We start from the raw sequence: 57,379 nt of genomic DNA, 5'->3' as shown, positions 1-57,379 counted from the left end.
CCCGACAAATCTCTAACGCCTTTTGAAATTCGACTGTATCGTCATTACCGCATCGTACATGGATGCCGTATCGCGCTGGCGTTTATCCTCACTTTTTTACTGGTGCGTCTGCTGGCCGTGCCGGAAGGGACATGGCCGCTGATCACCCTGGTGGTCATCATGGGGCCGATCTCCTTTTGGGGGAACGTCGTTCCGCGCGCGTATGAGCGCATTGGCGGCACCATTCTGGGCTCGGCAATGGGGTTAATTGCCCTGAAACTGGAGCTTATCTCTCTGCCGTTGATGCTGCTGTGGTGCGCGGCGGCCATGTTTCTCTGCGGCTGGCTGGCACTGGGCAAACGACCCTATCAGGCGCTGCTTATCGGTATCACCCTTGCGGTGGTGATTGGTGCGCCGACCGGGGATATGCAAACTGCGCTTTGGCGAAGCGGTGATGTGATCCTGGGGTCATTGCTGGCGATGCTCTTTACTGGCATCTGGCCGCAGCGGGCCTTTTTGCACTGGCGTATTCAGATGGCGAACTACGTCACCGCCTTTAACCGGGTCTATCAGGCGGGCTTTTCCCCCAACCTGGTGGAACGACCACGGCTGGAAAAACACCTGCAAACCATCCTCAACGATGTGGTCAAAATGCGCGGTCTGATTACCCCGGCCAGCAAAGAGACCCATATCCAGAAAGCGATCTTTGAAGCGATCCAGACCGTGAGCCGCAATCTTGTCTGCATGCTCGAGCTACAGATCAACGCCCACTGGTCCTCCCGGGCCAGCCATTTTGTGATGCTGAATGCCCGGACCTTAAAAGAGACGCAGCAGATGACACAGCAAACGCTGCTCACCATTGCCCATGCGCTTTATGAAGGCAATCCGCAGCCCATACTGGCGAACACCGAGCGGCTGAACGAAATCGTTGCCGAGCTGCGTCAGCTGATCAACGATCATCACAATGAAAACGTGGCGGAAACGCCCATACACGGCTATGTATGGTTGAGCATGGAACTTGCTCGCCAGCTGGAATTATTGTCGCATCTAATCTGCCGGGCATTGCGCAAATAAAAAGCGGCTATGCAGGGTTGTGTTGTCTGCTGCTTCGATTCAGCAGAAATTGAGGTTATGATAGGGACAACGGAAAATTATTGTCATCAGCAATCGCTGTCAGTAAGGTTAATGCTATCGCGGTTGTTTAAACGAATCCGAATCTCACATTATCAGGGGTGTAAAAATGGAAACAACTAAGCCTTCGTTCCAGGATGTTCTGGAGTTCGTCCGCCTGTTCCGCCGCAAGAACAAACTGCAACGTGAAATCCAGGACGTTGAGAAGAAGATCCGTGACAACCAGAAGCGTGTTCTGCTGCTGGACAACCTGAGCGATTACATCAAGCCAGGCATGAGCGTTGAAGCAATCCAGGGCATCATTGCCAGCATGAAAAGCGACTACGAAGACCGCGTAGACGACTACATCATCAAAAACGCCGAGATCTCTAAAGAGCGTCGCGAGATCTCCAAGAAACTGAAAGTTATGGGCGAGATGAAGCACGCGGAAGCCAAAGGCGAGTAATCACCGCCAAAAAGCAAAGCCCTCCGACCTGTCGGGGGGCTTTTTTTTGGGCGCCGGTCTACCGTCATCAGAAAAGCAAAAAGCCTGCTCGAAAGCAGGCTTTTTAAATGTGGCTCCTCTGACTGGACTCGAACCAGTGACATACGGATTAACAGTCCGCCGTTCTACCGACTGAACTACAGAGGAATCGTTGTGGAGCGTTATCTTAGCGGCGAAAAAACTTTTGTCAAACCTGATCTTAGTCCGATTCGACCAACTGCCGATTCTGTCACCAGTTTGTCGTAATTCCCTACATATTTTTGTGGGAAATACTTTGCAGGATCTGCATTTCTCCCTCATTATTTGAAATGTAGTTTCAACTTTCTCTTTAAGGTCCACTTTGAACGTCACCTCCGCTTTACGCCAGGCCGTGATGCGCACGCGCTGGTATAGCAAACGCAAGAGCTACAAAGTTCTCTTCTGGCGCGAAATCACCCCCCTTGCCGTGCCTATCTTTCTGGAAAATACCTGTGTACTGCTGATGGGTGTGCTTAGCACTTTCCTGGTCAGCTGGCTCGGTAAAGAGGCGATGGCGGGTGTCGGGCTGGCCGACAGCTTCAATATGGTCATTATCTCCTTCTTCGCGGCGATAGACCTCGGTACCACGGTGGTGGTGGCCTTTAGCCTGGGCAAGCGCGATCCGCGCCGGGCCAGGGCTGCTGCGAGGCAATCGCTGGTGATCATGACGCTGTTCTCCATTGTACTGGCGGCGGTGATCCACTATTTTGGCGAAGAGATTATCGATGTGGTGGCTGGGGAAGCGACCGGAGAAGTAAAAGCTCTGGCGCTGTCGTATCTCGAAATGACGGTGCTCAGCTATCCGGCCGCGGCGATTGCGCTGATTGGCAGCGGGGCGCTGCGTGGGGCAGGGAACACCAAAATTCCGCTGTTGATAAACGGTGGGATGAACATCCTCAACATTCTAATCAGTAGCGTGCTGATTTACGGGCTTTTTTCCTGGGACGGGCTCGGTTTTATCGGGGCCGGTCTGGGTCTGACTATCTCCCGCTACATTGGCGCCATCGCCATTATTGTGGTGCTGGCGGTTGGTTTTAACCCGTCACTGCGCATCAGCCTCAAAAGTTATTTCAAGCCGCTCAACTTCGCCATTATCTGGGAAGTGATGGGGATCGGCGTCCCCGCCAGCATTGAGTCGGTGCTGTTCAACGGCGGCAAGCTGTTGACCCAGATGTTCGTGGCGGGAATGGGTACTGACGTGATTGCCGGTAACTTTATCGCCTTCTCCATTGCCGCGTTGATCAACCTGCCGGGTAACGCGCTGGGTTCAGCCTCCACCATTATTACCGGTAAACGGCTCGGGAAAGGGCAGATAGGCCAGGCGGAGCGCCAGCTGCGCCATGTCTTCTGGCTTTCGACAATCGGGCTCACGGCCATTGCCTGGGGCACCGCGCCGTTTGCCAGCCTGATGGCGTCGTTCTACACCCATGAGCAGGATGTAAAAGACGTGGTGGTTATCTTAATCTGGCTGAATGCCGCCTTTATGCCCATCTGGGCGGCGTCGTGGGTGCTGCCTGCCGGGCTTAAAGGGGCGCGGGACGCCCGTTTTGCCATGTGGGTTTCGATGCTCGGGATGTGGGGCTGCCGCGTAGTAGCAGGTTACACCCTGGGGATCATGCTGGGTATGGGGGTGGTGGGTGTCTGGCTGGGGATGTTCCTCGACTGGACGGTTCGCGGCGCGCTGTTCTACTGGCGAATGGTCAGCGGGCGCTGGTTATGGAAATATCCGCGGCCTGTGCGTGAAAATGTGGCGGCGATCCCCGCAGAACGGATAGTGAATGCGCAAAGTGGGGAATAAATCGGCAAACGATGCAAAATCTGCATTCTGCCTTTGACAACGCCAGGTGGCATCGTTAATATTCGCCCCGTTCACACGATTCCTCTGTAGTTCAGTCGGTAGAACGGCGGACTGTTAATCCGTATGTCACTGGTTCGAGTCCAGTCAGAGGAGCCAAATTTTAATCTTAAGAGAGCGCAGTGACTCTTAGGATGCTTTAAAGCCAGATTAACCCGGCCATCTGAGTAAGATGGCCGGGTTTTTTGATCTCTGTCGCTTTTGCGGCCTGGTCGGGAACTTCACGCTCCGTTGGCCGTTTCTGATCCCCCATGGTCTCCTTCACTGATACCGCTATTCGCAAGCTCAGCCTCGTAGATAAATCCTTCACATCCGGCAAGCACCCGCGCAGTCAGTTCCAACCCTTACTGATATTTTCTTCGAATGCTTAATCCTCGAAAGCTTTTATAGCTTCCTGATAGATCACCTTAAAGAAACAGTCATCACGACCCAGAAATTTCTATTTCCAGATGATTAAGGCGTTATTAAATTACACCAATTATAACGGATAATAACATCTTCGCTTTTGTAGCTGACATAAATAAAGATAAAACAAGAATAATATAATTACAGAACTATTAGTAACAATGGCAACGATCTTATTAATACAAATGATTTTATCATCACTGCAATTAATACCAACGAGCATAAGCAGTAATGAGTAATAATTTTAACACCGTCGCCAAACCAGGGGGCAATCTTTGTAATCTGGCATGTGATTATTGTTTCTATCTTAAAAATAATGTGTCCCGTCCTGCCTGTACCGTAATGGATGACGAAACGCTGGGAGCCTATATCCAGAATACCATTGCGTCGACACCCTCTATGAGCGTGGAGTTTTGTTGGCAAGGTGGTGAACCCACATTATGTGGGCTGGCGTTCTTTGAACAGGTGGTTGCGCTGCAACAGCGTTACCGTGGTAACAAAACCATTCACAACAGCCTGCAAACCAACGGCATTCTGCTTGATGATAAGTGGGCCCGTTTTCTGAAAGAGAACGATTTTCTGGTGGGGTTATCAATTGATGGGCCCGCTTCACTTCACGACGCATGGCGTAAAACGCGTGCGGGAAAGCCCTCCTGGAAAAAAGTCGTACAGGCAATTCGCTGCCTTCAGCAGCACGATGTCCCGGTTAATGCCATGGTGGTGGTCAGCCATCAGTCTGAGACTCAGGGACAGACCCTCTACCGTTTTCTGACCCGGAAACTGGGCCTCCGCCATATTCAGTTCATTCCTCTCGTTGAACCTGCGTTTCCCTGGTCAGTGACGCCAGAGGGCTGGGGGGAATTTCTGTGCGCTATTTTCAATGAATGGCTGGAACAGGATGTCGGAGAGGTGTTTATCCAGTTTTTTGACAACCTGCTTGGCGTATGGACAGGGCAGCCCGCAACACTTTGTACAATGCAACCGACCTGCGGACAGAGCTTACTGGTTGAAAAAAATGGCGATGTCTACAGCTGCGATCACTTTGTCTCACCGGAATATAAGCTGGGCAATCTTAAACAGGACTCAATGGCCGTTCTGGCCAGTTCGCCGTTTCAACGGCAGTTTGGGCAAGAAAAGGCCCGGCTTTCCTCACGCTGTATGAACTGTCACTGGCGCTTTGCCTGCCATGGCGGATGCCCTAAACACCGTATTATCGCCGAGGGCAACGAGGCACAGAATTACCTCTGCGAAGGCTATTTAGCTTTTTTCCGCCATATCACACCCTATATGAACGTCATGAGAACGCTTCTATTAAATCACCAGCCGCCCGCATTGGTGATGAAAATTGCCCCGGAAATCCGGGCGCAGGTAGTAAAATTAACGGAGTCTGGAGAATGAAAGAAAAGAATATAATAAATGAAAATCGTCGTGATTTATTAAAAGGCCTGGGGATTGCCGTTGTTGCCAGTCTGTTGCCAGAAACCGGAAATGCAGCGCAGAGCTGTGCTGAAACTAAACCTGCCTGGGATAGGCCGTTTACAGGTAAAATTCCGGAAACCCTCCCTGAAGGCTATAACATTTTATTGATAACCTGCGATCAGGAACGTTTTTTCGATCGTTATCCCTTTCCTGTGCCTGGACGTGAGCGGTTGATGAAAACAGGGGTGACTTTTACCAATCACCAGAATACGGCCAACGTTTGTACACCTTCACGGTCAGTGATGTATACCGGGTTACATATGCCGCAAACCCGCATGTTTGATAACCTTGGCTTTCCATGGATGAATTACGATCTTGATCCTGAGCTCCGCACCGTCGGTCATATGATGCGTGAACTGGGCTACTACTCCGCTTACAAAGGAAAATGGCACTTAACACGGGAAATCGATCAGCCTGTTGCTGGGAAATCGGTAGAAGATATTGATATTGCAGAAATCCCAACGCCTCGCCTGAACCAGATTATGGAAGAGTATGGTTTTTCTGACTATCACGGTATTGGCGATCTTATTGGTAAAAGTAAAGGCGGCTATTTCTTTGACTCGGTGACCACAGGGCAAACGATAAGCTGGTTACGTAATACCGGGCGCCCGCTGAATGATGAGAACAAACCCTGGTTTGCCGCCGTTAATCTGGTTAATCCACATGATGTGATGTTTATCGATACTGATGAAGCGGGTGAAAAAGTGCAATGGAAAGGCCCAATGGATAAAGAAAATCATACATTGCTCCCGACACAGCCGCCGCATAATAAAATTTATCAGCAGAGCTGGCCTGATTATCCTCTTCCGGCCAACCGCCACCAGGCATTTGACGAACCCGGAAGACCTGCCGCACATAAAGAGTATCAGAATGCCCGGGCCGTCATGGAGGGGCAGTTTCCAGACGAAGATCGCCGCTGGCGCAAATTGCTGGATTATTATTTCAACTGTATTCGCGACAATGACCGGCATCTTGAGGCTATTCTCAACGAACTGGATAATCTGCTCCTGACCGATAAGACCATCATCGTTTTTACCGCAGACCATGGGGAATTAGGCGGGGCACATCAGATGCATGGCAAAGGTTCATCAGTTTACAAAGAGCAGATTCACACCCCGATGATTATCCGCCACCCCGCTTATCCGGGAAACAAACGTTGTAATAGTTTAACCAACCATCTGGATTTAGTGCCGACGCTGGTGGGTCTGACCGGATGTGATATAGAAAAACGCAGTAAAGTTCTGGCTGGCAGGAAAGGCCGCGATATGAGCGTACTGCTTAGTCAGCCAGAAAGAGCAGGTGTACATACCCTTCGCTCTGGCTCACTTTATTGCTATGGGATGATCTTATATATGGATGCGAAATATACTGCACAATTCAGAGCGCTTGCAGCCCAAAAGCTTCCCCATGAGGAGTTCAAAAAAGAGATATCTAAAATAGCGCCTGATTTTAAGCACCGCTCCGCTATCCGAATGATTAATGATGGTCAGTATAAATTTGCTCGCTACTTCTCCCTGAAACAGCATAATACTCCAGTGACACTGGAAGCATTGCTGGATAATAACGATGTTGAACTCTTCGATATCGTCAACGATCCCGATGAAAACCATAATCTGGCTACAGAGCCGGAACGCTATCGCGATCTGATCATAAAAATGAACGACAAATTAAATCAGCTGATCGCGGATGAACTCGGTGTGGATGATGGCAGCTATATGCCACTATTTGATGGAGGCCACTGGAATCTGACGGCTTCAGAAATGTACCAGTATATGCGTGATTAACATCTTTCCGCTTCCCTGAAAATGGGTCGGTAAACCGAAAACGGTAACCCGAAGGTTACCGTTTCTGGTCTTTGTGCTTTAACCGTGTACGCGAACAGGCGCCGTGGCCGCGATCAGCCATGGGCGCGCCTCACTGTTAACGTGCGGCGAGAGTGCCTCACGCACCTGGTGATGATAATCATCCAGCCATTTAATCTCTTTTTCGCTCAGCAGATGCAGATCCACCTGACTCAGGTCGATGGGGACCAGCGTCAGCGACGCAAAGCGGCAGAAGCCCGGTACGCTCTCCACCACCTCTACCTGGTTTTCAATGCGAATGCCATATGCATCGGCCAGGTAATAGCCCGGCTCGATGGTGATGATATTTCCCGCCACCAGCGGCCAGGGGTTAACCTTCTTCGCGATACGCTGCGGATTTTCATGGATCAGCAGCTGATGACCCACGCCATGTCCGGTGCCGTGATCAAAATCGAGCCCCAGCCCCCACAGCTCACGCCGCGCGAACGCATCGATCTGATGCCCGCAGGTTCCGGACGGGAATTGCAGGGAAATAAGCGAGAGAAAGCCTTTTAGCACGGCGGTGTAATGCAGACGGCACTGGTCGCTCAGCGGCCCGAAAGCCAGCGTGCGCGTGGCGTCGGTCGTGCCGTTGTGATACTGCCCGCCGGAATCATTGAGGTAAAAATGATTGCGGGTGATAGCCGCATTAGTCTGCTCGCTGGCGTGGTAATGGCACATCGCCGCATTGCTGCCAGAGGCGGAGATAGTGGCAAAACTCTGCTCGATAAAGCCCGGTCGCTGCTGACGGAAGAGAAGCTGCTGCGCCTGGGCTTCCAGCTCGGTAATGGGTTGACCAGAGGCTTCGCGACGCGGCACCTCGTGCGCCAGCCAGGCCAGGAAATTGACCCATGCCACGCCATCCTGATGGTGGCTGTCGCGGTAGCCCGCCAGCTCAATCGGGTTTTTGTACGCTTTTATCGCGGTGATCGGGTCAGCGTGCCAGAGAATCTCCCCCTGCGGCTCTACGGCAAAGCGCAGGGCGACAGGGGCGGAATCGGCATCCACCATCACGCGCTTACCGGCGCACAGCTGCTGGCTTTGCGACAGAAAATCGGATTCAGGCGCCAGCGTCAGGCTCTCCAGCAGCGCGGGCGGAAGCGCGCGGGTTTTTTCAGGCGTGACAAACCACGTCACCGCGCCGTCGCGGCTCAGCAGGGCAAACGAGTTCGGTACCGGGCTCGTCGGAATATCGCTGCCGCGTACGTTCAACAGCCAGGCGATGTTATCCGGCTGGGTGATGGCCAGATAATCGGCGTGCTGTTCTGCCAGAATGGCAGCAACGCGCTGGCGCTTGTCGGTACTGCTTTCACCGCTGATCTCCACCGGCATTTCGCGGATGGCACCCGCAGGCGGGGCCGGACGATCCTGCCAGAGGGTATCAAACGGCGATGCATTCAGGGCGACAAGCTCACAGTGACTGGCATTGAGTGCTTCATACTGGGTATGGGTCATCAGCATCGCTTCAAAGGCGATACGCGCCCCGGGCTTCATGTTCTGCTGTAACCAGTCTGCCAGCGGATCGTTGTGCAGATGCAGGATCTCAATCTCGGCCAGATTAACCTGTTCCCGGGCCTGAACCTGATAGCGTCCATCAACAAACAGCAGGGCGCGATCGCGCAGGATCAGGGCGTGTCCCGCCGAGCCGTCAAAGCCGGTCAGCCAGGCGAGAATATCGTCATGAGGGTGGCAATATTCGCTCTGAAAGGCATCGGCGCGGGGGACGATAATGCCATCCAGCGCCTGGGTCTCCAGCCACTGGCGCAGGGTGGATAGGGGTGAGGTGGTTTGCATAACTTTCCTTTTTTATGATCAGCGGAACGGCGGCTCGTTAAAGGTACGCAGTTTACGCGAGTGCAATTTATCCCCTTCGGCGCGCAGCAGATCGATAGCGCGAATGCCAATCTGCAGATGCTCGGAGATCGCCCCCTCGTAAAAACGGTTTGCCTGGCCGGGAAGTTTAATTTCCCCGTGCAGCGGCTTGTCGGAGACGCAGAGCAGAGTGCCGTAGGGTACGCGGAAGCGGTAACCCTGAGCGGCGATGGTGGCGCTCTCCATATCAATCGCCACCGCGCGGCTCAGGTTAAAGCGCAGCGCCGAGGCCGAGTAGCGCAGCTCCCAGTTACGGTCGTCAGTGGTAACAACCGTGCCGGTGCGCAACCGTTGCTTAACTTCTTCTCCCGGCATGCCGCTCACCTCTTTGGTGGCGTCGTACAGCGCCCGCTGCACTTCGGCGATGCTTGGGATCGGAATGTCCGGCGGCAACACCGCATCCAGCACATGGTCGTCACGCAGATAGGCGTGGGCGAGCACGTAATCGCCAATCAACTGGCTCTCACGCAGGCCGCCGCAGTGACCAATCATCAGCCAGACGTCCGGGCGTAGCACGGCGAGGTGGTCGCAGATGGTTTTGGCGTTCGACGGGCCCACGCCAATGTTAATCAGGGTGATGCCCTGACCGTCGGCGGTGACCAGGTGCCAGGCGGGCATCTGGTGTTTTTTCCACGCCAGGTCAGAAATGGCCTGCTCCGGCGCTTCGGTTTCGGCGGTGATCCAGATCCCGCCCGCGCAGGAGAGAGCAATATAGGGGCTGTTGGGATCGAGGATCTGGCTACAGCCCCAGCGGACAAACTCATCCACGTAACGGGTGTAGTTGGTGAACAGCACAAATGGCTGAAAGTGTTCGGCGGGGGTGCCAGTGTAGTGTCGCAGGCGCGCCAGCGAAAAATCGACCCGGCGGGCATCAAAGTGCGACAGCGGGGAAAACTCCGCCGGATGGTAGATCCCGTCTGCGGTCTCATCGCCGATCTGCGAAAGCTCGGTGGTCGGGAAATGGCGCGTTAAGCCCGCGCTCATGGAGCGGTCCAGGGTCAGCTCTGAGCCATCGATAACGTACGGGTAGGGGATCTCATGGCGCGAGGGCTCCACGGTGATATGGGCACCGTAATCCTGATACAGCAGCGTCAGCTGCTCCTCCAGGTAAGGGCGGAACAGCGTCGGACGGGTGACCGTGGTGGAGTAGCAGCCAGCGTGAGTGAATCGCGCATAGGCGCGGGTCTTCGGCGTATTGGTGGCGCTGCCATCCCAGGTCACGGAGAGTGACGGATAAACAAAGAGGCCATTCATTCTGGCCTCGGCATCGGGGAGCGTTCCGTCTTTGATATAGTCGCTGATGGCGCTGCGCAGGGCGTTAACCGCCTGATCGTACAGCGCATCCAGCATGTCCAGTGCCTGAGCCGGGGTCAGGCTGGAGTCCTTATTATTCATCTCTGTCTCCTTGTTCCACAGGTGTACGGCGTTACCCGATAGTATGTCACCTGTATGTGAAACAAAAGTGAGATCAGGTAGCGGCCGGTTTCATCACCAGGCAGGTGGCGGCGGAGAGCAGGCACCCGGCCAGCAGGTAGATCGCCACGCTGTGCCAGTCACCGCCGGAGAAGGTCACCAGCGCGGCGGCAATAAACGGCGTAAAACCGCCGCCTACTACGCTCGCCACCTGATAGCCAACCCCGGCGCCACTGTAGCGGTAACTTGCGCCAAACATCTCAGTGAACATCGGCTGCTGGACACACACCACCATGTCATGGGCGATATTCGCCAGCAAAATGGCAAACACCACAATCCAGATAACGGACTGGGCTTCGAGGGCCATAAAGAACGGGAAGGTACTCAATGCGCCCGTTAACGCCCCGGTGATATAGACCCGACGGCGGCCAAACCGGTCCGCCAGCCAGGCAAAACAGGGAATAGTGAGACAACTGATGCCCCCCACCAGCAGGCCGATATTCAAAAACAGCTCCCGGGGCAGGCCGAGATTCTGGGTGGAGTAGCTCAGCGCAAAAGCCGTGACGATATACATGGTCAGCAGCTCGCACAGGCGCAGGGCGATAATTTTCAAAAACGCGGCCGGATGACGGATCAGCGCGTCCATCACCGGCAGGCGACGCTTCTCTGCGGGTTGTTGCCGCTGCTGCTCGAACTCGGCAGACTCATCCATCCTGTTACGCACCCACAGTGCCCCCAGCACCAGCACAATGCTGAAAAGGAACGGGATGCGCCAGCCCCAGCTCAGGAACTGTTTATCGGTGGTCAGCGTGCTGATCAGCGACACCAGCCCGGTAGAAAGCAACAGACCTACGCCATAGCCCACCTGTACGCCGCTGCTATAGAAGGCTTTTTTCCGTGCCGGGGCGCTTTCAACGGACAGCAGCGCGGCGCCACCCCATTCGCCGCCGACGGCAAAACCCTGCACGGCCCGCAGGGTCACCAGCAGAACCGGTGCCCACCAGCCAATAACGGCAAAAGAGGGGAGGAGACCAATCAGCGCTGTGGCGATGCCCATCATCCAGACCGTCAGCATCAGCATTCGCTTGCGGCCCAGCTTGTCGCCGAAATGGCCGAAAATCACCCCGCCCAGCGGGCGGAACAAAAAACCGACGCCAAAGGTGGCAAAGGCGGCGAGGGTGCCCATCGCCGGATCGATCTGCGGGAAAAACTCACGGTTAAAAACCAGCGCGGCGGTAATGCCGTAGAGCAAAAAATCGTACCAGTCGACTACCGCACCGGCAAAACTGCCGAGGGCCGCGCGGCGCGCGCGATGCAGCGATGGTATAGCCCCGTCGGGGGACGAGGAGGCGAGGGTGGTATCCATAGTGATCCTGTCTGACGTTATTTTTTATAGGTATTAGAAAGAATATCGCTCACGTTGCGGTCGCCCTGAAACGGCGACGGGTATGAGACTACCGCGACAGCGGACGGGTGAAAACGATTTTATCCCCGCGTGAGGTAAACGGGTGATATTCATTGAAATGATGGTTTGTTAACTGGCGATAAACACAGCAACAGGGCTATGCTTGTCAGATACGCGGAGCGACAGAGGAAGGGAATAATGCGTCGTATAATGAAGTTGGGCTTTATCGCTGCTTTATTGGTCAGTCAGCATGCGCTGGCGGTGAGTTATCCGTTGCCGCCTGAAGGGAGTCGTCTGGTGGGAGCCTCGCAGGTGATCACCGTTCCGCAGGACAACAAACTGCCGCTGGAGGCGTTTGCGGCCCAGTACGGGCAGGGGCTCAGTAATATGCTGGAGGCGAACCCGGGCGTTGATCCGTTTTTGCCTCAACCCGGTACACAGCTGGTAGTGCCGCAACAGCTCATCCTCCCCGCAACCGTGCGTGAGGGGATTGTGGTCAACGTGGCGGAGATGCGCCTCTATTATTACCCGCCAGGGGGTAGCACCGTTGAGATCTTCCCCATCGGTATCGGCGAAGCCGGGCGCGAGACGCCGCGTAACTGGGTAACCGCCGTCGAGCGCAAGCAGGACGGGCCCACCTGGACGCCAACCCCAAACACCCGTCGGGCTTACGCCAAAGAGGGCAAGACTCTGCCCGCGTTTGTACCTGCGGGGCCGGACAACCCGATGGGGCTGTATGCGCTCTATATCGGCAGGCTTTACGCAATTCATGGCACCAATTCAAACTTTGGGATCGGGCTGCGCGTGAGCCAGGGCTGCATTCGTCTGCGCAACGACGATATCAAATACCTCTTCGATAATGTTCCGGTCGGGACGCGCGTGCAGCTTATCGATCAGCCGGTTAAAGTCACCACCGAGCCGGACGGCAGTCGTTGGGTCGAAGTGCATGAGCCGCTGTCCCGTAATCGTGCGGAGTTTGAATCGACAAATAAGGTGCCGCTACCGATGACCGCAGGGTTACGCGCCCAGCTCAACGGCGCGGATGTGGATGCCGTGAAGGCTAGCGGGGCGCTGGAGCGCCGGTCGGGGATGCCGGTGAATGTCGGTATCGGCGCACAGAGCACGCCGCTGGTCATGACGTCCAGCCAGTAAGCCTGGCCGTAAGAATAAAAGCCCGCTTAAGTCTCCTTAAGCGGGCTTTTACTTTAATGCAGGTAAAGCGTCTGTCAGAGTAAAATTACGCTGGGTTTTCATTGTTGGCTTAAATGAAAAGATAAATACTCTGGTGAAATATTTACCAGCTTATTTAAAACCCAGATTTTATGAAACGTTTCAGAAATATCCTTTTTACCGTTTTGCTGGCACTCTCTGGCGCATCGTCAGCCTATGCGGGCGTTAATATAGGCGGAACGCGAGTGATTTACGACGGCGGAAAAAAGGAAGCAGCCATTAGCGTTTCCAATCCCGATACCGTGCCTTACCTTATTCAGTCATGGTTTGATAATCAGGATAATAGCACCGGAAGGATCCCCTTTATTATTACGCCTCCTCTGTACCGACTGGATCGCGGTCAGGAGAATGTGATGAGGATCGTCCGCGCCGGGAATTTACCGGACAATAAAGAATCGATGTACTGGTTAAATATCAAGGCCATTCCTGCGGCGGAAAAAAAAGCGAACTCGCTTCAGATTGCAGTAAAAACACGCATCAAATTAATTTATCGCCCTTCGTCATTAAAAGGAAAGGTGCCTGAGGATTTTGCTGAAAAATTGATTTGGAAAATTTCTGCGAATCACGTTTCGGTGCGTAATCCGGGTAATTATTATATGAATTTTAATGAAATTACCGTTGCGGGAAAAAACGTGCCTGAACCGACTTTTGTCGCACCAGGCGCATCGGCGTCGTTTTTACTTCCGGCAGGGGTCAGTTCCGGGCCTGTCACATTTAAATTGATTAATGACTATGGTGGTGTCGGAGCGACACATCATGCCGCTATTTAAGGCGTTGATAACCAAGGGATGGTTAATAAAAACTCATTATGCGCACGATATTATGTTGCTGGTTTCCACCGACCCGGCTCGCCTTATTAATTATACTGGCTTTACCCGGTGTGATGCAGAGCGCCTGTGCAGAGGAGTATTTTAATCCGGCACTGCTGGAAGTCGATAATCCCTCCATGAAAGGCGTTGATCTCTCATCCTTTGCGCGTGGTGCGCAGGTGCCAGGGAAATATCGCGTTGAGGTGGTTGTTAACGGTCAGACGGTGGATACACGCGAAATTGCATTCAGATCGGTTGCCACGACCCGGGGTGATAATCGTCTGCAGCCTTGCCTGTCGCCAGGTTTGCTACAAAGTTATGGCGTCAAAACCGATCGCTTCCCCGGGCTCGATACCGAAAGCGAATGCGTAGAACTCGCCGCCATTCCTCAGGCGTCTGCCGACTTTATCTTTGGTGCGCAAAAACTGTTGTTGAGTTTTCCGCAGGCCGCACTCACTTCCCAGGCGCGCGGCTATGTTGCGCCGGAAATGTGGGACGAGGGGATTAACGCCTTGCTGCTGAATTACAGTCTCAGCGGCGATAATACCTGGGGCAGAAACAGCACGACGAATAACAGCCATAGCGAGTATGCCAACCTGCGCCCGGGTATCAATATGGGGCCCTGGCGTCTGCGAAATTATACAACCTGGCGCCGGGATAACGACGGCAAAGCGCAGTGGGATTCGGTTTACACCTATGCCCAGCGCAACATTATCCCCCTGAAAAGCCAGCTGACGCTCGGCGACAGTTCATCGCCTTCCGACGTTTTCGACAGTATCCCTTTTCGCGGCGGTCAGCTGGCCTCTGATGATGAGATGCTGCCGGACAGTCAGAAAGGGTACGCGCCCGTGGTTCGCGGCATTGCGCGCACGAATGCCCAGGTAGTTATCCGCCAGGATGGCTACATCATTTATCAGAGTTATGTTGCCCCGGGCGCATTTGAAATTACCGATATGTATCCCACCGGTGGCGCCGGTGATTTAACGGTTTCCGTTAAAGAAGCGGACGGCAGCGAACATGATTTTGTGGTGCCCTATGCCTCTGTGCCTGTTCTGCAGCGAGAGGGGCGGTTGAAGTACAGCCTGACGGGCGGTCAGTATCGTCCCAGTGACAGCGAGGTTGAAAAGCGTCCGCTGATGCAGGGCACCGCCATTTATGGTCTGCCTCAGGGCTTAACACTCTATGGCGGCATACAGGTATCTCGCCCATATCACGCCTGGGCCCTTGGCATCGGTAAAAATATGGGAACGATTGGCGCCTTGTCAGTGGATGTCACCCAGGCGTGGTCGAACCCTGCCTCGATGAGCAAATCAAGCGGGCAAGCCTGGCGCGTACGCTTCAGTAAAAATTTCACCGATACCGGAACAAATTTTTCGGCGACCAGCTATCGCTACTCTACGGCAGGCTATTACGCAATGCAGGAGGTGCTGGATGCCGACGGCGAGAGTGATTCGTTGCAGGATCGTCGGCGTAACCGTGCTGAAATGACGTTAAGTCAGACGCTGGGGCCCGCCTTCGGCTCCCTCACCGGCAGCGCAATCCGTGAGGATTACTGGAATGCTGACAAGACGATGAGCTCATACAGCGTCAGCTATAACAACGCATGGAACGGCATTACCTGGGGGCTGAGTTATAGCTACAGCAATAATGCGAGCGCAGCGGGCAGCGGCGGGGGGAAAACGTACGATAAAGATCGGATCCTGGCATTAAATATCAGCATTCCGTTGGATCGTTTCCTGAGTCATACCTGGGCCAGCTACAGTCTGAATACCAGTAAAAAAGGAAACACAACCCAGACGGTGAGTCTGAGTGGCACGGCGCTGGAAGAAAACGCCCTGGACTGGAGTATGCAGCGAGGGTATAGCAACAACGCAGCAGGTCGTACCGGTAATCTTAGCGCTGACTATCACGGAACCTACGGCGAAGTGACCGGCGGTTATAGCACTGACGAAAATATGCAGCGCGTCAACTACGGCCTGAATGGGGGGATTTTGGTTCATGCCAACGGGATGACGCTGGCTCAGCCTTTTGGCGAAACCATCGCGTTGATTAAAGCCCCGGGCGCGTCGGGCGTGGGCGTCTCTGGCCAGACCGGCGTGAGAACGGATTTTCGCGGTTATACTGTCGCCAGCAATGTCTCGCCATATCGCAAAAATAGCCTGAGCCTGGAGACGGAAACGCTACCTGATGATGTTGAACTGCAATTAACGACTCAGACCGTTATTCCTACTCGCGGTGCGGTGGTCAGCGCGAAATATATCGCTAACGTGGGGATCCGTGTATTAATGACCCTGACACGGGGAAATGGGCTGCCCGTTCCCTTCGGAACTACGGTGACCCTTGCCCGAGACAAAAATTCTCGCGGATTTATTGTTGGGGATCAGGGCCAGGTTTACCTCACCGGACTCGAAAACAGCGGAGAGCTCATTGCACGCTGGGGCCAGGCAGCGGATGAACAATGCCGCGTTAATTATGTGCTTCATGAATCTGCAATTAATTCCGGAGTGGTATTAAGCAATGAAATATGCAAATAAAATTATGGGCGCTAAGATCCCTGGCGTATTACTCATAATGGTATGCTGGTTTTCCAGCTTTGATGTGTTTGCCGATTGTGTATTTGCTGAGGGCCAGGGACAACAAATCCTGAGCTTTTCGCCCAATAACGTGATAGTGCAAAGAGATGTACCCGTTGGCTCCGTAATCTATTCAAGTTCGACCGGAGTAGGCCAGAAACTGCTGGAATGCAAGGGTGACACAAATACTAACTATTATAAAATGACTTATCTGGGTGGCGTAGCGACATCGATTACCCATGCCTATGCGACCAATATTCCCGGTGTGGCTATTGAAGTAAACTTTTCGTGGGCATATCTGGACAACCCGCCCTCCACCGATAATACAGTTTCAGGTTCAGTGAACCTCCCCCCGATTAGCTATACATTGTATAAAACGGGCGTTATTCAGTCCGGTGCATTCACTATCGGACAACTTGGCACCTGGTCGGTATCAGGAATCACACCCGTTATTGTTCATTTGAACGGGGGAGGCATTACCCAGGTGGCCTGTTCGATCACTACACCTAATTTAACGTTTCCGATAGGCAATGTTTCAAAAGCGGATTTTGGCACAACGCCAGGCTTTACCCCTGGAAAAACCAGCACGCAGAATCTTGGCCTGGATTGCGATCGAGCTGCCAATATCTATGTCACGTTGAACGGACAGCAAAACCCGGATGTCAGCGATCCCAGTGTAATGGCATTAAATAATCAAGGTGGCGCTAATACCGCGCAAGGCGTTGGGGTGCAGTTATTATATGATGGTAAACCTCTTATTATTAACAGCAGGCTGGCGTTAAAAACATCCAGCGGCGGGAAAGAGTTATTTCCTGTTACTGCCCGTTATTATCAGACAAAAAATCATGTCACTGTCGGTGAAGCGAATTCAACTGCTACGCTGACACTGACATATCAATGACGTTTGTCATATCTTAATATCATGCCAAGGTGGGCTAAAATGAAAAAATGTTTATGCTATTTGACCGCATCCATTTCCGCTGTTCTTTTTGCTGGCAATATTTACGCGGCAGATACGGTGGGTATCAATGTCACAGGAAAAGTGATTGCTACTCCCTGTAAAACACTTAATGGTGGCTCCAGTACATTGAACGTGGACTTGGGACAATCCATCGCGGCCACGTCCTTAGAGGCGGCAGGTTCGGGGTCACCCATAACCATGTTTGATTTACCTGTGACCGACTGCCCGGCCAGCACCACTAATGTAAAAGTGACTTTTACGGGTACCCCTGACCAGACAGATGCCACGCGATGGGCAAACAACGCGGCGCAACCTGCAGCCAATACTGCCGTTGAGTTATCTCAGCAAACCACGGGAACCATTTTGAGCAATAACAGCTCATTAATCGGTGCTGTGGAAGGGGGGAGTACCACTTTCAAACTTCAGGCGCGCGTTTATTCGAAAGCGGGAACCGTTATGCCAGGGGACGTTTCTTCAGCCATCGTGGCCTCTTTCGAATACCAGTAAACCCGGTGGTGCCGACGCTGTCGGCACCCGTGCACAAAAACAAAAAGCCCGCATAAGTTTCCTTAAGCAGGCTTCTTAAATTTGGCTCCTCTGACTGGACTCGAACCAGTGACATACGGATTAACAGTCCGCCGTTCTACCGACTGAACTACAGAGGAATCGTGTGAACGGGGCGCATATTATCGACGTGGGTCGCCGTTGTCAAAGGGTGATCTCCTCTGTTTGACGCGTTTGCTGACAAAATCAGCAAAGTGATGCTTTCCCCAGCGGATTGCACGTTTTTGGTGCGGATATACCCCGAATGGGGCAGATCATAAACCGCTGTTTCACTTTAAAATGCGACGACAGTGATTGGATTTCCTTATTTTCAGCCGCTTAGCGGACATATCGGACCTCTTTTAAAAACTGGCAAGCATCTTGCAAAACCCTCTGTACATTCGCGCCGGAACCGGCAACGCATTTCGTACAGGGGGCAACATGAACTTAAGACGACTGAAATACTTCGTAAAAATCGTCGATATCGGCAGCCTGACCCAGGCCGCTGAAGTGTTACATATCGCGCAGCCGGCACTGAGCCAGCAGGTGGCCACTCTGGAAGGTGAACTCGATCAGCAACTCTTGATCCGCACGAAACGCGGCGTGACCCCGACCGAAGCAGGCAAGATCCTTTATACCCATGCACGCACTATTTTGCGCCAGTGTGAACAGGCGCAGCTGGCGGTGGGCAATGTCGGGCAGACGCTGACCGGCCAGGTTTCGATTGGCCTGGCACCGGGTACGGCGGCCTCGTCTGTGACTATGCCGTTATTGCAGGCGGTGCGCGCAGAGCTGCCGGAGGTACTGGTCTACCTGCATGAAAACAGCGGCGCGGCGCTGAACGACAAATTACTCAGCGGACAGCTGGATATGGCGGTGCTTTACGATCGCTCCCCCGTGGCGGGGATCACCAGCCAGCCAGTACTAAAAGAAGATCTCTATCTGGTAGGGACGCGGGATTGCCCGGGTCAGAGCGTCGATTTAACGGCGGTGGCCGAGATGAATCTGTTCTTACCGCGTGATTATAGCGCCGTGCGTTTGCGCGTCGATGAAGCCTTCTCGCTGCGCCGTCTGACGGCGAAAATCATTGGCGAGATCGACTCCATCTCTACCCTGACCGCTGCCATTGCCAGCGGAATGGGGGTGACGGTGCTGCCTGAATCGGCTGCGCGATCGCTCTCCAGTGCCGCTAACGGCTGGATGGCGAGAATTAGCTCGCCGTCCATGAGCCTGCCGTTATCGCTTAACGTCTCGGCCCGCGGCTCGCTGTCACCGCAGGCGCAGGCGGTGAAAGAGATCCTGATGTCGCTGGTGAGCCGCCCGTCGCTGGAGAACCGCGAGCTGCAGCTGGTCAGCTAATATTCCATAAAAGCATAAGTTGCGGATTTTTATTATTTGTTTACACGGCGGACGCACTTTAACAATAGCGTCATGTCAGTTTCGCCGGAGTGAACCGTGAATTTCCAGCAGCTTAAAATTATCCGTGAGGCGGCCCGTCGGGATTACAACCTGACCGAGGTCGCCAACATGCTCTATACCTCTCAGTCGGGCGTCAGTCGCCATATCCGCGAGCTGGAAGAGGAGCTGGGCATTGAGATCTTCATTCGTCGCGGCAAACGTCTGCTGGGAATGACCGAGCCCGGCAAAGCACTGTTGACCATCGCCGAACGTATTCTCAATGAAGCCAGCAACGTGCGCCGTCTGGCAGATCTCTTTACCAACGACGCCACCGGCGTGTTAACTATCGCGACCACCCATACTCAGGCCCGCTACAGCCTGCCCCCGGTGATCAAGGCCTTTCGGGAGCTGTTCCCGGATGTGCGCCTGGAGCTCATCCAGGGTACGCCCCAGGAGATAGAGATGCTGTTGCAAAACGGTGGGGCGGATATTGGCATTGCCAGCGAGCGCTTAAGCAACGATCCGCTGCTGGCGGCGTTCCCGTGGTTTCGCTGGCATCACAGCCTGCTGCTGCCCCCAGACCATCCGCTGACGCAGGTCTCTCCGTTGACGCTCGAGGCTATCGCAAAATGGCCCTTAATCACCTATCGGCAAGGTATCACCGGGCGGTCACGCATTGATGAGGCCTTCAACCGCAAAGGGCTGACGCCGGATGTGGTGCTCAGCGCCCAGGACTCCGACGTGATTAAAACCTACGTCGAGCTCGGGCTGGGTATCGGGCTGGTGGCGGAACAGTCCGGCGGCGAGCACGAGCAGGGGAGCCTGGTGCGTCTTGATACCCGTCATCTTTTCGATGCCAACACCGTGTGGCTCGGCCTTAAGCGAGGGCAGTTGCAGCGCAACTATGTCTGGCGCTTTATCGAACTCTGCAACGCCGGACTGTCGGTAGAGGAGATCAAGCGTCAGGTTATGGAGCCGGAAGAGGTGGCGATTGACTACCAGATATAGCCAGATTAACCCTGCGATGCGGGGTTTTAACGGTGAGAAATAGCAAAAAGCCCGCTTAAGTTTCCTTAAGCGGGCTTCTTAAATTTGGCTCCTCTGACTGGACTCGAACCAGTGACATACGGATTAACAGTCCGCCGTTCTACCGACTGAACTACAGAGGAATCGTGTGAACGAGGCGCATATTAATGGCCTCGCTATTTTGTGTCAACACTAAATTCAACGCACTGATTCAATTGATTAATTATGACACAGGCTGCTGTTTTAGTGTACTTGCGCGGCGGAATCTTCGCCAGGTCCTTCATTTTCACGTAAACGCTGTAGCGGGTCCTGCTGGTAAAAGTGGCAAAAACGCTGCCACAGGGCCGGGAAGCGCGGAGCGAAAAGTTCGGGTGCACTGAAGAAATATTCCGACAATACCGCAAAGCATTCGGCGGGATCGGTGGCAGCATAGGCGTCGATACTGGCCGCGCTTTCGCCCACCAGATCGATCTCATCCTGAATATTGTTCATGGCGGCGTGCAGATCGTGTTCCCAGCCTGCCACTTCACGCAGGGGAATAAAGGGAACGCCGCTGGCGCGATCGCCGTTACGGGTATCCAGTTTGTGGGCCACTTCGTGAATGATGAGGTTGAAACCTGAGGCATCGAACGAGTCCTGAATATCCAGCCAGTTGAGGATAATCGGCCCTTGCTGCCAGCTCTGACCGGACTGCACCATCCGCTGATTGTGCACCAGCCCGATCTCATCCTCCCATTCGTCATCCACTACAAAAGGTGCCGGATAGATAAGAACTTCATGAAAACCGTCCAGCCACTCGATCCCCAGCTGCAGTACCGGCAGGCAAAAGAGCAGCGCTATGCGGGTGCTTTTGCGATCGTCGAGCTCAAAACCCTGCAATGGAACCAGGCGTTTTTGCTGTAAGAACCGTATGGCAAGCTGTACCAGACGCGATTTATCCTCATCCGATAAGGTGGACAGGACGGGGATCGCCAGGGCCTCTTCCCACGGCAGCGCCGCGCTTCGGGCGGATTCATTCGATTTCCAGGGCCACTTAATCATCGCTTTGCTCGCAAACTCGTCACTTGAACAAAATTGAACGGTTATGGTCTGTTAAAATGCCAAATTACCCGGCATGATGGCAACATCAAAACGGAGAGATGCCGGAGCGGCTGAACGGACCGGTCTCGAAAACCGGAGTAGGGGCAACTCTACCGGGGGTTCAAATCCCCCTCTCTCCGCCACGCTCTCTTCCGTCACCCTTTCCGCACGTTTTCTCGTCAGAGATCTTTTACGCTGGCTACCTTATCATTCCACTTATGTGGAGTAATAGCCCTTTACTGCCTCAAGACAATATATGTGAGCTAAATCAGGATGTTTATCGGAAGAGGTTGAAGTGCATTCATTACTCCTGGTGGCAATACTGTCTGAGCAGGGCAATCTGCTCGGGCCGCAGGCGATAGCGATAGACCGGTCGGCCGGTCGCGCCGTAGTGAATGCTGGTGTGCAAAATGTTGACCTGCGCCAGCCAAATCAGGTATTTGCGGCAGGATACCCGCGAGATATTAACTGCGCCAGCCAGTTCGTCGGTGGAGAACTCCGTTTCCGGATGCGCATCAATCCACAGGCATAGCGTTCGCAGCGTCTGCGGGGTTAACCCTTTTGGCAGACGGCGGCTGTCTGCCAGCGCCGGCGCACCGCCACGCAGAAGCCGGTCAACATCAGCCTGGTCATAATACTGATGCGCTTCCATCAGCTGCTTTTTTTCGCGCCAGCCCTTTAGTGCCTCTTCGAAACGCGGGAACTGAAACGGTTTGATCAGATAGTCCACCACACCATAGTGCATGGCGACCTGAATAGTGGCACCATCAGAGGCCGAGGTAATCATAATGACGTCTGTTTTGCGCCCGGATGCCCGGATAACCGGCAGCAGGCTCAGGCCATTATCGCGCTGCATATAGACATCCAGCAGGATCAGGTCAACCTGCCGGGCAGGGGAGTGAAGTATGGCCCCGGCTTCTGCCAGGGAAGTGGCTACGCCGCAGCAGCAAAAACCCTCAACCCGATTGACGTACTGGCGGTTAAGATCGGCCACCATGGCATCGTCATCAACAATTAAAACATGTATCACGCGCTATTCCTTTCACTCTCCCAGGGGAGTTGCACAAAAAACTGGGTAAACACGCCCGGTTCCGATTCAACGACGATCTCTCCGCCCAGATCCTCGATCTGCTGACGGGCCAGGTATAATCCCACCCCCCGGTTCTCCCCTTTGGTAGAAAACCCTTTGCTAAAAATGGCGTGCAGATGTTCCGGGGCGATGCCCGGACCATCGTCGCTCACCTCGGCGCTAAGCCAGCCCTGCTGATAGTGCAGCAGCAGACCGATTTCGCCCTCGGGCTGCCCAGTCATAGCATCAAGCGCATTTTCAATCAGATTACCCAGCACGGTAATCAGCCCGGCGACCTGCTGCGCATTGGGATTATCCGGCACCTGACTGGCATCGGAGAGCGTCAGGCGAAACCCTGTCTCTCTGGCGCGATTGATTTTACCCAGCAGAAATCCTGCGACCACCGGCGATTTGATGTTGCGCTGTAGCGTGCCGACATCGGTCTGCCAGGCGTTGGCGGTCGACAGAACATACTCTTCCAGTCTGGCATAGTGCTTCATATGCAGCAGCCCAAGTATCACATGCAGCTTGTTCATAAACTCATGGGAGTGGCTGCGCAGCGCATCCAGATAGTTCACCATACCGTCCAGCCGTTGCAGGAGCTGGCTAATCTCCGTCTTATCACGAAACGTCGTGATGGCGCCCATCAGCTGATTATCGCTCCTGACGGGCAAGGTATTGCAGAGCAACAACCTGCCGTGGCAGTTGAGCTCCTGGTCCTGGCGAGCCATGCCGCTACGCAGCACCTCGCGCAGATTCGCCAGCAGCGGTTCCTCGTGCAGGGCCTTGCTGCTGGCGCTGATATTCAGGATCTGGCGGGCGGCGTGGTTGACCATCGTTACACGCCCCTGCTGATCCACGGCGATCACCCCTTCGCGCAGGGAGTGCAGCATCGCCTGACGTTGTTCGAGCAGGGCTGAGATTTGATAAGGCTCCAGCCCAAACAGAATGCGCTTCAGCATCCGCACCAGTCCCCAGGCGCCGAGCGCGCCCAGCAGCGCGCTGAACAGCACCAGCCAGATGGCGTCCCAGCGATTGCGGGCGATCTGCTGCTCTACTTTATTCAGTGAGATCCCCACGGCAACGACACCAATTTGCTGGTGGTGCGCGTTATACACCGGAGTGAACACGCGCAGCGCCTCGTCGAGTACGCCGTGATTGATGGCGACATTCTCTTTATCCTCCAGCGCAGGCCGCAGATCGGCCCCAATAAAAGCTTTGCCGAGCAGGGCGCTGTTAGGATGGGAATAGCGGATCCCCTGCATATTGGTGACAACGGCAAACAGCAGATTATTACGCTGCATCACTGCCATAGCGACAGGCTGAATAATGTTGCTGTCCGGCGGGAAGGATAAGCCGCGGATCACCTCCGGGCTGTCGGCCAGGGTTCTGGCGACGGCGAGAGCGGTATCCCGCACACCATCACGGGTGGCGCGGGTGATTTGGGCAAAGTAGAGAACAAAAATCACCAGTAATATTGCGCCCGTTACACCGTACACCATCAGCGTGACCAGCGTGTTCAGTTTCATTGGGCGCTTGTGCGTGGGGGGAAGGGGCGGCAAATCGCGCATTGAAACTCCGGTCAAGAGGGAAAGGGGGGCATTATCGCTGATGGGCGGGATTTGTAAAAGCGATGTAAAACTGGTGGCGACAGAAAGTAAAAAGCCCGCTTTGCAGCGGGCTTAAGAGCGTTTGGCGATCTCAATCAGAACTGGTAAACGATACCCATCGCGAACTGGTCATCAGCATGCGCGCCAGTAATACCCGCTTCGTCTTCATCCAGCAGGTTGAATTTATAGGCGGTATAAACGTTCATGTTTTTGTTGAAGTAGTACCAGGTACCCAGTTCAACATAGTTCACCAGATCGGCATCAACGCCGCCATGACCGTTACGTGCATACAGGTCTTTGCCCTGGGAGTAGACGTAGCCCAGAGAAGGACGCAGGCCGAAATCGAACTGGTACTGGACCACGGCTTCGACGTTGCGGGTTTTGTTAGCGAAACCCGCATCTCCCGCCCAGGTCATGTTACGGGTTTCACCGTACATCACCGCAGCATAGAGGTTGTTGGCATCATACTTCGCTGCCAGTGACCAGATTTCTGCGGTATCGCCGTAGCCGTCAGCAGTCTGCTTGTTGGTACGGTCAGACTTACCGTATACACCCACGAAGCCGAAGCCATCAAAGTTGTAGGCCAGAGAAGTGCTGTAGCCGTCACCGTTGGCTTTTTTCATCTGACGATCGTTGTTTTTACCCTGGTACTGGAGGGCAAAATCCAGACCCTCAACGGCACCAAAGAAGTCGCTGTTGCGATAGGTCGCCACGCCGGTTGTGCGGCCAGTCATGAAGTTATCGGTGTGAACCCAGGAGTCGCCACCCCATTCCACCAGCATATCGGTGTATGCACCTGCATCGTACGCCACGCCGTAGTTACGGCCATAGTCGAACGAACCATAGTCACCGAATTTCAGGCCTGCGAACGCCAGACGGGTGCTCTCATCCTGCTCGCCTTCCGGAGTGCTGGCGTTCAGGTTGTATTCAAACTGGCCATAACCGGTCAACTGGTCGTTGATCTGCGTTTCGCCTTTGATACCGAAACGGGCATAGGAGGTATCGGCATTCTCGCTGTTGCTATCATCGGTCTTGTCCCAGATACGCTCACCGACCATTTTTCCGTACAGATCGAATTTATTGCCGTCCTTGTTGAAAATCTCCGCCGCATTAGCCGCGCCAGCGCATAATAAAACAGGGACAAGAACTGCCAGAACTTTTCTTTTCATTATATATTCCTTTGTATGTATTTTCTTCATGAATATACGTAAGCCCCTCCGGGTTACGGAGGTAATACTATTTCAGTGCAGGTTTTTTCTGTTTAAAAATAAATGTAACAGAATTATTTAGAGTATTTCAAAATATTAATATAAGTGTCTTTATATGTTTATTTTATACGTTTAAGACAAGCATATACGGTGATTATTGATTTTTATATCAGTTAGTTATTGATGGTTTGGATTTATTAGGTTGCTTTATGTTTTCAGGACGGGAAAAAGTAATAAAAAAGCCCGATAATATTATCGGGCGAAGATAAGGGTAATTTAAGGGTGTTTAATCATGAAACGACAAAAAAGCTCATAACCTCTTTATCATTACATAATTATAAGCTTTAGAAAACAGGTTTATCGGAATGCTGAGAGCAATATAATTGATCTCCTGCTGACCTCTCATTAGCGCGTAAGCGAAGCCGCGTAATAAACAGGCACGCTTAAAAATTGCTTAAGATCAACTTAACGCAAATCGGCAGCATAAAATCTGCTCAGGAGAGTGCATTAAATAGAAAAATGTGATTTATTTCACATTTTATATTATTGATGTGAATGTAGTGGTGCTGCTGCGCTGAGAGGAGAACATGGCAAAGAAAAACGAACGCAGCCTGGGCGGCAAACTGGCATTGTGGGTATTTTACGCCTTTTGCGGCTACTTTCTCTGGGCGATGGCGCGCTATGTATGGGTCATCAGTAAAGTCAGCTCGGTATCAGGTTCGCTGATTCAAAGCGATCCCGGCTCGACAGCCGGCAAGTGGCTGGGCGCCCTGTGCGGCTTTCTGGTATTGAGTGTTGTGGGGGCGATCCTCGGCGGCATTGCCTGGTATACCCGGCCGCGTGATATGTCAGATCGGTAAATAGTTGCTATTGTACAGCTTTTCACTTTATGGAAAGCGCTATGGAACTTGTGCAGTGGCAGCAACGCTTTGAAAACTGGCTGACGGCGCATTACGCCAGCGAGGATACCGCCCATGATATCTCCCATTTCCGTCGTGTCTGGAACACCGCTAAACGCCTGATGGCTGACCAGCCGGTCGATGCGCTGGCGATCCTGGCCGCCTGTTATTTTCACGATATTGTCAGTCTGCCAAAAAATCATCCGCAGCGAGGCCGCTCGTCGCAGCTTGCAGCGGAAAAAACGATCGCGATCCTGCGCGAGGACTTTGCCGATTTCCCGCCCCCACGCTACCCCGCCGTTCAGCATGCGATTGAAGCGCACAGTTTCAGTGCCGGGATCCCGCCGCGCACGCTGGAAGCGAAAATCGTGCAGGATGCTGACAGACTGGAAGCCCTGGGTGCTATTGGTCTGGCACGCGTGTTTGCCGTCTCTGGCGCGCTGGGTGTGCCGCTTTTCGACCCGGAAGATCCCTTTGCCGATGAGCGCGAGCTGAACGACCGCGCCTTTGCGCTTGACCATTTTCAGACCAAATTGCTGCGCCTGCCGCAGACGATGCAAACCGCCGCCGGGCGTGAGCTGGCGCGTCAGAGCGCTGATTTTTTAATCCAGTTTATGGCCCGGCTGAGTGCCGAACTACGCGGTGATTACGAAGGCACCGACAGTGCGGTGTTACAGCGTTTCCGGGAAAGTCTGTAAAGGCTTTCTGTGTTACTCTCTTTTAACCCCTTTTGGTCCGGTTAAATGTATGCAGGAAAATGTATCAGTGACGGAGTCCGCGTTTTTGCTGGCAGAAAAATCAACGGCGTCAGTGCAGGCGTTATTGTGCCAACTGCTGGAAATTTACGATGCCAGAACGCTGGCGCATCTGCTGAATGCTCAGGGCGAGAGCCACTGGAGCCCGGCAATCATTAAGCGGCTGGTGACCAGTGAGCGGGCAGGGCGTCGTCTCAGCGACGGCGAATATAGCGTCTTGCAAAATCTGCTGCCTCGTCCGCCAGCCTGTCATCCTCACTATGCTTTCCGTTTTGTCGATCTCTTCGCCGGGATCGGCGGCATCCGCCACGGCTTTGAGGCGATTGGCGGGCAGTGCGTGTTTACCAGCGAATGGAATAAACACGCGGTGCGTACCTATAAAGCCAACTGGTATTGCGATCCTGACGCGCATCAGTTCAACGAGGACATTCGCGAAGTGACGCTCAGCCACCAGAGCGGTGTGACGGACGAAGAGGCGGCGCAGCACATTCGTGACAACATTCCTGCCCATGACGTCCTGCTCGCGGGCTTCCCGTGCCAGCCGTTTTCCCTGGCGGGGGTATCAAAAAAGAACGCGCTGGGCCGCGCGCACGGCTTTGCCTGCGATACCCAGGGAACCCTCTTCTTCGATGTGGCGCGCATTATTGATGCCCGCCGCCCGGCCATCTTCGTCCTTGAAAACGTCAAAAACCTGAAGAGCCACGACGGGGGCAAAACGTTCCGCATCATCATGCAGACCCTGGATGAACTGGGATATGACGTGGCGGATGCCGCTGACAGCGGCCCGGACGATCCTAAGATCGTTGACGGTAAACATTTTCTGCCGCAGCACCGCGAGCGCATTGTGCTGGTAGGCTTTCGTCGCGATCTCAACCTGTGTGGTAATTTTACGCTGCGGGATCTCCCGGGGCTGTGGCCGACCCGACGCCCGACCATTGCCGATCTGCTTGAGCCCGTGGTGGACGCCAAATTCATTCTCACCCCGGTGCTGTGGAAATATCTTTATCGCTATGCCAAAAAGCATCAGGCGAAGGGCAACGGTTTTGGTTTCGGCATGGTCGATCCTACCAACCCACACAGCGTCGCCCGCACGCTGTCGGCACGCTATTACAAAGATGGCGCCGAGATCCTCATCGACAGAGGCTGGGATAAAGCCCTTGGCGAGCGCGATTTCGATGATGCCGAAAACCAGCGCCACCGTCCGCGCCGTTTGACGCCGCGGGAGTGCGCGCGATTGATGGGATTTGAAACCCCTCAGGGCTACGGCTTCCGCATTCCGGTATCAGATACTCAGGCCTATCGCCAGTTTGGTAATTCGGTGGTCGTGCCAGCTTTTGCAGCTGTTGCCCGGTTGCTGGAGTCGCGCATTTTGCAGGCAGTTGAGAAACGCAAGGCTGAGGCCGCGAATGGCGGACGTTCATAATAAAGCCACCCGCAGTAAAAACATGCGCGCTATCGGCACGCGGGATACGGCTATCGAAAAACGGCTGGCCGGCCTGCTTACGGAGGTCGGTTTTGAGTTTCGTGTGCAGGATGCCGCCCTTGCCGGACGGCCTGATTTTGTCATCGACAGCCATACGTGTGTGATCTTTACCCACGGCTGTTTCTGGCATCGTCACGACTGCTATCTGTTTAAAGTCCCGGCGACCAGAACCGATTTCTGGCTGGAAAAAATTGGCAAGAATGTCGCGCGTGATGCACGAGATATCGCTGTGTTGCAGGAGCAGGGCTGGCGGGTGCTGGTGGTGTGGGAGTGTGCGCTGCGCGGCAAAATGAAGCTCGATGACAGGGCGCTCACGGAGCGGCTGGAAGAGTGGATCTGCAGCGGCGGTAACGCCGCGCAGATCGACACGCAGGGCATTCGCCCGCTTACGGTTTCTCAGCCTGACAAGAGGTAACCACCGGTTTTGCCGGCAGCAGGTACTTGCCGAGCGTCACCAGCACCACCGCCATAATAATAATCCCCAGCGCCAGCCACTCTGTCGCCGAGAGCGATTCCCCGCCAAGACCCGTGCCCAACAGGACGGCCACTACTGGATTGACATAGGCATAGCTGGTGGCGACCGCCGGTGAGACATTGCGGATCAGAAACATATAGGCGTTAATCGCGATCACCGAACCGAAAATCGCCAGATAGCCCACCGCCAGCCACCCTGAGAGGTCGGGTAGGGCGGTCATTTTCTCCCCCGACAGCAGGGACGCTGCCAGCAGTACGATCCCGGCGGTGACCATCTCAATGGCGCCGGCCATCATGCCGGAGGGCAATTCAATGCGCGAGCCGTAAACCGAACCAAACGCCCAGCTCATCGAGCCAATCAGGATCAACACCGCTCCCCACGGATTACCGCTGAGGTTACCACCGCTGTTAAGCAGAATAATGCCCACCATCCCGATGGCGATCCCCAGCCACTCCAGCTTGCGCGTTTTGATGCCAAAAAGACGGCTGAAGCAGAGGGTGAACAGCGGAACGGTGGCCACCACCACCGCGGCGATACCGGACGGCACATTCTGATGCTCGGCGACGGTGACAAAGCCATTGCCCACCGCCAGCAGCAGGACGCCAATCAGGGCGGCATTGAGCAACGGACGCAGCGGCGGCAGCCTATGGCCGCGCAGGAGCAGAAACGCCAGCAGCAGCGTACCCGCCGAGAGGAACCGCACCCCCGCCATCAGCAGAGGGGGCCAGCTTTCCACCCCAATGCGGATCACGAAGTAGGTGGAGCCCCAGATGATATAGAGCGCAAACAGGGCGCCCGCTAATGGTAAGACTTGCCTGAAACGCATACTCCCTCACGGCGAATTAAAAAGGTCGCATATAGTTAACGTGAAAACTATCACGCTGGCGAGTCCTTTAATTGTGTCGTTGATGTGAATAATTTGTTGACATATACGGGGTGGTTTCGAGGTTTGCGGTTTTACTCCATACTGTTGTGGTAATTAACAAAAAGAAGGAACCTTATTTTGGCGGGAAGTAGCTTATTAACTCTGCTGGATGATATCGCCACGCTGCTGGACGATATTTCACTGATGGGAAAACTGGCGGCGAAAAAGACCGCAGGCGTGCTGGGTGACGATTTGTCGCTAAACGCCCAACAGGTGACGGGCGTGCGTGCCAACCGGGAACTGCCCGTGGTCTGGGCCGTGGCGAAGGGATCGTTGCTCAATAAAGTGATCCTCGTGCCGCTGGCGCTATTGATCAGCGCCTTTATTCCGTGGGCCATTACGCCGTTGCTGATGATCGGCGGGGCGTTTCTCTGTTTTGAAGGGGCGGAGAAAATCCTCCACTCCCTGGCATCACGTAAAGATAAGGAGAAGGAGTCTCCGGCCGCGCGGCAACAGCGTCTGGAAGCGCTGGCAGCAAAGGATCCTGTCGCGTTCGAGCGCGATAAGGTGAAGGGGGCTGTTCGCACCGACTTTATTCTGTCGGCGGAAATTGTCGCCATCACTCTGGGTATCGTGGCGGATGCGCCGCTGCTGAATCAGGTGCTGGTGCTCTCGGGGATCGCCGTTCTGGTGACCATTGGGGTTTACGGTCTGGTAGGGCTCATCGTCAAACTGGACGATATCGGCTACTGGCTAAACGAAAAGCGCAATGCGCTGGCGAAGGCCACAGGCAAAGCGCTGCTGGTGATTGCGCCCTGGCTAATGAAGTCGTTATCGGTGATTGGCACCCTGGCGATGTTCCTGGTCGGCGGCGGGATTGTGGTGCACGGTATTGCGCCGCTGCATCATGCCATTGAACACTTTGCAGAAGCGCAAGCATCTGTTATTGCAGCCATTTTGCCAACCTTACTCAACCTGGTGCTCGGCTTTATCATTGGCCTTATCGTTGTGGCAGTCGTGAAAGTTGTGGAAAAAATGCGAGGGCACTCACATTAATAGGTTGAAGCTATACCAGGCATAACTGTTATTCCTCGACTAAATTGATACAGTTTCACACTGATAAAGGAGGCGGTTATGGTCTTTCTGGTCAGCGATGAAGTTAAGCCTAAAAATGGCGGCCCACGTATGGTCGTCACCGGCTATGCAAGCGGAATGGTGGAATGTCGCTGGTACGACGGTTACGGCATCAAGCAGGAAGCGTTTCGTGAAGATGAGCTTCAGCATGGTGATGGCACCCGGCGACAGGACAAGGCTTAAGTCACGCTACGCCCGGCACTGCCGGGCGTTTTTGTACGTTATAATCGCGCCAACCGCAGTAGCATTGCAAAATCAGCCAGGCTTTGACGTCATGCAGATGGCGAAGGTGGCCTTCACGGAGTAGGTGTGGAGCACGATATCGTTTCAGGAAAAGACGCTTTTACGGCACGACATCGCTTTCATCCGGGCCGGGTTGTTAACATCTGCTTTATTGTCGTCCTCATCTTCTCCACGCTGTTGACCTGGCGTGAAGCCGTGGTGCTGGAGGATGCGTACGCGGCCAGCCAGAAAAATCATCTGGAGACGGTGGCCAATTCACTGGATCGCCAGCTTGAGTTCAGCGTGGAAAAGCTGCTGTTCTTTCGCAACGGCATGCGCGACGCCCTTGAAACGCCCCTCGCATCCCCACTGCTGCGTAATACTGTCGACCACTTTAACGATCTGCAGGGCAAGCCCTCCTGGCAGCTGACCTTCGATGTGCGTCGCACCTTACCCTTGAACGGTGTTTCTGATGCCTTTGTACGGCAAACCACCAGCCTGTCACGTGATGATGAACGGATTGAAAGAGAGTTGAGCGCCGCGTTTGAAATGGGCTATTTGCTGCGCATCGACTCTCCGGCAGCACACGCCAGGCGCGTGGTCTATGTTTCCCGCGCCGGGTTTTACGTCTCAACCGATCCCACCGACTGGGGAGGTGACATTATCTCCCGTTACTATCATTTGGTCACACGTCCGTGGTACACCGGGCAGTCGGAGCGTGAGAACCGGGCCCGAAGCGTGCGCTGGTTTACGCATGGGGCAGACGATCGCACCGTTACCGTCAGCGTACCGGTCGATTACCAACGCTACTGGTACGGCGCGCTGGCGTTAGAGTTTACGCTCCCGGGGCTGAAGAAACTGCTGCAGGATGCAGTAGACGGCAATGGTGAAGGTGAGTTCCAGCTCTATGATAAAGGCTTTAATCTGCTCGCCACGTCGGAGAATATTGCGGACAACGTGAATCATTTTGACGAGCGCGAGCGGGCGCAAATTGCCGCTGCTCTGGAAAAAGATACCGAAGGGGATATCCGTCTGGGGAGCCGCTACGTCAACTGGCATCATCTGGATCATTTTAATGGCCTTGTGCTGCGCATCCACACCCTGAGGGAAGGGGCGAACGGTGATTTCGGCAGCATTACTATCGCGCTGGCGCTGCTGTGGCTGCTCTTTACCGCGATGCTGGTGGGCTCATGGTTTGTGATCCGCCGGATGGTCAGCAATATGTACCGCCTGCAACACTCGCTGCAGTGGCAGGCCTGGCACGATCCGCTGACCCGGATAAATAACCGTGGCGCGCTGTTTGAGCGGGCAAAAGCGCTGGCGAAGCGGTGTGAACAGCAAAATCAGCCCTACTCGGTGATGCAGATGGATCTTGACCATTTCAAACGGGTTAACGACAGGTTTGGTCACCAGGCGGGGGATAAAGTGCTGACGCATGCGGCTGGCTTAATTACCCGCACGATAAGGGACACCGATGTTGCCGGACGTGTCGGCGGAGAAGAGTTCTGTGTAGTGTTACCGGACACCGGGCCGGAACAGGCGATGGCAATTGCCGAGCGGATCCGCGAGCGCATCAATCGTCGGGAAATCCTGGTGAAAAAAAGCCAGACGACGCGCGTCAGCGTGTCGATTGGCGTCAGCAGCGCAGAGGAGAGCGGTAACTACGATTTTGAACAGCTACAGTCCATCGCCGACGCCCGGCTTTACCAGGCGAAGCAGCGAGGACGCAACCAGGTGGTGGGTCAGGACGAGAAGAAGTGATCCAGCGCTTCACGCCAGCCAGCAGGACCAGGCTGGTGGGTGTGGTAAACCCGCGCCGGATCGTCGTTTTTGAGCGTAATTCCCTGGCGATTGATGCCTTTAACCACCACCGCGAAATCGACGCTATCCAGCAGCGGCGCGTCGTTTGGCCCGTCACCCAGACCGAGGGTAGTGGGAAGCGCGCCTTCGCGCTGCAGGTATTGCTCGTTGAGCCAGTTAATCGCCTGATCCTTACCGCCGCGCTCATCAAGAATGTGCCAGAACCGTGCGCCCTGAACATACTTCAACCCCAGCGCGGTCAGCGCATCTTCAAACGCAGCCATTCTTTCATCGCTGTCGCGCCAGATGAGCGTCACCGAGGCTTCATGCAGTTTCGCCAGCCTCGCACGGGCATAATTAAGACCGGTCCACTCACTAATAACCCGCTCGTCCACGTCATCGAAGGTGGTGAATTTGTAACCCTCCCGGGCGCGCAATTGATTGATGATGTTAACGATATTGGCATGGGGAGCGCCATTGATTAACCGTGGGGCGTTGGGATGGTCATCCCAGCGGACATCCAGCTGGATCACCGCGCCATTTTCGGCAATAAAGGGCAAGCCCTCCAGCCCCAGATCGCTCTGGATCTCCAGCATCTCCGCCGCGGTTTTGCTGCTGCAGAGGATCACCGGGATCTGATGGTCCTGTAAGGTATCCAGCCAGCCAAGAGCGGGCTGCCAGTCATAGGTGTGAATATCCAGCAATGTGCCGTCCAGATCGCTATAGATAAGCAGCGGATCGTCGAGTGAAGGCATAGCATCTCCCCTAACAGATGAAGGTCTTTTATAAGAATTTTCTTAAAATAAAATTCTGCAAAACGGTTATCTTATGGAACCGATCCCGCGCACCCCACGGCTGACGCCTGTTGGGCAACTATAATCAACATTTTAATTGCACAGGGAAACTATAAATATGAAGAATATTTCCTTGTCTTGCAAAAAAATTGCAGATAATGTTTACGCGACATCAGATTTCCTGGTGTAACGAATTTACAAGTGCTTCTTGCATGAGCAAGTTTGATCCCGGTCACCCCATGACCGGGATTTTTTTCGCCTCAGCGATTCACCTCTGTGACGCTGAAATCATGGATATCCAGCTCAAAGGCTTCAGCCAGCTCGCGCCAGGTATGGTAATCCCGATCGTTAACCCGTACCCGGGTAGGGTCATCCTCTATGCGCTGTACTTCGCTCTCGCTGATTTCATTGATCGCGGCGAGCAAGGCATCCACATCAACATTCACTTCCCGTTTAGCCGTTTCGCTGTACTCTTTTTCGGTCTTCATTGCGTACTCCTCGTTTACCCTTTACAGCTTTAAGTATAGACCGCCGATAAAAGCGGCAAACGCGCAGCAACACGCTGCCAGTTTTCACGTTTTGTTCTACACTGGCTCAAAACCAGAGGAGGATTTTATGAACGTCAACGATCGGGTAACCGTCAAAACCGACGGCGGGCCGCGTCGCCCGGGTGTGGTACTGGCAGTTGAGCAGTTTAATGAAGGCACGATGTATCTGGTCTCGCTGGAGGACTACCCGCTCGGGATCTGGTTCTTTAACGAGCTTGGCCACCCTGACGGGATTTTTGTTGAGAGCGTGGAGTAACATGCGTGTCGGCTGACGCGGGCTGGCGCGGCCGAAATGAAAAATCTCTGGCATAGCCAGAGATCGGTTTACGTGGCAAAAAGGGAAGGGGTTAACGCAGATTAACGTAAATTCCGTTGGTCACATTGTCGGTCAGGCGAACGACATGATAGATCACTTGCTTATTATGCGTTTTAATCTTCCTTTTAATATTTCCTTTATGTGACGATACGGTTTTCGCCTTGATATTCATCTGGTCTGAAATCTGAATCGTTCCCTGTCCAGCCATCCACATTCGCAGCATGCTGGATTCAGTTCGGCTTAATGATAAAGTGGGAAAATTAAATTTCGCTACACTCTTTATCTCTTTGTTTAAATAATCCCCGATCAGTTCATCCAGCGATTCCGGCTTAATAGATTTCGAACTAATCAGAAGATTCTGACGCACCCGCAAATATTCATCGAAATGGATATTGGCTATAGCCATAAAAACAATAAACAGGGTGCCGGGATGCTGATTAATGATCTGCTTTATTTGCTGACTGTTGGTGGGATCGTGAATGAAACAGTCCTCATTAATAAACACCACACCTGGCGTAAGGGCGTCACATGCGGCGGCAAGTTCGTCAACCGTATGTACATCGTTGATCTCTTTTTTCTTTACCCCTCTGCTGGCCAGATACCCGGTTAACCCTAGCCGGGTGTAACTGCATAAATCCATAATGATCGTTGACATGGCATACCCTCACTCAATGCATAACGATAATTCACCACCTGCCTGAGAGCTCTTTAACAGCCAAACGGGATGGAAAAATAAATTACCTGTGAGCATTACAAGGACTTTCAGGCGAACTCACTATCCCGTAAAGTTACGTATAATTTGCCAGGAAACTTCTTAAAGTAAAGTAAATGTTGAATTATGTGAGGAGTATAAAAGCATTAAACCCGCTCCAGATATATCCTGGCAGATGTTTCTCATTTTCTATTTTAGGAATATCCTCAGAAAGACAATATAAAAAAGAGGGTTTATTGTTTCACGGAAAGCTCGCGCACGATATTGGCCAATAAATTAAATATTTCACTAAATAGATGTTCGCAGAATGGCGCAATAAGCGGCATTAAGAGGCCGATAAGCACAAGGCCGATAGTCAGGGTGATAGGGAAACCAATGACAAACACCGACAGCTGTGGCGCCATACGGTTAAGTAAACCCAGCGCCAGGTTGACGATCAGCAGCAGGGTAATCAGCGGCAGCGCCAGCATCAGGCCGTTAAGGAAAATCAGCCCGGCCGCACGGGTCAGCGCCATAAAAGCGTTGCTGTTTACCGGCTCCCCGCCAATCGGCAGGGTGTGGAAGGTATCCACCAGCATCGAAATCAGCCACAGATGCCCGTCAAAGGACATAAACAGCAGCATCGCCAGCAGGTCGATGATACGAGCAATGATCGGCATGTTAAGCCGACTGCCAGGGTCAAAGAAGGTGGCGAAGGAGAGACCCATCTGCAGACCAATCAGCTCCCCGGCGGTGCGCACGGCGGCAAAGGCAAACTGCATCGTAAAGCCGATGGCCACGCCAATCAGGATCTGCTGTAGCCCAACCCACAGGGCTGGCGCGGAGAAAATTGGCACATTTACCGGCGGCAGCGTTGGGGCAACGATGATGGTAATGAGAATAGCCAGGCCCAGCTTGACCCGCTTGGGTATCGCCCGCTCGCTCAGGATCGGCGCGGTGGAGATGAGGGCCAGGATGCGCAAGAGCGGCCAGAAGTAGAGGCCCAGCCACTCAAGCCACTGGATGCTGGTAACTTGCAGCATACCTAGCCGATGATATAGGGCAGGTTAGTGAACAGATTGCGCATGTAATCCAGCAGCAGGTTGAGCATCCACGGCCCGGCGATAATGATCGCCACAAACACGGCGATGATTTTCGGGATAAACGACAGCGTCATCTCGTTAATCTGCGTGGCGGCCTGCAGGATACTGATGATCAGACCGGTGACCAGCGCCACCAGCAGCAGGGGAGCGGCAACGGAGATGGCGACCTTCATCGCTTCCGTGCCCATCATCATGACCGATTCTGGCGTCACCGGGCGCTCCTTAACTGTAGAAACTTTGTGCCAGCGACCCCACCAGCAGCTGCCAGCCGTCCACCAGGACAAAGAGCATCAGCTTGAAGGGCAGGGCAATGGTTGCCGGCGGCACCATCATCATCCCCAACGCCATCAGGACGCTGGCGATAACAAGGTCGATAATCAAAAACGGAATGAAGATCGTAAAACCAATCTGAAAGGCGGTTTTCAACTCGCTGGTGACGTAAGCGGGCAGCAGAATGCGCATCGGCACCGCCTCAGGCCCCTGGATCGGCCCGGCGTTCGCCAGACGGGCAAAGAGCGCCAGGTCAGCTTCGCGGGTCTGACGTAGCATGAATTCCCGCAGCGGTTGCGCCCCTTTTTCCAGCGCCTCCTGCATGGAGATCTTCTCTTCGCTGAAGGGCTGATAGGCGTCGGTGTAAATCTTGTCGATCACCGGCGACATAATGAAAAAGGTCAAAAACAGGGAGAGACCGAGCAGCACCTGGTTAGGCGGCGCGGACGGGGTACCCAGGGCGTTTCGCAGCAGACCGAAGACGATGATGATGCGGGTAAAGCTGGTCATCATCAGCAGAATAGCCGGGATAAAGGTCAGCGAGGTGATAAACACCAGCGTCTGAACAGGCAGAGACCAGCTCTGACCGCCATTGGCCATCGGCGTCGAGATCAGGCCGGGCAACTGGGCATACACGGCGGGAGCAAACAGGCCAACCCCGGCAAGCGTAAGGGATAACAAACGGCGCATCACGATCTCCCGGAACGCTTAAGCAAACTCTTCATCACGGACTGAAAATCCTGTGGAACCTCTGTGCGACTCTCCTCAGAGACCGGCGCAGGCGGCAATTTATGCAGAATATTAATGTTTGAGGCGGTCACACCCAGCACCAGCCGGGCGTCTTCTACTTCAACGATCACCACGCGCTCACGCGGGCCCAGCGAAGTGCTGGCAGCGAGCTTCAGCCCGCGGGCACCGGCGGTTTTGCCCGCCAGTCCCACGCGTTTAGCCAGCCAGGCGGCAACGAGAATAAAGGCAATAATACCCAGCAGCGCGCCGCTGACCTGAAGCAGCGGCGAACCTGGCACCGCAGAGGGCTGAGAGACGACTGCCTGGGTCTTCATGCTTAACGGCTCAGACGACGCATACGTTCAGACGGGGTAATGATGTCGGTGATACGCACGCCGTACTTATCGGCGACAACCACAACTTCACCCTGGGCAATCAGGTAGCCGTTGATCAGAATATCCAGCGGCTCACCGGCCAGGCCATCCAGCGCCACGACCGAACCCTGCGTCAGGCGCAGCAGCTCTTTAATGGTCATGCGGGTACGGCCCAGCTCCACGGTCAGCTTGACCGGGATATCCATAATCAGATCGATATCCTGCAGCGTACCGCTGACGTCGCCGCCGCCCAGCTGCTGGAATACCGAATCGGCAACGCTTTTGCTGGCCGGTGCTTTTTGTTCGTTTAACGCCTCAGCCCACAGATCGTCCAGTGCTCCGGTGTTGTCATCGGACGGATTGTTCATATCACTCATTTGGGCTGTTCCTCATTCAGAGAATTCAAAATCGGGTTGATCAGGTGCTCAACGCGTAACGCGTACTGATTATTCACGGTGCCATACTGGCTGGTCAGCACGGGCACGCCATCCACATGCGCAATGATGCGGTCGGGTTTTTCTATCGGCAGAACATCGCCGGGTTTTAATTTTAAGATCTGCGACAAACGCAGCGGCACGTCGGCAAAATTGGCCACCAGTTCTAACTGGGAGTGCTGAACCTGGCGTACCAGGTTCTCACGCCAGTTCTGATCTTCATGGCGGGAGTTCTCCAGCGGCGGGTTCACCAGCACTTCGCGCAGCGGCTCAATCATGCTGAACGGCAGGCAGATATTGAATTCGCCGGTCAGGTTGCCGATCTCCACGTGGAACGGGGTGTTGACCACGATATCGTTTGGCGAGGTGGTAATGTTGGTGAACTTCACCTGCATCTCGGAACGCACATACTCCACGTCGAGCGGGTGGATCGCCTTCCATGCGTCGCTGTACCCCTCAAGGGCCAGCTTCAGCATGCGGTTGATAACGCGCTGTTCGGTGTGGGTGAACTCGCGGCCTTCCACTTTAGTCGGGAAACGTCCGTCGCCGCCGAAGAGGTTATCTACGGCGATAAACACCAGGCTTGGCGAGAAGACGAACAGACCCGTGCCACGCAGCGGTTTCAGATGGATTAGGTTGAGGTTCGTCGGCACCGGCAGGTTACGGGCGAACTCATGATACGGCTGAATGCGGATCGCACCGACGGTAATATCCGGGCTACGGCGCAGCAGGTTAAACAGCCCCATACGGAACTGACGGGCAAAACGTTCGTTGATGATCTCCAGCGCCTGCAGACGCTCGCGCACCACGCGACGCTGGGTATTGGGATCGTAGGGGCGAATATCACTTTCGCCCGCCAGGCCCGCTTTTGGTTCGTCGGCTTTATCGCTGTCGCCGTTGAGCAGCGCATCGATTTCCGCCTGAGAAAGAATACTGTCGCCCATGTCGTTACCGCAGAATGAAAGCTGTATACAGAACGTCGGTGACTTCCTGCTTAGGTTGACCGCTGATCAGAGGCGCGGCCAGCGTTTGCTTAATGGCTTCCACCAGCTTCTGCTTACCTTCATCGGTAGAGAGCTGGGTGGCATCCTGACGAGAAAACAGCAGCAGCAGACGGCTGCGCACTTCCGGCAGGTATTCACTCAGACGCGCGCGGGTAGCTTCGTCTTTCAGACGCAGCGTAATGCCCACGTAAAAGACGTGATCGGCGTCGCCCAGGTTAACGGTGAACGTATCCAGCGCAAAAAAGACAGGTGCCGCCGGCGGTGGTGGCTCCACTTTGGCTTCGGCTGAAGGGGCTTTATTCATACGCCAGTAGCTGTAACCTGCGGTGGCGCAGGCGGCGAGCGTAATTAACACCAACAGCGGGATCCAGATGGAACGCTTACTTTTTTTGGTGATGGCGGAGTCAGTCATCTGTTGCGTGCTTCCTGTTTCGGGACTGCTAATGTGGTGATTATCCCGTGTCCTGTCGCCGTCAAAGGGTCGAAAAGACGGGGATAATCACGCTACCTCTGGCGTTTAGGTTTAGGCGAAGATATCGACGGCACTGTTTCCACGGGCTGCAGACTGCAGCGAGGCCGGTGCCGCCAGCAGCTCATCGCTCTCTTCATCAAATCCGCCGTTATTGCCGGAGCGGGATGCCTGCTGCTGATGCTGAGAGGAGGCCTGCTGTTGACCGTTAAAGTTTTCACTGCTGATGCTGCTTTGCGTAAGCTGAATACCGTTTTCCGCCAGCTGAGTACGCAGCACCGGCAGTGCCGCTTCCAGCGCCGCGCGAACGTGGCTGTGGCCTGACACCATCTGCAGCTGCGCCTGGTTATCATCCAGCTTAAGCGTAATTTGCACCTGGCCCAGATCTTCCGGGTGCAGACGCAGCTCGGCGCTCTGCTGGCCCTGACGGGTGAACAGCGTGATGTGCTGGCTGATGGTCTGCTGCCACTCATTGCTGCCCAGCTGGGCGCTGACCACCGGTGCGGCGGCCATCGTCGGCTGAGCAGAGTTAAGATTGCTGACAATCGGCCCCATCGTGACGGTCGGCCCGGTCGGGGATGGTGTGCTCTCAGCCGCCTGTCTGGTCGTTGCCGCGGCGACGGCTGGCGTCAGTTGGGTGTCAGAAGCTAAGGCCGCATCTTTATCCTGAGCCACGTTTTTTGCGGTGCGCAGCGCATCGGTATCCAGCGCTGGCTGATGACCACGATCGCCATTCAGCGTCGCCTTCACATCCAGGCTTCCGGCGCTCACTGGCTGAGGCGCGGCCGCGGTTGCGGTCTGCTGGTGGGGAAGCATCGCCATGAGGGCGCTTAATCCCGCCAGCTCTTCCTCGCTAAGCTCCGTTTTGCTGTCAGCCTCTTTAGCGGCCTGGGCCAGCGATTTCAGCACCTCGCTTTTGGCGACCGGCAACAGGCCGTGTGCCAGCCCCGGCTGGCTGGCATCTTCATCGGATAGCGTCAGATCCTGACGCGCCAGCAGCTCGGCAAGCTTGCCGGCATCGGCGTCAACGTCGCTATCGGCGGCACCGGTTTGCAGCGCCGCCTGGGCGAACTTGCCGCCCGATGAGTGGAGATCGTTCAGCGTCAGGCCGACATCTTTGCCCTGACCTTTGGCATCGCTTAACGCGCCCGCCAGCAGGGCAAGAAAATCCTGCGCGCCGTCGGCCGCTTTTCCGCCCCGCGCGCCAGCCGTAAGATCGCTGTCGCTCGAAAGCAGTTGTTGAAGGGTGATCATTCCGGGGTCCTCATTGATGCCCGCTGGGCAAATTCATCCATTTTTTTCTGATCGAGACGGCTTTCCGCCAGGGTTGCGGCGGCAAGCTGGCGATCCTGCAGTGTCTGCCAGGCCTGTAAGCGCTGTTTCTTCTCTCGCCAGGCTGTTAACGCAAGGTCGACTTTATTGCTCCACTGAACCACCTGCTGGCGATGCTGTTCGATCGCTTTCTCCAGCGTCTGGATGAACTGTTGATAGTTGATCCAGCGCTGGCTGCCGATGCCCTGCGTCATATCGGTATTGAGGTTGGTGCGATACTCATGCTGGTAGTCAATCAACATCTTCAGCTGCTCTTCCGCCTGTTGCTGTCCGCGGCGCATCACCCCAAGGTGCTGCGCGGCATGATCAACATCTTGCTCGGCCAGATCTTTCAGCGTGGTTAATGCGCCGTGTTGTGCCATGACATTCGCCCTCTACCTTGTTACACCTGCGGGAAGATCATCTCCAGAGCCTGGATTGAGCTTTCCCAGTCGGCCTTCTCAAAAATACCCTGCTGCAGATACGCCTCCAGATGCGGCCACAGGGCAATCGCCTTGTCGAGCATCGGGTCGCTGCCTTTGGCATACGCCCCGACGCTGATCAGATCGCGGTTGCGCTGGAAGCTGGAGAGCAGCTGTTTGAAGTTACGCACCCGGGCGTAATGCTTCTCGGTAATCAACGCCGTCATCGCACGGCTGATAGAGGCTTCGATATCGATAGCCGGATAGTGGCCCGCTTCGGCCAGGCGGCGCGACAGGACGATATGGCCGTCGAGGATCGCGCGTGCCGAGTCGGCAATCGGGTCCTGCTGGTCATCGCCTTCGGTCAGCACCGTGTAAAAGGCGGTAATGGAGCCCCCGCCATTGATGCCGTTCCCGGCGCGCTCCACCAACGCCGGGAGTTTGGCAAACACCGAAGGCGGGTAGCCTTTGGTAGCCGGTGGCTCGCCAATCGCCAGAGCGATCTCACGCTGGGCCATCGCATAACGGGTCAGGGAGTCCATGATCAGCAGCACGTGCTGGCCGCGGTCGCGAAAATCTTCGGCGATACGGGTGGCATAGGCAGCCCCCTGCATGCGCAGCAGGGGAGAGACATCCGCCGGGGCGGCAATCACGACCGAGCGGGCACGCCCCTCCGCACCGAGGATGTTCTCGATAAAATCTTTAACTTCACGGCCACGCTCGCCAATCAGCCCCACCACGATAACGTCGGCCTGGGTGTAGCGGGCCATCATGCCGAGCAGCACCGATTTTCCGACGCCGGAGCCGGCAAAAAGGCCCATACGCTGGCCGCGACCGACGGTCAGCAGGGCGTTGATCGGGCGCACGCCGGTATCCAGTACGTGTTCGATTGGGGTGCGTTGTAACGGGTTGAAGGGCGGTGTGACCAGCGCCCCGGTTTCGGTGGTGTCGGGCGCGGGCAGGCCATCCAGCGGCTTACCGGCGCCGTCCAGCACCCGTCCGAGCAGCGCCGGGCCGAGCGGCAGTTGCTTGCCGCTGTGCAGTCCGTCGCTGGAGAAATTTTTGGCATAGACCCGCGCGCCGGGCAGCACGCCTTCGACCTCTTCCAGCGGCATCAGGAACAGACGCTGGCCGTTAAAGCCGACCACTTCGCTCTCGACTTCGTGGATCTCGTTACCGTCCTGCCGTTCGATAATGCAGGTGGCCCCCAGCGGCAGTTGCAGGCCCGTCGCCTCCAGTACCAGACCGGTGGCGCGGGTTAAGCGGCCATAGCGACGAACGGGGGGCAGTTGCGCCATCTTCGCTTCAAAGTTGTCGAGGGTGGTGAGCCAACGGGTGAGGCGAGCGGTCATCAGATGACTCCCGGTGCCGCCAGGCGGCACAGTTCCTGCCAGCGGGTTGCCACGCTGGCATCCAGATCCCCTTCATCGGCAGAGACTTTGCAGCCGCCGTGATGCAGGGTCGGATCGCCGCGCAGACGCCAGCCGTGCAGGCTCAGGGTCGCGCCGAGCATCTCTTCCACGCGCTGCAGATCGTCTGGGTGGACGCGCAGCTGTGGTTTGCCGCTGAACAAGGGCTCCTGCTGCAGCAACCCCTGGATCTGTTTGATAAGCGAAGAGTTATCCACTGGCGGCGTATGGCCAATCACCTGGCGTGCCGCCTCAAGCGCCATCTGCATCAGGCGCGAGGCGATCACGCTGTCCAGCGCGTCCAGGGTATTCTGGAACTCGCTCACCAGCTGCTGCATCCGGGCATGGATCGGCGCCTGCTGCGAACGCGCCTGTTCTAACCCCTGGGCCAGCCCCTGAGTCAGACCTTCCTGATAGCCCTGCTCCTGGCCTTTCTGCCTGCCTTCGTTCAGACCGGCCGCGTAGCCTTGATCGTGCGCCTGCATCTGGATCTGCGCCAGCTGCTGCGCGCGCTGCTCCTCTTCGCTCAGCTCTGGCGCGTCCTCTTCCTCGCCCAGATCGGCAGAAGCGACGGCCGCAGGCACAAATTCCGCGCGGGGAGGGGAGAGATCGTCCGGGGTCCAGACTTTCCACGGCAGTTCATCAGACATAGGTATCCTCGCCGCTGCCTACCACCATCTCGCCGGTTTCTGCCAGACGACGCACAATAAGCAGGATCGCTTTCTGTTCGTTTTCCACCTGAGACAGACGGACCGGGCCACGGTTGGCAAGGTCGTCGCGCAGGATATCCGCCGCACGCTGGGACATGTTGCGCAGGAACTTCTCGCGCAGCGGCTGTTCGGCGCCTTTGAGGGCGATAAGCAGCGATTCGGAGTCCACTTCCTGCAGCAGGCGCTGGATACTGCGGTCGTCCACGTCGACCAGGTTTTCGAACAGGAACATTTCGTCGATAATTTTCTGCGCCAGTTCGCCGTCGAATTCGCGCACTGCGGTAATAACCGCCTCTTCCTGCTGCGTTTTCATCAGGTTGATAATTTCGGCCGCCGTTCTCACGCCGCCCATTTTGCTGCGCTTGAGGTTCTGGCCATCAAGCAGGCCATTCAGTACCTCGGTCAGTTCCGCCAGCGCCGCCGGCTGGACGCCGCCGAAGGTGGCGATACGCAGCATCACATCGTGACGCAGGCGCTCGTCGAACAGCGCCAGAATATCGGCCGCCTGACCACGCTTAAGGTGAACCAGGATAGTGGCGATGATCTGCGGATGTTCGTCGCGAATAAGATCGGCTGCGGTCTGCGGCTCCATAAAGTTGAGCGTTTCGATGCCGCTGGCGGTATCGCGGGTCTCGAGAATATCCTCCAGCAGGCTGGCGGCACGCTCTTCGCCGAGGGCTTTGACCAACACCGAACGCAGGTATTCGTTGGCATTGACGTTGAGCGCCGCAAACTGTTCCGCTTCCTGCTCAAACTCCGACAATACGTCGGTCAGCTGTTTGTTGGAGATCTGACGCACGTTGGCCATTGCCGCACTGAGAATCTGCACTTCGCGCTGGGAGAGGTGTTTGAACACCTCCGCCGCCCGGTCCTCGCCAATGGTCATCAGCAGGATGACGCTTTTATCCGTTCCGGTAAGGTTACTCATTTTCGTTACTCATCCACTGGCGAATGACCAGCGCCACGACGCGCGGATCGTTATCTGACATTTCGCGAATACGCTGGCTCATCACCTCAGCGCCCATGCGCTGGTTAGCACGGCGCTGCTGCAGCTGTTCGTCTTTGCTGAGACGGACTTCCACCGCTTCTTCTGTTTCCTGACGCAGCATGGTCTGCTCTTTCAGCGCCTTCGCCTCTTCGGCGCGGCGTACCAGCTGCGGACGTACCGCTTTACGCCACAGCAGCCAGGCGACAATCACCACCAGCAGCCAGCGACCGGCATCCATCATCTGGGCGATAAAGGACTGAGTTTTCCAGAACGGCAGCTCGCCGCTGTTATCGTCAACCGCACTGAACGGCGAGTTCACGACGTTTAAGGTATCGCCACGCGTCTCTGAGTAACCCATCGCTTCACGGGTCAGGTTTTCAATCTGTTTCATCTGCTCGGCGGTCAGCGGTAGCGGCTTACCGTCCGGCAGAGTTTTGTAGTTGACGACCACCGCCACGGAGAGACGCTGCACATCACCCGTGTTCATTTTGGTGTGGCGAATGGTGCGATCGACTTCGTAGTTAGTGGTTTCGTTGCGGCTGCTGGTGCGCGGGCCGGAATTGGCCGCAGCCGCCGTTTGCTGCTGATTCGCCTGCTGACCGTTCTGCGGGTTCTGCGCTGGCGCATTAATCGGCGCAGTGTTGGCCGGGGCTGGTTGGTTAGAGAGCGCACCCGGTACGCCCCCCGGGAATGGGCCGCCCACCTGCAGATTTTCATTTACCTGACGCGAACGCATCACCGCCTGGGCGGCATCGCCGTTCGGACGATACTGCTCTTCGGTCTGCTCTTTATCGGAGAAATCGATCTGCGCGGTAACCTGGGCATGAACGTTGGTTGTCCCAACAATCGGCCCGAGAATGGCTTCGATGCGGCTCTGAATGCGATTTTCCACATCAGTGGCATATTTCAGCTGTGCGTCATTGAGGTCGCGATCGCCGGTGTTGGATTTGGTTAACAGACGACCCGTCTGATCCACCAGGGTCACATTACCCGGCGGTAAACCCGCCACGGCGCTGGAGACCAGATGCACCACCGCACTGATTTGCCCTTCGTCCAGCGCGCGGCCAGGCTGCAGATTAACGGTGACGGATGCCGAAGGGGCTTTTTGTTCCCGGACAAACAGGGTCGGTTTCGGCATGGCCAGGTGCACGCGGGCGCTTTTCAGCGGACCCAGCGTTTCGATGGTACGGGCCAGTTCGCCTTCCAGCGCGCGCTGATAGTTCACCTGCTCGCTGAACTGGCTGATGCCAAATTTTTCCTGATCCAGCAGTTCAAAGCCTACTGCCCCGCCTTTCGGCAGGCCTTGCTGGGCAAGACGTAAGCGGAGTTCATGAACTTTATCGGCGGGGACTTCCAGCGCGCCGCCGTTATCCGCGAAGCGGTAAGGGACGTTCATCTGGGTGAGCTGGGTGACGATAGCGCCGCCATCCTGATCGGAAAGGTTGCTGAAGAGCGTGCGGTAGTCTGGTTGTTTGGCCCATAAGACCATAGCGACAACAATCGCGATGGCGGCAGCGCCTGCCACGATCAACGGCACTTTAGGGTTCGCGCGCAAGCGGCTCATCCATTCGAGAGATTTAGTTTGAGGGCTTGTTGTTGCTGACGCACTCATAGCGCACCTCGCGACTCATCGTGGATTTCATTATTAGTGTGGAGAAACAAAACAGACTCCCGGGTCGGCAAACACACAAAAAATTCCATAATCATGGCTGTGCCATTATTTGTTGAAACGGGAATTTCTATGCGTCAAATAACCTGGTTTTTTAACGCTATTTAGCGCCTTTATCTCATTGACAGACTGCTACTCTTGAGCGCGTAGAAAACCATCAGGGGAAAGTCATGGCAATACAGGGCATTGAAAGCGTCATCAGCCAGCTCCAGGCAACGGCGATGACCGCGCGTAATCAGAACGTGGCTGATGTGCAGTCGACGGTCAGCTTCGCGGGCCAGCTGCATGCGGCGCTGGACCGGATCAGCGACACGCAAACCGCGGCGCGCGTGCAGGGCGAAAAATTCACCCTCGGCGTACCGGGCATTGGTCTGAACGATGTGATGGCCGATATGCAAAAAGCATCGGTATCGATGCAGATGGGCATTCAGGTGCGTAATAAGTTGATGCAGGCGTATCAGGACGTTATGTCGATGCAGGTTTAGGTGTTTTAATCTAAGCGATATACCGTCTTTAACATCAGAGCCTTTTGCGCGGGATGCTGATGGGGTCAAGCTAACTAATTCTGGTTTTAAATGCTCACCTGTTCCTGGTTGTTTTCGGCCATCCAGGAACCCTGGACACAATAAACCCGCGCATCTGAGTGACCCATTTGCCTGGCTATAACATTGGGGGTGGCCCATGCAGTTAATGATCAGTATGTGTAAGTGTGTGGTTGCGGCGTATGTTTATAACTCCAGATTCGAAATCGATATCTAGCCACTAACTTTCCATGCCGTACGCCGCTATAAACAGCATGAGGCTTCGTATTTTCAGGCTGCTGATGCCGACAGGCATCAATCATCCTTATGACCCCCTCACGAATAAAAATGGCTGTTTGGATTCGGAACTATTTTAGTAGCTAAATACCAGAATACGGGTCACCTTTATATAAACACTGTCAGCGGCGAAATGGAATAAAATGGCCATAATCTCTATATTATTGCTAACAGTCGGATTCATCCTTTCTTTTACTGGCGGTTGATGCCCTTTCTTAAGAATGTGTTTACCCGACAGCAAACTCTGTCTTATAAACGGTAGGTCTTCCAAGGTAACGAAAAATGCCAGCCTGTTGTTTCCTTTCCATGACACATGATTACGAATCCTGGACTGGTAATTACCAGGGAGCACTGAATCGCCAAGGGTTAAACAGACAACTCAGAGTCATATATGATGGCTTATAAATAGTTGCCCAAGAGCGGTGCACATTATCCCGAATAGCTTTAAATTGAATCATTCAAATAAATTGTGAATTGTGGTTACTTTATTTCCAGCGTTGTACTTGTCTCGATATCACCGTCTACACTTTTTATAACAGGATAATGAATTACGAGCCGGATTCTTCCACTATCAAAGAGTCAAGAAGGGATGCCACGCCTGAAGACAAAATTGCAATAGTACCTCAGCCAGAACAATACTATTGATTGAATATAACTACATGAGATATTGTTTGTTGATAAGAATCCTGACGCCAGCAAGTACTGTCAGTGGGGACTTCGTAAAATGATTATTGTATTTACATTAAATCCCTCAAGGCAGATCTTTGATAGATTGATTGAGTCATTTCAAATTAATAATGTTTAACCTTAGCTATTTATTATTATACCTAACAGTGCAATAGTTATGATTTATATGTCAACGCCTTTATCTATAATTAGATTCATTATTTTAAATTTGATTATATGGTGGGAATGCCCCACCATATACAGAATTAATTACTGAACATTCCTGAATGCAAGTAGCTTTCCTCTCTCATCATTGATGAGTATTGTAATAGCCGCAATAGAGGCAGTAATGAACAATAGGTATGGAATATAGAGTATCCTATTACCTGACGCATATACCGTAGGGGAATATCCTAACATTGAAGCTGATGCTATTGCTCCACCTATCATGGCCAGTATCAGAAACGATAACAAACTTGTTGTTTGAGATATGATTACAGGTACCAATATTAAAATGGTGACGGTTAATGCAAATAATACGCGACAAATCGACAATGCAGAAAATATAGTATCTCCAGAAAGTTTGATTTTTGACAATGCTACCGGCGTAGAAGGTATTACACATAAAAATAGCAGGATTAAGCCTGCGGAAATGGGAAGCGCTCTGGTCTTTTTATCGCAAATTATTGCCATGGAAAACGCCATCACAGAAGGAACAATTGACTTTTCAGCAATCAACATATCAGCATATAAATTAATTCCAAGCATGGCTTTCTGCAGTACATTGAAGCTACCATACTCTTTATACCATGTTGCAATCTCACTATAATACCTTGCTTTATTTCCGGGGCATGTTGCTATATAAACTATCACTAATAATATAATACCGAGGGCTATCATTGTTGACGATATTTTTTTACCATGGAACTTACTATATATGATTAATGATAGCATAACTAACAAGTTAACAATAGCTAATTGCTCATTGAAAGATGAGAGAAAAATAGAAATATAGCATAATCCGGCACGCCATTTTCCCTTTTCCTGATGCATTATTTTTCCAATAAGTAGTGAGTATCCATAAAAAGCAAGAGCAGAGGGCCATAAATAATTAAATGATCCAGTAATCCATATAGTCCCATTAAAAAATATGTCTCTTGGAATGCTAAAAATAAGCAAAGATGTGGCAATTGCTGGAGCTATTTTCCAACCTTTATCATTAAGGCTACCATTTATTGAGTATATACCAATAACCAACAGCGAAAACATGAATGAGTTTATTATTGCCCAGATATTAAACTTGTTTATCAGGCTAATAAGAGCGTATTCAATTGGCGTGCGTGAGGACCAAGAAAAATATCTACTAATAACCCATTTTATGTGATCTGGCTCTGAAAACGATCTTTCAGAAAACCATAAATCATCAGATATCAGTGAGTATTGGTTGATATGTAATAGAGCTATTGCAAAAATGAAGCAACAGGCAAAAATACCATAGTTTGATCTGCTCATTTCTTACCCTTTAGTATGTATTTTGGACGTTTTTTCGTTTCAAAGTATATTCTTCCTATATATTCGCCAAGAACGCCTACTCCAATTAGTTGAACGCCACCCAAGAATAATATTGAGACTAATATGGATGGATATCCTCGTACAGGGTTACCGAGGATTAAGGTGCCGATAATCATATACGCACCATAGATGAATGCTAAACCTGCGACAAGCAAGCCGATGTATGTCCACATTCTTAAGGGAAAAGTTGAGAAGCTTGTTATTCCTTCCAATGCGAGATTCCATAATTTCCAACCATTGAACTTGGAATCGCCAGCTACTCTTCCCGCTCGAACATACTCAACGACATCAGTACGACCACCAACCCATGAAAGGATACCTTTCATAAATAAGTTGCATTCAGGCATAAGTTTAATATTTTCAACAATTTCACGAGACATGAGACGAAAATCGCCAACATTTTCTTCAATCTGTGGATTGCTGATTTTGTTATGAAGTTTATAGAACCATTCTGCAGTTTTGCGCTTTAGTCGTCCATCAGTTGACCTATCTGAACGTTTTGCAAGAACCATATCAGCGCCATTCTGCCATTTATTAATAAGGTGCGGGATAACCTCTATGGGGTCCTGTAGATCAACGTCAATTGGTATAATAGCTTGCCCTGTAGCATGTTCCAGACCGGCAAACAAAGCGGGTTCTTTCCCGAAGTTGCGTGTGAATGACAGGGGGATAACAAGTGGGTCAGACACCGCCAGAGCATTGATAATAGATTCTGTTGCGTCTTTACTTCCGTCGTTGACAAAGACTAATTCTATTTCAAATTTCTTTAACTCATCATATTCCCTTACCGTTTTATAAAAAATTGGTATCGTGTCCTCTTCATTAAATACTGGAATTACAAGAGAAATTTTCATTTTTCATCCCTAAAAACAATTAACTTTGAATATATGAATCCGCATAATAGGCTAATAGTAGAGAAAACAATAAGAGTGATAATCGGCTGCATGCCTGCCTTATCTGCAGTCCAGCCAACAACCGCACTTAAAATGCCCATAAATCCGACGTACGTTATATAACGTAGTTTCGATGGAGAAGCATTGAATGTGAACCTCGCATTAGCAAAAAAACTAAACGATACTGCTACAAGGAATCCAAACAGGTTAGCGATAGCCTGCGTAGTCTGTAAAAAATAAATACAGCTGGCAAAAACAAGCCAATGCACTAGTGTATTGATCACACCGATAGATGTATACTTCGCAAATAACTTCAGCATAATAAAAAATCAGTAAATTCTGAAAGGTCAGAAGTTTAACATCATTTTCAGATTTGAGCGACTACAGGAATTGATTGTTGCTAATGGGACCTTCTCAAGGAGTAGTCATTTTCATTAGTTGTTAACTTTCATGTTACGAAGCGGTTAAAATGATGGGTGTTGTAACATATTCTATACTTTCTTACGTGACTGGTTACTTTCTGTACTCGAGGGTGAGAGGAAAAAACACAAAAGAGTTTATGATCTCACCAAACAACACTCTAACTAAGGAAAATTTAGGCGGGCACGGGATATGAGGTATGGTCAAGATATGATCTCTTAATCTTTAGATATATTTTTTCTTTTCACTAAAATGCTTCAACACATGATTCTTGCTCCGCTCTAGCATCAATGTTGCTGGCGACCAGACCGCTTTGATGCCACACTCTTTATTTTCTTCCTAGACGGAACAATGATGAAAAAAATAGCAATTATAGCGGGGCTGCTGGCCTTAACCGGCTGTGTACAGGTCGACAGATATCAGGACGTGATCAAACATCCTGTCCCGGCTGAACTGGCGGGTTACTGGCAGTCGAAAGGGCCGCAGAGCAGCATGGTCAGCCCGGAAGCGATCGCGACGCTGGTCGTGACGCAGGAGGGGGATACCCTCGATTGCCGGCAGTGGCAGCGCGTGGTGGCCGTGCCGGGGAAAATCATGCTGCGTTCTGACGATTATTACAACGTCACCCGCAAGCTGGATATCTACCCGCTGGAGCGGGAAGGCTCCGCCATTGAGTACGATGGCATGAGCCTGCAGCGCGTCGACAAACCTACCGTCGAGTGTGCAAATTACCTGAGTAAAAATCCGCTTGAGAGCAAGCTGCCTTAAGGGATTTGCAGGCCGGGCAGGGGCAACGCCGCCCGGCTATCAACGCCTTACTATTCCGCTTCTATAACCCACACGCTGACGCTGCCGCCGTTGCAGGTGAAGACACCGGTACCGGTTTCGTCGGTCATTACCACTTCCTCGCGGTTACCGAGAAAATCTTTCCAGGTTTTATGGCCGTAGTTTTCCCCAAGCGTAATGGTTTTTTCGCCTTCGTCACCGTTAGAGAGCACCACCACGCAGCCGGGATTATCGTCGGTGCCGCTGCGGCTGAAGGCGATGCAATTAGGGTGATCGAACCACAGAGTCTGAATGCCGTGAGCAAAGCGCTGGCGGGCGAGGATCAGCTGATCGAGCTGCTCAATCACCGGCATATCGATGTGGTACATCTCGCCGTCACCACCGGTATCGTCATAGCTGGCGCCGTACAAATCGGGGTAGAAGACGCTGGGAACGCCATTTTCGCGCAGTAAAATCAGGGCATAGGCCAACGGCTTAAACCAGGCTTCAACCGGTGCCTCCAGCGCCTGTAGCGGCTGGGTGTCATGGTTAGCGACCAGGGTCACCGCGTGGAAGGGGGCTGCCTCTACCAGCGTGCCGGTAAAGATCTGGCTCATGTCGTAATCACGCCCCTGCAGAGAAGCTTCGTGAAACTTCATGTGCAGCGGGGCGTCAAACAGCATGGTTTTCCCCTCCACCTGATCGATATATTGTCGCAGTTTATCAACATCTGGCGACCAGTATTCCGCCACGATAAACAGCGGTTTCGGCGCTACCTCCTGGACATGTTCGATCCACTCTTTATAGAACCAGGCCGGAATATGTTTTACCGCATCCAGACGGAAGCCGTCACACTGGGTTTGCTCCATCAGCCAGCGCGCCCAGTATTTGATCTCCTCGGTTACCGCACGGTTGCGAAAATCGATGTTTTCGCCCATGAGGTAGTCAAAATTTCCCATCTCGTTATCGACCTGATCGTTCCAGCCTTCGCCGGTGTAATCATTGACGATCTTGAAGATGCCGTTTTCATCAGGGTTTTCGATATGATCTATGCCGCTGAAACATTTGTAATCCCAGATGAATTTTGAATACTTTCCGGCGCGAACCGGGAAGGTGTAGCGGGTCCAGGCTTCACACTCGATAATCTCGTCATCGATCTGGTTGCGATCGTCGGCGTTCACCCGCTGAACGCGGATGGCCTCTTTCTCATCGGCGCCCATCTTGTGGTTCACGACCACGTCCATCAGCACCGCGATATTGTTGCGTTTCAGCGCGTCGATAGCGGCAAGCAGCTGGTTTTTGTCACCATATTTGGTGGGAATAGATCCTTTTTGATCGAACTCGCCGAGATCGAAAAGATCGTAGCAGTCATAGCCGACAGAGTAGCCACCGGTCGCGCCTTTATAGGCCGGGGGCAGCCAGACCATGTTGATACCGATATCATTTAAGCCATCGGCGCGCTCGGCCACTTCCGGCCAAAGCTGACTGCCTTCAGGGTAATACCAGTGGAAGAACTGCAAAAGGGTGGGGTTTTTCATCTTCCGTGCTCCAGTTTAAGAACACAGAGAGTATGAGCGAGACGGGAGAAGTTAGCGGGTGAAAAAGTGAAATATTTTCACCCGCTTGTAATCACCCCCCGTTTAGATGTCCGTGGGGAAAAGAATATTGCCAGAGAGACGTCCATAAGTTGCATTCAGATTATGTTGTCGGGAGGAGTGCCCAACTAAAGTTCTCAGCTCGTCCATACGCTGTTGCAGCAAGGCTTTAAGCTCAATTTCATTATCGATGATCTGCCGAAGCATTGGGCGTATTTGCGCCTGTATGTGCGGCGCAATCTCGTTCGCATCCTGAAAATGTGTCAGTTTTTCAACGGCGGTTAAATACTTCACTTCGAAAGTAATCAGCTCATCCCAACGCCCCGATTTTGACAGCGCCAGCATCGAGGCGCTGGTAGTTAACAGATGCTGATAGTGTTGGAGCAATCCCAGATTGGCTTCCATTAGTCATTGTCCCGCATATGTTGAGAATTGGGGCCTATCTCTTTCCAGGCATCGGCGATGTTGTTGAGCAATTCCATCACTTCATTAATGGCATCAATGTCATTATGAATATTGGCCTGTAAAAGACGTCTGGTCATATAGTCATAGAGGCTGTCGAGGTTGGTAGCCAACTCACCACCCACCTCGTGATTTAGCCCTGACTGCAGACCGTTACTGATAATATTGATGGCTTTTCCCAGCGCCTGCCCTTTACCAGGAATGTCCCCTTGCTCAATCAATATGACGGCTTTTTTCATGGCGCTTAACGCGCCATCAAAAAGTAAAACCACCAGTTGATGCGGGCTGGCACTCAGGACGGCACTTTCAACACTTACCTGCGCATAGGCCTGAATTCCCGATTTTGTATACATCGTAAAACCTCAACTCATCATTCATTAACTGTTCATGGCATTGAACTGTTGGGTCAGATAGCTCCCGGTTTGATCCATAGAGGAGACCAGCTGACTCAAACTGGTAAATTGCGTTTTGTAGCGCGCCATCGTGGCCTCGATTTGCGCATTAACACGGTCATACTGGTCGGACAGATTTTTCAGCGTTTTGTTGATGCCATCAGTGGCGCTTTTGACCGAACCTTCGTTGCCTAACATGTCTTTCAACAGGTTACTGGTTTGCGTCGCCATGCCGGTTGTTTTACCGTCGCCTGAGAGAAACGCGAGCACGTCGGTAGACTTATCCGTCAGGGCCTTACCTAATTTGGTGCTGTCTACGGTCAATTTGCCGTTAATATCCTGGGTGATGCCCAGTTGCGACAGCGTCGCCAGTTCGCCGGTACCTTGCGCTGACGAGACCATAGAGCGCAGGCGGGTCTGGATATTACGCAGGGTGCCATCGCCCAACAGGTCGCCGTTGCTAGAGTCCTGAGATCCATCGCCCTGTTTCACCGCAGTATATTTCGTCTGGTTGCTGATGGTCGTCTGCAACGAGTTATACGCATCGACAAAGGCCTGGATCGCATCGGTCATCGGCTGATTGTCTTTCGCAATCGACAATGTTTCCGGGCTGCCAACGTTGGTCTTGGTCAGGTTGAGCGTGACACCTTCCGGGGCATCGGTAATGGCGTTGCTGCTACGGGTAATTTTGATGCCATTGATGTTAACGATGGCATCAGCCGCGGCAACCTGAACTTTCATTCCCGTTGATGAATCAAGCGGATCGTGGCTGATATATTTTTCCAGTTCGCTGTCATCGGTGGTGATCGTCATTTCGTTGGCGACACCGCTGTCACGTGAGGTCAGTGATAGATAGTAACTGTTGTCATCCGCTTTAATGATGCTGGCGGTTACGCTGCCTTGTTTAGCGTTAATCGCGTCACGTACATCCGCAAGGCTTGTCTTGTCGCTGGCCAGCGTCACCTTTAATGGATCTTTCTGACCCGGCTGCGTAATAGTGATCGTGCGCGAACTCATGCTGCTGTCGCCAAGATCGGTATCTTTGCTCGCCACTTTCGGGCTCAGCAGGGTTTGCGCTGCGGCCAGCTGCGTCACTTCTACCGAGTAAGAACCGGCCGAGGCACTGCTTGCCAGCGTGGCACTGAATGCCGTATTCGTGCTGGTCACTTTTGACTGCGCGATAGCAGACGTATTTTTCAGCGCATCCGACGCCGTTTGAAACTTGGTTAATGCAGTTTGTACCACGCCCCAGGCCGTCAGTTTTGCTTTATAAGAGGTCTGCTGCTGGGTAATCGGCGTGAGTTTGGTCTGCTCGGCTGTCTGTAAATTGTCATACAACGTATTGAGATCCAGACTGGTACCTGCACCGAGTGAACTAATACTTGCCATGTTTTCATCCTTTATTGAGACAATCGCTGGATGCTCTATCGGCAGAAATTACGAAAAGATTAGCTTTTTTTGCAGCTATCAATGGGTAAATAAAGCAGAGAAAAAACTGGCAGTTTGTCCTTTTAAAAAAATGATCTTTTTTCTAAAGGTTAGGAAGGGGGTGAACGATAACCAGGATAGCGGTGAGAAAACCGTAGGCAGATGCCTGAATCTGACAACTTTTAAAGGAACATATCATGGCTGTTATTAATACTAACACCCTGTCTCTGATGACTCAGAGCAACCTGAGCAAATCTCAGTCCACTTTGGGCACTGCGATTGAGCGTCTGTCCTCCGGTTTGCGCATCAACAGCGCCAAAGATGATGCTGCGGGCCAGGCGATCGCTAACCGCTTCACCTCCAACATCAACGGTCTGAACGTGGCAGCACGTAACGCCAACGACGGTATCTCCCTGGCGCAGACTGCTGAAGGCGCGCTGAGCGAAATCAACAACAACCTGCAGCGTGTCCGTGACCTGACCGTCCAGGCGCAGAACAGCTCTAACTCTGCTTCCGATCTTGACTCTATCCAGTCTGAAGTTAACCAGCGTATGGCTGAAATCGACCGTGTAACAACGCAGACCGATTTCAACGGCATTAAAGTCCTTAATAACACAACTGCTACCGCGTCAAATTATAATTTCCAGGTTGGCTCAAAAGATGGTGAGACGATTGGAATTGCTATCAATAGTGCAGCTGGATGGAACCTTGCATCCTCAAGCAGTGCAGCTGGTGCAGCAGGTACGACTACTGCAGTTACTGCAGGAGGGGTATATGCTAACACCGTTGCAGCCGCCACGTTGACTGATGTTAATGGCGTTGCTGGCAACCGTTCCGTTGCTGCGGTTGGTTTTGACGTGAGAAGCGGTAAAGTTACTGGTGCAGCCTTAGGGGCCGGAAACCCGCTTGCAGATATCGATAAAGCTATTAAAGCCGTTGATACACAACGTAGTTCTTTGGGTGCTTCTCAAAACCGTTTTGAGTCCACTGTAACTAACCTGAACAACACCGTGAATAACCTGTCTGCAGCCCGCAGCCGTATTCAGGATTCTGACTATGCGACCGAAGTGTCCAACATGTCCCGCGCGCAGATCCTGCAGCAGGCTGGCTCTTCTGTGCTGGCCCAGGCTAACCAGGTTCCACAGACTATGCTGTCTCTGCTGCGTTAAGCTCAATATTATTACGTCTAAAAGCGCCATTTATTGGCGCTTTTTTTATTAAGGTAGTACAGAACTCGAAACGCTATCATTTCCATTAAAGTTTGAAATCGTACTGTCGATAACTGTCTGGAGGGCGATGAAGCCGCAGGCCGCAGGCCGTAACTTAATGACAAATATTGAAGGATAATAATCATGGCAGTTATTAACACTAACACCCTGTCGCTGATGACGCAGAGCAATCTGAATAAATCTCAGTCTTCTCTGGGAACTGCGATCGAGCGTCTCTCGTCTGGTTTACGCATCAACAGCGCTAAAGATGACGCTGCGGGCCAGGCGATTGCCAACCGCTTTACTTCCAACATCAACGGTCTGAACGTGGCAGCACGTAACGCCAACGATGGTATCTCCCTGGCGCAGACTGCTGAAGGCGCGCTGAGCGAAATCAACAACAACTTACAGCGTGTACGTGATCTGACCGTGCAGGCGCAGAACAGCTCAAACTCAGCTTCCGACATTGACTCTATTCAGTCTGAAGTGAACGAGCGAATGAAAGAGATCAATCGCGTTGCTACCCAGACCGACTTTAACGGTATCAAAGTATTAAATAATACAGCATCCAAAACATTCAACTTCCAGGTTGGTTCAAAAGATGGTGAGCAAATCGGCATCACTATGAACGATAAAACAGCATGGGATAAATATACCGCTACGACTACTAATGGCATTGCAAGTCTGGACGGAAACATTGCTGCTGGCGATCGTAAAGTAGCGAGCAATGGCTATGATGTCCTGCAAAACGACGGTACTACCAGCACTGGTTTAAAAACCATCGACGATGCGATTAAAGCTGTCGATACACAGCGTAGTTCACTGGGTGCCTCCCAGAACCGTTTCGAATCCACCATCACTAACCTGAACAACACCGTGAATAACCTGTCTGCAGCC

Annotated in this window: 54 protein-coding genes, 5 tRNA genes and 1 pseudogene (1 of these 60 cut by a window edge); 26 read left to right on the top strand and 34 right to left on the bottom strand. The window is 53.3% G+C overall.

The genetic code is table 11. The annotated features are described in order from the left end of the window. Nucleotides 1-1,053, top strand: the 3' portion of a protein-coding gene (locus B3X29_RS16980; RefSeq protein WP_103180182.1) for an FUSC family protein. It extends 6 nt beyond the left edge of the window; 1,053 of the gene's 1,059 nt are visible here — the last part of the coding sequence; its start codon lies beyond the left edge, outside the window; the stop codon is at nt 1,051-1,053. Between the two features lie 166 nt (nt 1,054-1,219). Then, entirely contained in the window at nt 1,220-1,555 is a 336-nt protein-coding gene (locus B3X29_RS16975) for a DUF496 family protein (RefSeq protein WP_103180181.1), read from the top strand. Between the two features lie 110 nt (nt 1,556-1,665). Here B3X29_RS16975 and B3X29_RS16970 read toward each other — a convergent pair. Further along, a tRNA-Asn gene (locus tag B3X29_RS16970) sits at nt 1,666-1,741 on the bottom strand. 193 nt (nt 1,742-1,934) lie between these two features. Here B3X29_RS16970 and B3X29_RS16965 point away from each other — a divergent pair. The 4 genes from B3X29_RS16965 to B3X29_RS16950 all read left to right on the top strand — a co-directional run bounded on the left by B3X29_RS16965 (nt 1,935) and on the right by B3X29_RS16950 (nt 7,135). Beyond that, nucleotides 1,935-3,410 (top strand): EmmdR/YeeO family multidrug/toxin efflux MATE transporter, encoded by a 1,476-nt coding sequence (locus tag B3X29_RS16965; RefSeq protein WP_114314540.1) that lies wholly within the window; start codon nt 1,935-1,937, stop codon nt 3,408-3,410. Nucleotides 3,411-3,490: 80 nt separating this feature from the next. Then, nucleotides 3,491-3,566: transfer RNA gene (locus B3X29_RS16960), tRNA-Asn, on the top strand. 537 nt (nt 3,567-4,103) lie between these two features. Next, entirely contained in the window at nt 4,104-5,270 is a 1,167-nt protein-coding gene (locus B3X29_RS16955; protein ID WP_159339551.1) for an anaerobic sulfatase maturase, read from the top strand. Further along, the gene (locus B3X29_RS16950; RefSeq protein ID WP_159339550.1) at nt 5,267-7,135 is read left to right on the top strand and encodes a sulfatase-like hydrolase/transferase; all 1,869 of its coding nucleotides are present in this window, start codon (nt 5,267-5,269) and stop codon (nt 7,133-7,135) included. The genes B3X29_RS16955 and B3X29_RS16950 overlap by 4 nt, the downstream gene beginning before the upstream one ends. Nucleotides 7,136-7,213: 78 nt before the next feature. On the opposite strand, the gene B3X29_RS16945 is transcribed toward B3X29_RS16950, so the two are convergent. From B3X29_RS16945 to shiA, 3 genes are all read right to left on the bottom strand, one after another. Beyond that, nucleotides 7,214-8,986, bottom strand: a complete 1,773-nt coding sequence (locus B3X29_RS16945) for an aminopeptidase P family protein (RefSeq protein WP_156654844.1) — start codon at nt 8,984-8,986, stop codon at nt 7,214-7,216. Between the two features lie 18 nt (nt 8,987-9,004). Continuing rightward, nucleotides 9,005-10,459 (bottom strand): AMP nucleosidase, encoded by a 1,455-nt coding sequence (locus tag B3X29_RS16940; protein ID WP_156654843.1) that lies wholly within the window; start codon nt 10,457-10,459, stop codon nt 9,005-9,007. A gap of 73 nt (nt 10,460-10,532) precedes the next feature. Beyond that, the gene (shiA, locus tag B3X29_RS16935; protein ID WP_156654842.1) at nt 10,533-11,843 is read right to left on the bottom strand and encodes a shikimate transporter; all 1,311 of its coding nucleotides are present in this window, start codon (nt 11,841-11,843) and stop codon (nt 10,533-10,535) included. A gap of 234 nt (nt 11,844-12,077) precedes the next feature. On the opposite strand from shiA, the gene ldtA reads away from it, so the two are divergent. The 5 genes from ldtA (at nt 12,078) to B3X29_RS16910 (ending at nt 17,962) form a co-directional block, all read left to right on the top strand. Further along, nucleotides 12,078-13,034: a L,D-transpeptidase gene (ldtA, locus tag B3X29_RS16930; RefSeq protein ID WP_201304740.1), complete on the top strand. Its 957-nt coding sequence runs from the start codon at nt 12,078-12,080 to the stop codon at nt 13,032-13,034. 170 nt (nt 13,035-13,204) lie between these two features. Next, on the top strand, nt 13,205-13,882 hold the full coding sequence (locus tag B3X29_RS16925; protein WP_156654841.1) for a fimbrial biogenesis chaperone: 678 nt from the start codon (nt 13,205-13,207) through the stop codon (nt 13,880-13,882). A 113-nt stretch (nt 13,883-13,995) separates the two neighbouring features. After that, nucleotides 13,996-16,455: a fimbria/pilus outer membrane usher protein gene (locus tag B3X29_RS16920; RefSeq protein WP_231736531.1), complete on the top strand. Its 2,460-nt coding sequence runs from the start codon at nt 13,996-13,998 to the stop codon at nt 16,453-16,455. Then, complete coding sequence (locus B3X29_RS16915) at nt 16,439-17,395, top strand: fimbrial protein (RefSeq protein WP_156654840.1); 957 nt, start codon at nt 16,439-16,441, stop codon at nt 17,393-17,395. Before B3X29_RS16920 ends, B3X29_RS16915 begins: the two co-directional genes overlap by 17 nt. 39 nt (nt 17,396-17,434) lie before the next feature. Further along, on the top strand, nt 17,435-17,962 hold the full coding sequence (locus B3X29_RS16910; RefSeq protein WP_158251033.1) for a fimbrial protein: 528 nt from the start codon (nt 17,435-17,437) through the stop codon (nt 17,960-17,962). An 82-nt stretch (nt 17,963-18,044) separates the two neighbouring features. Here B3X29_RS16910 and B3X29_RS16905 read toward each other — a convergent pair. After that, nucleotides 18,045-18,120 (bottom strand) — tRNA-Asn (locus tag B3X29_RS16905). A gap of 319 nt (nt 18,121-18,439) precedes the next feature. On the opposite strand from B3X29_RS16905, the gene nac reads away from it, so the two are divergent. Together nac and cbl are read left to right on the top strand one after the other, a co-directional pair. Then, nucleotides 18,440-19,357 carry a nitrogen assimilation transcriptional regulator NAC gene (nac, locus tag B3X29_RS16900; RefSeq protein WP_103180170.1) on the top strand — a complete coding sequence of 306 codons (918 nt, stop codon included), beginning with the start codon at nt 18,440-18,442 and terminating at the stop codon, nt 19,355-19,357. Nucleotides 19,358-19,453: 96 nt separating this feature from the next. Next, nucleotides 19,454-20,404, top strand: coding sequence for an HTH-type transcriptional regulator Cbl (cbl, locus tag B3X29_RS16895; protein ID WP_103180169.1), 951 nt, complete (start codon nt 19,454-19,456; stop codon nt 20,402-20,404). A gap of 85 nt (nt 20,405-20,489) precedes the next feature. Here the strand turns inward: cbl and B3X29_RS16890 are convergent. After that, nucleotides 20,490-20,565, bottom strand: a tRNA-Asn gene (locus B3X29_RS16890). A gap of 100 nt (nt 20,566-20,665) precedes the next feature. After that, nucleotides 20,666-21,463, bottom strand: coding sequence for a DgsA anti-repressor MtfA (gene mtfA / locus B3X29_RS16885; RefSeq protein WP_103180168.1), 798 nt, complete (start codon nt 21,461-21,463; stop codon nt 20,666-20,668). A 92-nt stretch (nt 21,464-21,555) separates the two neighbouring features. Between mtfA and B3X29_RS16880 the strand changes: the two genes are divergently transcribed. Further along, a tRNA-Ser gene (locus B3X29_RS16880) sits at nt 21,556-21,645 on the top strand. Between the two features lie 161 nt (nt 21,646-21,806). Here B3X29_RS16880 and dcuR read toward each other — a convergent pair. From dcuR to B3X29_RS16865, 3 genes are all read right to left on the bottom strand, one after another. Continuing rightward, complete coding sequence (dcuR, locus tag B3X29_RS16875) at nt 21,807-22,532, bottom strand: two-component system response regulator DcuR (RefSeq protein WP_103180167.1); 726 nt, start codon at nt 22,530-22,532, stop codon at nt 21,807-21,809. Continuing rightward, complete coding sequence (locus B3X29_RS16870; protein ID WP_156654839.1) at nt 22,529-24,142, bottom strand: sensor histidine kinase; 1,614 nt, start codon at nt 24,140-24,142, stop codon at nt 22,529-22,531. The genes dcuR and B3X29_RS16870 overlap by 4 nt, the downstream gene beginning before the upstream one ends. A 134-nt stretch (nt 24,143-24,276) precedes the next feature. Then, nucleotides 24,277-25,350 carry a porin gene (locus B3X29_RS16865; RefSeq protein WP_103180165.1) on the bottom strand — a complete coding sequence of 358 codons (1,074 nt, stop codon included), beginning with the start codon at nt 25,348-25,350 and terminating at the stop codon, nt 24,277-24,279. Between the two features lie 626 nt (nt 25,351-25,976). On the opposite strand from B3X29_RS16865, the gene drpB reads away from it, so the two are divergent. The 4 genes from drpB to B3X29_RS16845 are packed head-to-tail and all read left to right on the top strand — an operon-like array spanning nt 25,977 to nt 28,941. Further along, nucleotides 25,977-26,249, top strand: coding sequence for a cell division protein DrpB (drpB, locus tag B3X29_RS16860; RefSeq protein ID WP_156654838.1), 273 nt, complete (start codon nt 25,977-25,979; stop codon nt 26,247-26,249). A gap of 41 nt (nt 26,250-26,290) precedes the next feature. Continuing rightward, nucleotides 26,291-26,986 (top strand): phosphohydrolase, encoded by a 696-nt coding sequence (locus B3X29_RS16855; RefSeq protein WP_103180163.1) that lies wholly within the window; start codon nt 26,291-26,293, stop codon nt 26,984-26,986. Nucleotides 26,987-27,035: 49 nt separating this feature from the next. Beyond that, nucleotides 27,036-28,466, top strand: coding sequence for a DNA cytosine methyltransferase (locus B3X29_RS16850; protein ID WP_168192028.1), 1,431 nt, complete (start codon nt 27,036-27,038; stop codon nt 28,464-28,466). Next, nucleotides 28,450-28,941 carry a very short patch repair endonuclease gene (locus B3X29_RS16845; protein ID WP_103180161.1) on the top strand — a complete coding sequence of 164 codons (492 nt, stop codon included), beginning with the start codon at nt 28,450-28,452 and terminating at the stop codon, nt 28,939-28,941. Before B3X29_RS16850 ends, B3X29_RS16845 begins: the two co-directional genes overlap by 17 nt. On the opposite strand, the gene yedA is transcribed toward B3X29_RS16845, so the two are convergent. Next, a complete protein-coding gene (gene yedA, locus B3X29_RS16840; RefSeq protein ID WP_156654837.1) occupies nt 28,913-29,827 on the bottom strand; it encodes a drug/metabolite exporter YedA in 915 nt (304 codons plus the stop codon). The two genes, B3X29_RS16845 and yedA, sit on opposite strands and share 29 nt — an antisense overlap. A 177-nt stretch (nt 29,828-30,004) precedes the next feature. On the opposite strand from yedA, the gene B3X29_RS16835 reads away from it, so the two are divergent. The 3 genes from B3X29_RS16835 (at nt 30,005) to dgcQ (ending at nt 32,983) form a co-directional block, all read left to right on the top strand. Further along, a complete protein-coding gene (locus tag B3X29_RS16835; RefSeq protein WP_156654836.1) occupies nt 30,005-30,922 on the top strand; it encodes a DUF808 domain-containing protein in 918 nt (305 codons plus the stop codon). A gap of 78 nt (nt 30,923-31,000) precedes the next feature. Beyond that, entirely contained in the window at nt 31,001-31,183 is a 183-nt protein-coding gene (locus B3X29_RS16830; RefSeq protein WP_159339547.1) for a YodC family protein, read from the top strand. Nucleotides 31,184-31,309: 126 nt separating this feature from the next. After that, nucleotides 31,310-32,983, top strand: coding sequence for a cellulose biosynthesis regulator diguanylate cyclase DgcQ (gene dgcQ / locus B3X29_RS16825; protein WP_159339546.1), 1,674 nt, complete (start codon nt 31,310-31,312; stop codon nt 32,981-32,983). On the opposite strand, the gene B3X29_RS16820 is transcribed toward dgcQ, so the two are convergent. Both B3X29_RS16820 and yodD read right to left on the bottom strand, forming a co-directional pair. Further along, nucleotides 32,965-33,777, bottom strand: a complete 813-nt coding sequence (locus B3X29_RS16820) for a mannosyl-3-phosphoglycerate phosphatase-related protein (RefSeq protein ID WP_159339545.1) — start codon at nt 33,775-33,777, stop codon at nt 32,965-32,967. The two genes, dgcQ and B3X29_RS16820, sit on opposite strands and share 19 nt — an antisense overlap. Before the next feature lie 299 nt (nt 33,778-34,076). Then, nucleotides 34,077-34,304 carry a YodD family peroxide/acid resistance protein gene (yodD, locus tag B3X29_RS16815; RefSeq protein WP_103822455.1) on the bottom strand — a complete coding sequence of 76 codons (228 nt, stop codon included), beginning with the start codon at nt 34,302-34,304 and terminating at the stop codon, nt 34,077-34,079. A 127-nt stretch (nt 34,305-34,431) separates the two neighbouring features. On the opposite strand from yodD, the gene dsrB reads away from it, so the two are divergent. Next, nucleotides 34,432-34,620 (top strand): protein DsrB, encoded by a 189-nt coding sequence (gene dsrB, locus B3X29_RS16810; protein WP_180209824.1) that lies wholly within the window; start codon nt 34,432-34,434, stop codon nt 34,618-34,620. 91 nt (nt 34,621-34,711) lie between these two features. Here dsrB and rcsA read toward each other — a convergent pair whose 3' ends face one another. The 14 genes and pseudogenes from rcsA to fliF form a co-directional block, all read right to left on the bottom strand. Beyond that, complete coding sequence (gene rcsA / locus B3X29_RS16805; RefSeq protein ID WP_159339544.1) at nt 34,712-35,335, bottom strand: transcriptional regulator RcsA; 624 nt, start codon at nt 35,333-35,335, stop codon at nt 34,712-34,714. A 286-nt stretch (nt 35,336-35,621) separates the two neighbouring features. Beyond that, nucleotides 35,622-36,414 (bottom strand): annotated as a pseudogene (fliR, locus tag B3X29_RS16800) (flagellar biosynthetic protein FliR); the annotation flags it as partial. A gap of 2 nt (nt 36,415-36,416) precedes the next feature. Next, complete coding sequence (gene fliQ, locus B3X29_RS16795) at nt 36,417-36,686, bottom strand: flagellar biosynthesis protein FliQ (RefSeq protein WP_032612271.1); 270 nt, start codon at nt 36,684-36,686, stop codon at nt 36,417-36,419. Nucleotides 36,687-36,696: 10 nt separating this feature from the next. After that, nucleotides 36,697-37,434 carry a flagellar type III secretion system pore protein FliP gene (fliP, locus tag B3X29_RS16790; RefSeq protein WP_103180152.1) on the bottom strand — a complete coding sequence of 246 codons (738 nt, stop codon included), beginning with the start codon at nt 37,432-37,434 and terminating at the stop codon, nt 36,697-36,699. Continuing rightward, the gene (fliO, locus tag B3X29_RS16785; RefSeq protein ID WP_103180151.1) at nt 37,434-37,808 is read right to left on the bottom strand and encodes a flagellar biosynthetic protein FliO; all 375 of its coding nucleotides are present in this window, start codon (nt 37,806-37,808) and stop codon (nt 37,434-37,436) included. Before fliO ends, fliP begins: the two co-directional genes overlap by 1 nt. Nucleotides 37,809-37,810: 2 nt before the next feature. Continuing rightward, complete coding sequence (fliN, locus tag B3X29_RS16780; protein WP_103180150.1) at nt 37,811-38,224, bottom strand: flagellar motor switch protein FliN; 414 nt, start codon at nt 38,222-38,224, stop codon at nt 37,811-37,813. Then, nucleotides 38,221-39,225, bottom strand: coding sequence for a flagellar motor switch protein FliM (fliM, locus tag B3X29_RS16775; protein WP_103180149.1), 1,005 nt, complete (start codon nt 39,223-39,225; stop codon nt 38,221-38,223). The genes fliN and fliM overlap by 4 nt, the downstream gene beginning before the upstream one ends. Before the next feature lie 4 nt (nt 39,226-39,229). Beyond that, nucleotides 39,230-39,697 carry a flagellar basal body-associated protein FliL gene (fliL, locus tag B3X29_RS16770; RefSeq protein WP_103180148.1) on the bottom strand — a complete coding sequence of 156 codons (468 nt, stop codon included), beginning with the start codon at nt 39,695-39,697 and terminating at the stop codon, nt 39,230-39,232. Nucleotides 39,698-39,808: 111 nt separating this feature from the next. Next, nucleotides 39,809-41,008, bottom strand: a complete 1,200-nt coding sequence (gene fliK, locus B3X29_RS16765) for a flagellar hook length control protein FliK (protein ID WP_290559302.1) — start codon at nt 41,006-41,008, stop codon at nt 39,809-39,811. Beyond that, complete coding sequence (fliJ, locus tag B3X29_RS16760) at nt 41,005-41,448, bottom strand: flagellar export protein FliJ (RefSeq protein ID WP_103180146.1); 444 nt, start codon at nt 41,446-41,448, stop codon at nt 41,005-41,007. The genes fliK and fliJ overlap by 4 nt, the downstream gene beginning before the upstream one ends. A gap of 20 nt (nt 41,449-41,468) precedes the next feature. After that, on the bottom strand, nt 41,469-42,839 hold the full coding sequence (gene fliI, locus B3X29_RS16755; protein WP_103180145.1) for a flagellar protein export ATPase FliI: 1,371 nt from the start codon (nt 42,837-42,839) through the stop codon (nt 41,469-41,471). Beyond that, on the bottom strand, nt 42,839-43,546 hold the full coding sequence (fliH, locus tag B3X29_RS16750) for a flagellar assembly protein FliH (protein WP_103180144.1): 708 nt from the start codon (nt 43,544-43,546) through the stop codon (nt 42,839-42,841). Before fliH ends, fliI begins: the two co-directional genes overlap by 1 nt. Further along, nucleotides 43,539-44,534 carry a flagellar motor switch protein FliG gene (fliG, locus tag B3X29_RS16745; protein ID WP_103180143.1) on the bottom strand — a complete coding sequence of 332 codons (996 nt, stop codon included), beginning with the start codon at nt 44,532-44,534 and terminating at the stop codon, nt 43,539-43,541. The genes fliH and fliG overlap by 8 nt, the downstream gene beginning before the upstream one ends. Further along, the gene (gene fliF, locus B3X29_RS16740) at nt 44,527-46,206 is read right to left on the bottom strand and encodes a flagellar basal-body MS-ring/collar protein FliF (RefSeq protein WP_103180142.1); all 1,680 of its coding nucleotides are present in this window, start codon (nt 46,204-46,206) and stop codon (nt 44,527-44,529) included. The genes fliG and fliF overlap by 8 nt, the downstream gene beginning before the upstream one ends. Nucleotides 46,207-46,433: 227 nt before the next feature. Here fliF and fliE point away from each other — a divergent pair, with 227 nt between their 5' ends. Beyond that, entirely contained in the window at nt 46,434-46,748 is a 315-nt protein-coding gene (gene fliE, locus B3X29_RS16735; RefSeq protein ID WP_103180141.1) for a flagellar hook-basal body complex protein FliE, read from the top strand. Nucleotides 46,749-48,017: 1,269 nt separating this feature from the next. Here fliE and B3X29_RS16730 read toward each other — a convergent pair. The 3 genes from B3X29_RS16730 to B3X29_RS16720 are packed head-to-tail and all read right to left on the bottom strand — an operon-like array spanning nt 48,018 to nt 50,532. Next, a complete protein-coding gene (locus B3X29_RS16730) occupies nt 48,018-49,259 on the bottom strand; it encodes a DUF6056 family protein (RefSeq protein WP_103180139.1) in 1,242 nt (413 codons plus the stop codon). After that, entirely contained in the window at nt 49,256-50,173 is a 918-nt protein-coding gene (locus tag B3X29_RS16725) for a glycosyltransferase family 2 protein (RefSeq protein WP_103180138.1), read from the bottom strand. The genes B3X29_RS16730 and B3X29_RS16725 overlap by 4 nt, the downstream gene beginning before the upstream one ends. Further along, nucleotides 50,170-50,532, bottom strand: coding sequence for a GtrA family protein (locus B3X29_RS16720; RefSeq protein ID WP_103180137.1), 363 nt, complete (start codon nt 50,530-50,532; stop codon nt 50,170-50,172). The genes B3X29_RS16725 and B3X29_RS16720 overlap by 4 nt, the downstream gene beginning before the upstream one ends. A 454-nt stretch (nt 50,533-50,986) precedes the next feature. Here B3X29_RS16720 and yedD point away from each other — a divergent pair, with 454 nt between their 5' ends. Beyond that, complete coding sequence (yedD, locus tag B3X29_RS16715; protein ID WP_103180136.1) at nt 50,987-51,400, top strand: lipoprotein YedD; 414 nt, start codon at nt 50,987-50,989, stop codon at nt 51,398-51,400. A gap of 50 nt (nt 51,401-51,450) precedes the next feature. Here the strand turns inward: yedD and amyA are convergent, their stop codons facing one another. The 4 genes from amyA to fliD form a co-directional block, all read right to left on the bottom strand. Then, nucleotides 51,451-52,935, bottom strand: a complete 1,485-nt coding sequence (gene amyA, locus B3X29_RS16710; protein WP_156654833.1) for an alpha-amylase — start codon at nt 52,933-52,935, stop codon at nt 51,451-51,453. A 102-nt stretch (nt 52,936-53,037) separates the two neighbouring features. Continuing rightward, nucleotides 53,038-53,397 carry a flagella biosynthesis regulatory protein FliT gene (gene fliT, locus B3X29_RS16705; protein WP_156239230.1) on the bottom strand — a complete coding sequence of 120 codons (360 nt, stop codon included), beginning with the start codon at nt 53,395-53,397 and terminating at the stop codon, nt 53,038-53,040. Continuing rightward, nucleotides 53,397-53,807 (bottom strand): flagellar export chaperone FliS, encoded by a 411-nt coding sequence (gene fliS, locus B3X29_RS16700; RefSeq protein WP_103180133.1) that lies wholly within the window; start codon nt 53,805-53,807, stop codon nt 53,397-53,399. Before fliS ends, fliT begins: the two co-directional genes overlap by 1 nt. 24 nt (nt 53,808-53,831) lie before the next feature. Next, nucleotides 53,832-55,235 carry a flagellar filament capping protein FliD gene (fliD, locus tag B3X29_RS16695; protein ID WP_159339542.1) on the bottom strand — a complete coding sequence of 468 codons (1,404 nt, stop codon included), beginning with the start codon at nt 55,233-55,235 and terminating at the stop codon, nt 53,832-53,834. Nucleotides 55,236-55,471: 236 nt separating this feature from the next. On the opposite strand from fliD, the gene B3X29_RS16690 reads away from it, so the two are divergent. Beyond that, entirely contained in the window at nt 55,472-56,443 is a 972-nt protein-coding gene (locus B3X29_RS16690; RefSeq protein WP_156239224.1) for a flagellin, read from the top strand. 183 nt (nt 56,444-56,626) lie between these two features. Further along, a partial coding sequence (locus tag B3X29_RS16685; RefSeq protein ID WP_290559289.1) for a flagellin occupies nt 56,627-57,379 on the top strand: 753 nt, incomplete at its 3' end.

Origin of the sequence: Leclercia sp. UBA5076 (genome assembly GCF_002416465.1) — a bacterium.
Taxonomy (GTDB): Bacteria; Pseudomonadota; Gammaproteobacteria; order Enterobacterales; family Enterobacteriaceae; genus Enterobacter.
Note: the sequence above shows the minus strand (reverse complement) of the source record. Positions and strands in the feature narration are given on the sequence as shown.

Coding starts and splice junctions, on each gene's coding strand:
- fliK (WP_290559302.1), bottom strand. CDS start 41,008: ATGATCACCCTTCAACAACTGCTTTCGAGCGACAGCGATCTTACGGCT.
- B3X29_RS16725 (WP_103180138.1), bottom strand. CDS start 50,173: ATGAAAATTTCTCTTGTAATTCCAGTATTTAATGAAGAGGACACGATA.
- nac (WP_103180170.1), top strand. CDS start 18,440: ATGAACTTAAGACGACTGAAATACTTCGTAAAAATCGTCGATATCGGC.
- yedA (WP_156654837.1), bottom strand. CDS start 29,827: ATGCGTTTCAGGCAAGTCTTACCATTAGCGGGCGCCCTGTTTGCGCTC.
- fliT (WP_156239230.1), bottom strand. CDS start 53,397: ATGGAAGCCAATCTGGGATTGCTCCAACACTATCAGCATCTGTTAACT.
- fliS (WP_103180133.1), bottom strand. CDS start 53,807: ATGTATACAAAATCGGGAATTCAGGCCTATGCGCAGGTAAGTGTTGAA.
- fliO (WP_103180151.1), bottom strand. CDS start 37,808: ATGAAGACCCAGGCAGTCGTCTCTCAGCCCTCTGCGGTGCCAGGTTCG.
- amyA (WP_156654833.1), bottom strand. CDS start 52,935: ATGAAAAACCCCACCCTTTTGCAGTTCTTCCACTGGTATTACCCTGAA.
- B3X29_RS16910 (WP_158251033.1), top strand. CDS start 17,435: ATGAAAAAATGTTTATGCTATTTGACCGCATCCATTTCCGCTGTTCTT.
- yodD (WP_103822455.1), bottom strand. CDS start 34,304: ATGAAGACCGAAAAAGAGTACAGCGAAACGGCTAAACGGGAAGTGAAT.
- drpB (WP_156654838.1), top strand. CDS start 25,977: ATGGCAAAGAAAAACGAACGCAGCCTGGGCGGCAAACTGGCATTGTGG.
- B3X29_RS16845 (WP_103180161.1), top strand. CDS start 28,450: ATGGCGGACGTTCATAATAAAGCCACCCGCAGTAAAAACATGCGCGCT.
- fliG (WP_103180143.1), bottom strand. CDS start 44,534: ATGAGTAACCTTACCGGAACGGATAAAAGCGTCATCCTGCTGATGACC.
- fliD (WP_159339542.1), bottom strand. CDS start 55,235: ATGGCAAGTATTAGTTCACTCGGTGCAGGTACCAGTCTGGATCTCAAT.
- B3X29_RS16850 (WP_168192028.1), top strand. CDS start 27,036: ATGCAGGAAAATGTATCAGTGACGGAGTCCGCGTTTTTGCTGGCAGAA.
- B3X29_RS16920 (WP_231736531.1), top strand. CDS start 13,996: ATGCAGAGCGCCTGTGCAGAGGAGTATTTTAATCCGGCACTGCTGGAA.
- fliL (WP_103180148.1), bottom strand. CDS start 39,697: ATGACTGACTCCGCCATCACCAAAAAAAGTAAGCGTTCCATCTGGATC.
- B3X29_RS16720 (WP_103180137.1), bottom strand. CDS start 50,532: ATGCTGAAGTTATTTGCGAAGTATACATCTATCGGTGTGATCAATACA.
- dsrB (WP_180209824.1), top strand. CDS start 34,432: ATGAACGTCAACGATCGGGTAACCGTCAAAACCGACGGCGGGCCGCGT.
- B3X29_RS16865 (WP_103180165.1), bottom strand. CDS start 25,350: ATGAAAAGAAAAGTTCTGGCAGTTCTTGTCCCTGTTTTATTATGCGCT.
- B3X29_RS16870 (WP_156654839.1), bottom strand. CDS start 24,142: ATGCGCGATTTGCCGCCCCTTCCCCCCACGCACAAGCGCCCAATGAAA.
- shiA (WP_156654842.1), bottom strand. CDS start 11,843: ATGGATACCACCCTCGCCTCCTCGTCCCCCGACGGGGCTATACCATCG.
- B3X29_RS16940 (WP_156654843.1), bottom strand. CDS start 10,459: ATGAATAATAAGGACTCCAGCCTGACCCCGGCTCAGGCACTGGACATG.
- fliH (WP_103180144.1), bottom strand. CDS start 43,546: ATGTCTGATGAACTGCCGTGGAAAGTCTGGACCCCGGACGATCTCTCC.
- mtfA (WP_103180168.1), bottom strand. CDS start 21,463: ATGATTAAGTGGCCCTGGAAATCGAATGAATCCGCCCGAAGCGCGGCG.
- B3X29_RS16855 (WP_103180163.1), top strand. CDS start 26,291: ATGGAACTTGTGCAGTGGCAGCAACGCTTTGAAAACTGGCTGACGGCG.
- B3X29_RS16975 (WP_103180181.1), top strand. CDS start 1,220: ATGGAAACAACTAAGCCTTCGTTCCAGGATGTTCTGGAGTTCGTCCGC.
- B3X29_RS16955 (WP_159339551.1), top strand. CDS start 4,104: ATGAGTAATAATTTTAACACCGTCGCCAAACCAGGGGGCAATCTTTGT.
- B3X29_RS16820 (WP_159339545.1), bottom strand. CDS start 33,777: ATGCCTTCACTCGACGATCCGCTGCTTATCTATAGCGATCTGGACGGC.
- B3X29_RS16915 (WP_156654840.1), top strand. CDS start 16,439: ATGAAATATGCAAATAAAATTATGGGCGCTAAGATCCCTGGCGTATTA.
- fliE (WP_103180141.1), top strand. CDS start 46,434: ATGGCAATACAGGGCATTGAAAGCGTCATCAGCCAGCTCCAGGCAACG.
- fliM (WP_103180149.1), bottom strand. CDS start 39,225: ATGGGCGACAGTATTCTTTCTCAGGCGGAAATCGATGCGCTGCTCAAC.
- B3X29_RS16945 (WP_156654844.1), bottom strand. CDS start 8,986: ATGCAAACCACCTCACCCCTATCCACCCTGCGCCAGTGGCTGGAGACC.
- B3X29_RS16925 (WP_156654841.1), top strand. CDS start 13,205: ATGAAACGTTTCAGAAATATCCTTTTTACCGTTTTGCTGGCACTCTCT.
- yedD (WP_103180136.1), top strand. CDS start 50,987: ATGAAAAAAATAGCAATTATAGCGGGGCTGCTGGCCTTAACCGGCTGT.
- fliF (WP_103180142.1), bottom strand. CDS start 46,206: ATGAGTGCGTCAGCAACAACAAGCCCTCAAACTAAATCTCTCGAATGG.
- fliP (WP_103180152.1), bottom strand. CDS start 37,434: ATGCGCCGTTTGTTATCCCTTACGCTTGCCGGGGTTGGCCTGTTTGCT.
- B3X29_RS16950 (WP_159339550.1), top strand. CDS start 5,267: ATGAAAGAAAAGAATATAATAAATGAAAATCGTCGTGATTTATTAAAA.
- fliJ (WP_103180146.1), bottom strand. CDS start 41,448: ATGGCACAACACGGCGCATTAACCACGCTGAAAGATCTGGCCGAGCAA.
- fliN (WP_103180150.1), bottom strand. CDS start 38,224: ATGAGTGATATGAACAATCCGTCCGATGACAACACCGGAGCACTGGAC.
- fliI (WP_103180145.1), bottom strand. CDS start 42,839: ATGACCGCTCGCCTCACCCGTTGGCTCACCACCCTCGACAACTTTGAA.
- B3X29_RS16730 (WP_103180139.1), bottom strand. CDS start 49,259: ATGAGCAGATCAAACTATGGTATTTTTGCCTGTTGCTTCATTTTTGCA.
- B3X29_RS16690 (WP_156239224.1), top strand. CDS start 55,472: ATGGCTGTTATTAATACTAACACCCTGTCTCTGATGACTCAGAGCAAC.
- B3X29_RS16830 (WP_159339547.1), top strand. CDS start 31,001: ATGGTCTTTCTGGTCAGCGATGAAGTTAAGCCTAAAAATGGCGGCCCA.
- rcsA (WP_159339544.1), bottom strand. CDS start 35,335: ATGTCAACGATCATTATGGATTTATGCAGTTACACCCGGCTAGGGTTA.